Here is a 55539-nt window from a genome sequence, read left to right as displayed (position 1 = left end):
GGACCGCCCGGACTCCCGGATCGACGAGGTCGTCAACGAGACCTACGACCTCTTCCTCGACCTGGACGCCGACGAGGAGCAGATCGAGTTCCCGATCGTCTACGCCTGTGGCCGCGACGGCATCGCCTCGCTGACCAAGCCGGACAACGGCACGGTCCCCGCCGACTCCACCAGCCTGGAGCCGTTCTTCTCCACGATCCTGGAGCACATCCCGGCCCCGACGTACGACGAGGCCGCCCCGCTCCAGGCCCACGTCACCAACCTGGACGCCGACAACTTCCTCGGCCGTATCGCGCTGCTCCGCGTCGAGCAGGGCGAGCTGCGCAAGGGCCAGACGGTCGCGTGGATGAAGCGCGACGGGTCCGTCAGCAACGTCCGCATCACCGAGCTGATGATGACCGAGGCGCTCACCCGCAAGCCCGCGGAGGTGGCCGGCCCCGGTGACATCTGCGCGGTCGCCGGTATCCCCGACATCATGATCGGCGAGACCCTGGCGGACCCGGAGAACCCGGTCGCGCTGCCGCTGATCACGGTCGACCAGCCCGCGATCTCCATGGTCATCGGCACCAACACCTCCCCGCTGGTCGGCCGTGGCGCCACCGGCAAGGGTGCCGACAACAAGGGCGCCGTCAAGGACCGCAAGGTCACCGCCCGCCAGGTCAAGGACCGCCTCGACCGCGAGCTGATCGGTAACGTCAGCCTCCGGGTGCTGGACACCGAGCGGCCGGACGCCTGGGAGGTCCAGGGCCGTGGTGAGCTCGCGCTCGCCATCCTGGTCGAGACGATGCGCCGGGAAGGCTTCGAGCTGACCATCGGCAAGCCGCAGGTCGTCACCAAGGAGGTCGACGGCAAGACGCACGAGCCCGTCGAGCGCATGACGATCGACGTGCCCGAGGAGCACATGGGCGCCGTCACGCAGCTCATGGGCGTGCGCAAGGGCCGCATGGACAACATGTCCAACCACGGCTCCGGCTGGGTCCGCATGGAGTTCGTGGTGCCGTCGCGCGGTCTCATCGGGTTCCGGACCGAGTTCCTGACCCAGACCCGCGGCACCGGCATCGGCCACTCCATCCACGAGGGCTTCGAGCCCTGGTTCGGCACGCTCCAGACCCGTAACAACGGCTCCCTGGTCGCCGACCGCTCCGGTGCCGTCACCGCGTTCGCGATGACCAACCTCCAGGAGCGCGGCGTGCTCTTCACCGAGCCGGGCACCGAGGTGTACGAGGGCATGATCGTCGGCGAGAACTCCCGCGCCGACGACATGGACGTCAACATCACCAAGGAGAAGAAGCTCACGAACATGCGGTCCTCCTCGGCCGACTCGTTCGAGGCGATCGTGCCGCCGCGCAAGCTCTCCCTGGAGCAGTCCCTGGAGTTCTGCCGCGACGACGAGTGCGTCGAGGTCACCCCGGAGGCCGTGCGCATCCGCAAGGTGAACCTGGACGCCCGCGAGCGCGCCCGCGCCGCGAGCCGCGCCAAGCACGGCTGACGCCTGCCACGCACGACGACGCCGGGCACCCCGCATCGCGGGGTGCCCGGCGTCGTCGTCGTGAAGAAGAGGCGACACGAGGGGAAGGGTGAGGGAAAACCCTCGATTTGCCGGGGAAGGCCGTCCGGAACGCCCCGCTCCCACTAGCCTGTCGCGGAAGTGCTTCGCCCTGCCCGGATTCGGTGCCGTACAACGGCCTTGCGGCGGAGGCCTTTTGAGAGGGCGACAGCTGCCCGGGGGCACCCTGCACGGCAGCCACGGGAGTCGCAACCCGTTTATCTCATTCGTGCGTCCGGAATACGGACACCCGCTACCGATAGATGTGTAACAAGTCCGTTTCGCAGGGATCTTTCACCAAACCCTTTGTCCGGATTTTGGAAGATGTATACGCGAGCTGTGATCGAACCGAGACCTCGTGGGTGTGGTTCGGCCTCGGTGTTTGGCAGATAGTTAGGCGCGTAGAGCTCGGATGTACGGGTCAGTAGCCGGCAGCGGCGCGACTCACGAGCGCGGGGGCACTCGACACTTTCCGGCACCGGCGACGGGCGGGCGCCGTGATCTGTCCTGTGCTCCCTTCGCGGTGAACCAATGACTTCATAGGAGGAACCCATGCGCGGTGCCAGGAGCGCCAAGTGGGTCGCGGGGGCGATAGTCGTCGCACTGGCCGCCACCGCCTGCGGCGGCGACAGTGACGGCGAGGGGAACAGCAAGGGTTCCGGGCCGGCCGGATACGTCTCGATCGACGTCGGTGAGCCCCAGAAGCCGCTGATCCCGGCTGACACCAACGAGAGCAACGGCTCGTACGTCATCCAGTCCCTGTTCACGCAGCTGCTGGACTTCGACTCCAAGGGCGAGATCGTCTACACGAACGCGGAGTCGGTCACCACCGACGACTCCAAGACGTGGACGGTCAAGCTCAAGAAGGGCTGGAAGTTCCACAACGGCGAGGAAGTCACCTCCAAGTCGTACATCGACGCTTGGAACTGGTACGCCAACATCAAGAACAACCAGCAGAACTCCTTCTGGTTCCAGGACATCAAGGGCTACGACGATGTCCACCCGGAGAAGGGTGACCCGAAGGCCGAGACCATGTCCGGTCTGAAGGCCGTGGACGACCACACCTTCACCATCGAGTTGAAGAACACCATGCCGTACTTCAACTACAAGCTCGGCTACACCACGTGGGCCCCGCTGCCCAAGGTCTTCTACGACGACCCGAAGGCCTTCGGCCAGAAGCCGGTCGGCAACGGTCCCTACAAGTTCGAGAAGTGGAACCACAAGAAGCTCATCCAGGTCAAGGCCTGGGACGAGTACCAGGGCCCGAACAAGGCGAAGAACAAGGGCGTCCAGTTCAAGGCCTACACGACGCTCGAGGCCGCCTACAAGGACGTCGTCTCCGGCAACCTGGACATGATCCGCCAGGTCGGCCCGACGGACCTGCCGAAGTACAAGCAGGACCTGGGCGGCGGCGCCATCGAGCAGCCGTACGCGGCCATCCAGACGCTGACGCCGGCGTTCTACTCGAAGACCTTCAAGGACATCGACCCGAAGGTCCTGCAGGGTCTGTCGATGGCGATCGACCGTGACACGATCACCAAGACGGTTCTGAACAACACCCGTACGCCGGCCAAGGGCTTCACGCCGCCCGGCGTCAAGGGCAACCAGAACCTGGACACCGACGTGTTCACGTACAACCCGAAGAAGGCCAAGCAGCTCATCGAGGAGGGCGGTGGCGTTCCGGGCAACAAGTTCACCGTCCAGTACAACACCGACGGTGGGCACAAGGAGTGGGTGACCGCGGTCTGCGAGTCCATCCGCAAGGCCACCGGCGTCGACTGCGTCGGCGACCCGAAGCCCGACTTCGCCACGGACCTCGAGGCTCGTGACAACGACCAGGTGAAGGGCATGTACCGCGGTGGCTGGGTCGCCGACTACCCGGTCAACGCCAACTTCATGAAGGAGCTGTACCACACCACCGCCGAGGCCAACAACGGTCGCTTCTCCAACAAGGAGATCGACGGGCTGATGAACAAGGCCGACAACGCCAAGTCCCTCGACGAGTCGGTGAAGGCCTTCCAGGAGGTCGAGAAGAAGCTGGTCGAGCACATGCCGGCCATCCCGCTCTGGTACTACCGCATCAACGGCGGCCACGGTAAGAACGTCGACAACGTCAACGTCGACTTCCACGGTGACCTCGAAGTGTGGGCCGTCACCACCAAGTAAGAGGAGCCTCGCAGGCTCTTCCCACTAGGCCGTAAGCCCGCCGCCACTCCGGTGGCGGTGGGAGGTGCGTGGGGCCGTCTCGTCACCAAGAGACGGCCCCCGCACCTGCGTTAACCCCTCACGGAGGCACCTATGGGGCGCTATGTCGCACGACGACTGCTCCAGATGATCCCGGTCTTCATCGGGTCAACCCTGCTCATCTTCTGCATGATGTACGCCCTGCCCGGCGATCCCGTCCGGGCGATGATGGGGGATCAGGCGTACGACCCGACGGTGGTCGCGAGCATCAAGAAGGACCTCGGTCTCGATCAGCCGCTCATTCAGCAGTACGCGAACTACATGATCGGGCTGTTCCAGGGCGACTTCGGTACCCAGATCGCCAGTCAGCGGCCCATCGCGGACGTCATCGCCGACGCGTTCCCGGTGACGATCAGACTGACGCTCTTCGCCTTCACCTTCGTCACGGTCGTGGGCATCGGCCTCGGCGTCGTCGCCGGCCTGCGCCCCGACACGCTGCGGGACCGCGGACTGCTGACGCTGACGCTGGTCCTCGTCTCGATGCCGTCCTTCGTGCTGGGCTTCCTGCTGCAGTACCTGCTCGCGTTCAAGTGGCAGGTCACGACGCCGACGGTGACCGATTCCACGAACTTCTCCCAGCTCGCGCTTCCCGCGACGGTGCTGGCGTCGCTGTCGCTCGCCTATGTCGCCCGGCTGACCCGCACCTCGATCGCGGAGAACCTGCGCTCCGACTACATCCGCACCGCCGTGGCCAAGGGGCTGCCGCGCCGCCGTGTCGTCGGTGTCCACCTGATGCGCAACTCGCTGATTCCCGTGGTCACCTTCCTCGGTATCGAGATCGGCAGCCTGATGACCGGCGCCATCGTGACCGAGGGCATCTTCAACGTGCGGGGCATCGGTATCGAGATCTACGACGCCCTCAGCCGGCGCGAGGGCGCCACGGTCGTGGGAATCGCCTCGCTGATGGTGCTCATCTACCTCGCTGCCAGCTTGATCGTGGACCTGCTCTACGCGGTCCTGGACCCGAGGATCCGGTATGCCTGACAAAACCGTCGAGAAGAAGGTCGAAGCCCTTCCCGGTGACACCGTGAGCACCGCGGGCGTCGTCGTGACCGACTCCGGCCCGGCTCCCGAGAAGGCGCGCAGCCTCTGGTCCGACGCCTGGCACGACCTGCGGCGCAACCCGCTGTTCCTGGTGTCGGCCGTGCTGATCGTGTTCCTGCTGGTGATGTCGATCTGGCCGGGACTGTTCACCAGCGCCTCGCCGCGCGACGCCGATCTGGCCAAGCACTACCTCGGCAAGCCGAACTGGGGCCACGTCTTCGCCCCGGACTGGTTCGGCTACGACGTCCAGGGCCGCTCGATCTACGCACGGGTCGTCTACGGTGCCCGCGCCTCGATCACCGTCGCCGTGGGTGTCACCGTCGCCGTCACCGTCATCGGCACGGTCATCGGCATGATCGCCGGCTACTTCGGCGGCTGGACCGACACCCTGCTCTCGCGGATCACCGACATCTTCCTCGGTATCCCGTTCCTGCTCGGTGCCCTGGTGGTGCTCAACTCCTTCGACGACCGCACCGTCTGGGTCGTCATCATGGCCCTCGCCTTCCTCGGCTGGACCCAGATCGCCCGCGTCGCCCGCGGCGCCGTGATCACCATCAAGCAGGCGGACTACGTGGTGGCCGCCAAGGCACTCGGCGCGTCGACGTCCCGGATCCTGTTCCGGCACATCCTGCCCAACGCGCTCGCACCCATCATCGTCGTGGCGACCATCGCGCTCGGCGGCTACATCGCGGCCGAAGCCACCCTGTCCTTCCTGGGCGTGGGCCTCGGAGACACGGCGGTGTCCTGGGGCGGCGACGTGGCGCGTGGACGTGAGCAGCTCCGTATCGCCCCCCACACCCTGATCATCCCGTCGGTGATGGTCTCGATCACGGTGCTCTCGTTCCTGATGTTCGGCGATGCTGTACGCAACGCCCTCGACCCCAAGCTGCGCTGAGGGAGGCGTACGTGACCATCATCGATGAAGTGGCCGGGAGTCCCGCGCCCGACGGCGCGCAGGACGCGGGCCGTCCGTTGCTCGAAGTCCGCGACCTGCACGTGGAGTTCCGCACCCGTGACGGCGTCGCCAAGGCCGTCAACGGCGTCAACTACTCCGTCGCCGCGGGCGAGACGCTCGCCGTGCTCGGCGAGTCCGGCTCCGGCAAGTCCGTGACCGCGCAGGCGATCATGGGCATCCTCGACATGCCGCCCGGCCGCATCCCGAAGGGGGAGATCCTCTTCCGCGGCCAGGACATGCTGAAGATGTCCAACGAGGAGCGGCGCAAGATCCGCGGCCGCAAGATCGCGATGATCTTCCAGGACGCGCTGTCCTCGCTGAACCCGGTGCTCACCGTGGGCTATCAGCTCAGCGAGATGTTCCGTGTCCACCAGGGCATGTCCAAGAAGGACGCCAAGGCCAAGTCGATCGAGCTGATGGACCGGGTGAAGATCCCGGCCGCCGCGGCCCGGGTGAACGACTACCCGCACCAGTTCTCCGGCGGTATGCGCCAGCGCATCATGATCGCGATGGCGCTCGCCCTGGAGCCGGACCTGATCATCGCCGACGAGCCGACCACGGCCCTCGACGTCACGGTCCAGGCCCAGGTCATGGACCTGCTCGCGGAGCTGCAGCGCGAGTACAACATGGGTCTCATCCTGATCACCCACGACCTCGGCGTCGTCGCCGACGTCGCGGACAAGATCGCGGTGATGTACGCGGGCCGGATCGTGGAGACCGCCCCGGTGCACGAGCTGTACAAGCGGCCCGCGCACCCGTACACCAAGGGTCTGCTGGACTCGATCCCGCGCCTGGACCAGAAGGGCCAGGAGCTGTACGCGATCAAGGGTCTGCCGCCCAACCTGCTGCGCATCCCGACCGGTTGCGCCTTCAACCCGCGCTGCCCCCAGGCCGAGGACGTCTGCCGTACGGACATTCCGGCGCTGCACCCGGTCGCCGAGCAGGACGGCACCGAGCTGGCCGGCCGCGGATCGGCCTGCCACTTCTGGAAGGAGACGATCCATGGCTGAGCTCAGCAAATCCGACGAGCCGCAGGACGCCACGCCGAACGTCTCCGAGGTCGAGGTCGTCGACGCCCACTCCGAGACGGAGGCGGTCGCCGCGATCGAGGCGCCGGTCGAGCGGGGCGAGCCGATCCTGCAGGTGCGCAACCTGGTGAAGCACTTCCCGCTCACCCAGGGCGTCCTCTTCAAGAAGCAGGTCGGGGCGGTCAAGGCGGTCGACGGCATCTCCTTCGACCTCTACCAGGGCGAGACGCTCGGCATCGTGGGCGAGTCCGGCTGCGGCAAGTCCACGGTCGCCAAGCTGCTGATGATGCTGGAGAAGGCGACCGCGGGCGAGATCTTCTACAAGGGCCAGGACATCACCAAGCTGTCCGGGCGTGCGCTGAAGGCGGTGCGCCGGAACATCCAGATGGTGTTCCAGGACCCGTACACCTCGCTCAACCCCCGTATGACGGTGGGCGACATCATCGGGGAGACCTTCGAGATCCACCCCGAGGTGGCTCCCAAGGGCGACCGCCGCCGCAAGGTCCAGGAACTTCTGGACGTCGTCGGCCTCAACCCCGAGTACATCAACCGCTATCCGCACCAGTTCTCGGGCGGTCAGCGCCAGCGCATCGGCATCGCCCGCGGCCTCGCGCTCAACCCCGAGATCATCATCTGCGACGAGCCGGTCTCCGCGCTGGACGTGTCCGTCCAGGCGCAGGTCATCAACCTGATGGAGAAGCTCCAGGACGAGTTCAACCTCTCCTACCTCTTCATCGCGCACGACCTGTCGATCGTCCGGCACATCTCGGACCGGGTCGGGGTCATGTACCTCGGCAAGATGGCCGAGATCGGAACCGACGAGCAGATCTACGACCACCCGACGCATCCCTACACCCAGGCGCTGCTGTCGGCGGTCCCGGTGCCGGATCCGGAGGCCCGTGAAGGCCGCGAGCGGATCATCCTGACCGGCGACGTGCCGTCCCCGGCCAACCCGCCCTCCGGCTGCCGGTTCCGTACCCGCTGCTGGAAGGCGCAGGACAGGTGCGCCGAGGAAGTGCCCCTGCTGGCGATCCCCGCGCGCTTCGAGGACGCGGACACCCCGGCGGCGCACGAGTCGGCCTGCCACTTCGCGGAGGAGAAGGACGTGGTCCACGCGGCCTGACGACCACGCACGACGTCCCGACCGGTTCCCGGCCCCCTCGGACGAGGGCGCCGGGAACCGGCGTTTTCCGACAGAGGTCAGGAATGCTGCACCACATCGAACTCTGGGTCCCCGACCTGCCCCGGGCGACCCGCGAGTGGGGCTGGCTCCTGGCCAGCCTCGGCTACGGCCCCTACCAGGAGTGGGAGCACGGCCGCAGCTGGCGCCTGGGCGCGACGTACCTCGTCGTCGAGCAGTCCCCTGCCCTGCGGGGACTCGAGCACGACCGCAGGCGGCCCGGCCTCAACCACCTGGCGTTCCACGCCGGGACAGCCGCGGAGGTCGACGCGCTGGCCCGCGAGGCGCCCGCACACGGCTGGACGCCCCTCTTCGCCGACCGCTATCCCCACGCCGGGGGCCCGGAACACCACGCCGCCTACCTCGCCAACACCGACGGGTTCGAAGCCGAGCTGGTGGCCTCCCAAGTGCCTACAAACCCCCGTCAACTGCGTTAACACGCAAGCAACTTCGCCGACCCGGTCCCGATATACGGACGCGTCAGGCTGGACAGCGTACGGCCGTGCGGGTGCCGTAAGCGGGCCGGGGCGCGCCATGTCGCCCCGGCCCGCTGCCGTGTGCTCAGGCGGTGGAGATGCCCAGGGAGCGCTTCAGGAAGTCGACCTGGAGGAGGAGCAGGTTCTCCGCGACCTGTTCCTGGGGGGTGATGTGCGTGACCCCGGACAGCGGCAGCACCTCGTGCGGGCGGCCGGCGGCCAGGAGGGCCGAGGAGAGGCGCAGGGCGTGGGCGACGACCACGTTGTCGTCGGCGAGGCCGTGCACGACCATCAGGGGGCGCTGCGGCTCGGCGGGGGAGGACAGACCGTCGGCGGTCACCAGGGAGCTGCCCGCGTACGACTCCGGGTGCTCCGCCGGGGTCCCCAGGTAGCGCTCGGTGTAGTGGGTGTCGTAGAGGCTCCAGTCCGTCACGGGCGCGCCGGCGATGCCCGCGTGGAAGACGTCAGGGCGCCGCAGGACCGCCAGGCCCGCCAGATAGCCGCCGAAGGACCAGCCGCGGATCGCCACCCGGGAGAGGTCCAGGGGATGGCGGGTCGCGAGGTCCTGGAGGGCCTCCACCTGATCGTCCAGGGACAGGGTGAAGTCGTGGTGGATCGCCTTCTCCCAGGCGGGGGAGCGGCCCGGAGTGCCCCGGCCGTCCGCGACGACCACCGCGAAGCCCTGGTCCGCGAACCACTGCGAGGTGAGGTGCGGGTTGTGCGCGGCGACCACCCGCTGCCCGTGCGGCCCGCCATAGGGGTCCATGAGCACCGGCAGGGGGGTGTCACCGGCGTAGTCCCGAGGCATAAGCACGGCGCACGGGATGCGGCGTGCGCCCCCCTCGGTGAGCGTCACGCGGGGGGACATACCAGGGTCTTCGGCGTAAGAGGGGACACTCGCCGTCGGTTTTCCGTCGCGCAGCACCTGCACCCGCACACCTGGCCGATTCAGCGTCGCCGAGACCAGAACCGTGACATCCCCGGCCCGCACCGCCGAGTGCACGCCCGGCTCCTGCGACACCCGCTCCAGGCCCAGCTCGTTCACCCGGTACACATGCACCTGGCCCGTCTCCGCCTCGCCGGCCTCCTCGCCCGCCGACGCCGAGACCAGCACGTCGTCGTCGGAGACGTCCAGCACGGCCCGGACGTGCAACTGCGCTCCCGTGAGCGGCCGTTCCCCGACCGCCAGCACCCGCGCACCGCCCTCGTCCGCGATCCGGACCAACTGCCCGGACGGGCTCCAGCACGGCACCCCGGGGAAAAGATCAAGCCATGTTCGATCTTCGTCGGCGTGCACCATCCGCGTCGCGCCCGACTCCGGATCCACGGCCAGGATCAGCTGGCTGCGCTGGTCGCGCGCCTGTACGAGCAGCAGCGGCGCGCCCGCCGCTGACCAGTGGACATGCGCCAGATACGGATACCGCGCCCGGTCCCAGGCGACCTCCGTGCGCACCCCGTCCAGGCCGATCACGAACAGCCGCACCTCCGCGTTGCCGGTGCCCGCCGCCGGATACGCCACCCGCTGCGGCTCCCGCCGCGGATGCGCCGGATCGGAGATCCACCACCGGTCCACCGGCGTGTCGTCCACCCGCGCCACGAGCAGCCGGTCCGACTCCGGAGCCCACCAGAAGCCGCGCGAACGCCCCATCTCCTCGGCCGCGATGAATTCGGCGAGCCCGAATGAGACATTCTCCGACTCCGGCTCGGCGAGCGCCCGGTCGCCGTCCCCCTCGGCGCCCACCACCCGCAGGGAACCCTGCGCGACGTAGGCGATGTGCCTCCCGTCGGGTGACGGACGCGGGTCGATCACCGGCCCGGGCGTGGGCAGTCCACGCGCCGTCCCGGCCCGCAGCTCGGCCGCGAAAAGCCGCCCCGACAAGGCGAAAGAGGCCAGCTCGACGGCCGAGTCGGTGGCGTACCCGACGATGCCCGCCCCGCCCTCGCGACTGCGCTCACGCCGCGCCCGCTCCTCGGGCGACAGATCCTCCGAGGCACCGCCCAGCAGCGCGCCCGGGTCGGCGGCCACACGCTCTCCGCCCCCCTGCGTGTCGAGGACCCACAGCGAACTCGCCCGGTCCGTACCGGAGCTGGAGCGCAGGAACACCACACGTGAACCGTCGGGCGCCACACTGAACGAACGCGGCGCGCCGAGCGTGAAGCGCTGCGTGCGGGCGTGCCGGCGGGGGAAGGAGTCAGGCTCGGTCGTCATGCCCTGACCATATTGGCCATGCGCCCCCTTGTGCGGCCGTGCGCCGAGCGATGCGCACGGACGGATAGTTATGATCAATGTCGCATAGTGGGTATGAACCTGCTGGCTGACGTACGGATTTACTGCCCCCACAGTCCGACCCCCCGCGCCCTTGTGGATCTTTGGAGGTGAGCCGCCGTGGCACTCTCGATTTCGGCGGTGGTGCTGCTGGCGATCATCGTCTTCTTGCTCATCAAGAAGTCGGGACTGAAAGCCGGGCATGCGGTGGTGTGCATGCTGCTCGGCTTCTACCTCGCCTCGTCGACCGTCGCTCCCACGATCAGCGAGCTGACGACGAACATCGCGGGCATGATCGGCAGCATCAAGTTCTGACCGGCCGGGTCCCGCGTACGGCCTCGTGAGCCGGGGTCGTGGGACCTCGTAGGGTGGGTTCCATGACGGAACTGCCCGACCGGCGTCTGCTGCTGGTGCACGCGCACCCGGACGACGAGTCGATCAACAACGGCGCCACCATGGCCAGGTACGCGGCCGAGGGTGCCCACGTCACCCTGGTCACCTGCACCCTCGGCGAACGCGGCGAGGTCATCCCGCCCGAGCTCGCGCACCTGAGCGGCCCCGCCCTGGGCCGGCACCGCCGGAGCGAGCTCACCGCCGCCATGGCCGAGCTCGGCGTCCAGGACGTCCGCCTGCTCGGCGGCGCCGGACGCTACAGCGACTCCGGGATGATGGGCCTGCCCGACAACGACGACCCCGGCTGCTTCTGGCAGGCCGACGTCGACGAGGCCGCCGCACACCTCGCCGAGGTGATCCGCGAGGTACGCCCCCAGGTCCTCGTCACCTACGACGACCACGGCGGCTACGGCCATCCCGACCACATCCAGGCCCACCGCGTCGCCATGCGCGCGGCCGAACTCTCCGCCGAGGCCGGCCGGCCGGTTCCGAAGGTCTACTGGAACCGGGTCCCCCGGCCCGTTGTGGAGGAGTCCTTCGCCCGGCTCCGTGACGACCTGCCCGGCCTCCCCTTCACCAAGGCGGCCGCGGTCGACGACGTACCCGGTGTGGTCGCCGAGGAGCAGATCACGGCGGTGATCGACGGCACCGCACACGCCGCCGCCAAGGCCGCCGCGATGCGCGCCCACGCCACCCAGATCACCGTGGCCGAGCCGTACTTCGTGCTGTCCAACGAACTCGCCCAGCCGATCCTGACGACCGAGTACTACGAGCTGGTGCGGGGCGAGCGGGGCCCCGGAGAGCGGGAGACGGACCTGTTCGCCGGCGTCGAGGAGGCCTCATGAGCGACCGGAGTCCGATGCTGGCCCAGCCCGTGCGGCCGCCGTCCGCCGCACGGGTCACCGCCTGCCTGGGGTTCTTCCTGCTCGGCGCCGTGGTCGGCGTGGCCGGGGCGCTGGTGCAGCCCGCGTGGTTCCCGGGCGGACTGCTGCTCGCCCTCGCCGGGGAGGCCGGAGCCGTCCTGGGCGCGGCACGCGTCACCCGCGGCCGGGTCGGAGGCGTCGCGGCCGCCGCCGGCTGGATGCTGGCCGTCATCCTGCTCACGGCCAGCCGCCCCGAGGGCGACTTCCTCTTCGCCGCGGGGAGCGGCTCCTATCTCTACCTGCTCGGGGGCATCGGTGTGGCTGTGATCTGCGCCACCCTCGCCCCGGGGCGGCAACCGGACGGCGGCCCCGTCCGACTTGCCAAGTGACGTACCACTTCGCCAGGACGTGCCCGTGGGGGTCCGGTGTGGGATTCCCGGCGGTCGTGGGATACGGGCCAGAAGTGGCCAGTATGGTGGTGCGCGCCGCCGAGCTGCCCGCGTGAGGAAGTGTCGGGCGGCGGAGCCAACCGGGAGAACCTGCCTTGAGTCGTGAAACTGACACTCCGTCCTCCGGGCCCAACGGGCGCGGTGGATCCGCCTACCCGTCGGGTACGCCGCCGTACGGGACCCCGAAGGTCTCCGACGACGGTACGGACGCGGGCCGTTCGGCCGCGCGGCCGGAGGAACGCAAGACCGAGACCACGCTGACGACCCGGATCCGGATCAACATCCCCGGGTCACGGCCCATTCCGCCCGTCGTGGTGCGCAAGCCCGTCGGGGACACGGAGGGCTCGGGCGACACCGGGACCGGCGCGGGCACCGGCAACGAGACGTCCGCACCGGGTGCCGTCACCTCCAGGGGCACCGGCACGGTCGAGCCTGACGCCGAGCCCGCGCAGTCCGCCGACGACAAGCCGACCAGCGACTGGTTCGCGCCCCGCAAGTCCGGTACGGGTCCGGGCGGTCAGGGCAGCGGCTCCACCAACGGGGCCGGTCTGCCGGGCGGTTCCGGCGCGGGCGCGCCCGGTGCCGGTGCGTCCGGCGGGGCCCGGCCCGGTGCCGGGCGGCCCGGAGGCGTGGTCGGTTCCATGGGCGCACCGGGTGGTTCCCGGTCCGGCGGTACGAACGGTGCCGGGCTCCCCGGCGGCGCGACCGGTGGACCCGTCGCGCCCGGGCACGGCGGCGGCACCGGCTCCTTCGACGTCACCGAGGCACTGGCGGCGGGCCCGCTGGGCAACGGCTCGCGTCCCGCGCCGGGCAGTGGCGGTGGTGGTGGCGATGTGCGCCGCGACGATCTTCCCTTCTTCTCGGAGAACGACCGTGTGGGCCAGGGCGGCCCGACCGGCGGTCCGGTCACCGGAGACGGCCCGATGGCGCCGCCGGCCGGTGGGCCCGGCGCACCGGGCGGCTTCACCGAGCCGAACGGCCCCGGCGCTTTCGCCGGACGGGGCGGACGGGGTGCCCCGGGCCGCCCCGGCAGGCCCGGTGGGCCTGGTGGCCCCGGCGCCTTCGACGAGCCCGGTCGCCCCGGCACGCCCGGCGGCCCCGGCGCTCCCAGCGCCTTCAACGACCCCGGCCGACCGGGAGGCCCCGGTGCACCGACCGGCCCCGGAGCCATAGGCGGGCCCGGTGGCCCCGGCCGCCCGGGCGCACCCGGTGGCCCCGCCGGCAAGAGTGGCCTCGGAGGCCCTGGCGGCCCCGGCGGCCCGGGTACGGCCAACCCCGGCGGCCCCGCTGGTGCCAGCGGCCCCGGCGGCGGCATGAGCGACGACACCGCCATCCTCACCCCGCAGAAGCCCGCCCCCGAACCGGACGGCCAGGGCTACGGCCCCCGCCACGACAACGTCTCCGGGCACACCGTCACCAGCGGCATCCCGGTCGTACCGTCCGGCGCGGCCTCCCCGTTCGGCCCCGGCGCGCCCGGCGACGGCCCGGTGCCGCCCGGGGCCCCGAAGCTGCCCGAGCCGGTCTCCCCGCCCCCGGCGAGCTCCTCGAAGGCGCCGAAGAAGAAGGGGCGCAACAAGCTCGTGCTGCTCGCGGTCGGCGTGGTCGTCGCCGTCGGTGGCCTCTACGGCGCCGGTCTGCTGATGAACCGCACCGACGTCCCGAAGGGCACCAGCGTCCTCGGTGTCGACATCGGCGGCACCACTCGCGACGGCGCGGTCAAGAAGCTCGACGAGGCCTTCGACGACAATGCGGGCAAGCCGCTGAAGCTGTCGGTGGGCGGCAAGGCCGTGTCCCTGGACCCGGACAACTCGGGCCTCCAGTTCGACATGGACGCGACGGCGGACGCGGCGGCGGGCAGCGACTACAACCCGGTCTCCGTGATCGGCTCGCTGTTCGGCAACCACCGTGTCGTCACCCCCGTCATGCCGATCGACGAGGAGAAGCTGCACGCGTCCCTGGAGACCGCCGCGGGCGGCTCCGGCTCGTCGTCCGACGGCACCATCAAGTTCCAGGGCGGCAAGGCCGTCGCCGTGTACGGCAAGGCGGGCCAGGGCGTCGACCTCGCCAAGTCGACGGCCGCGGTCGAGGAGGCGTACCGCTCCCAGGTGGAGACCGGTACGGCGGGCGCGGTGACGCTCCCGACCACCTCGCGGAAGCCGACGGTGTCGAACGCCGAGGTCGACCGGATGCTGAAGGAGTTCGCGCAGCCCGCGATGTCCGACCTCGTCACCGTTCGCACCGACGCGGCCCACAGCATCGACTTCGGTCCCGTGTCCCTGCCGAAGATCCTCGGCTTCAAGGCGGTCGACGGCAAGCTCGTGGACACCTACAACCTCAAGGCGCTCCAAGAGGCGTACGGCACGACCTTCGAGGGCGTGCAGATCGAGGGCGCGAGCGGCAAGCGGGACGTCATCCCGCAGGATGTCGTCGCGGCGCTGCGCAAGGCCCTGCGAGGCGGGACACCGGCGGAGCGCGTCGGAGTCATCGAGACCAAGCCGAACTGACCTCCGGCCACCCGCCGTACGAGAGCCCCTGCCCGGTGAAGGCAGGGGCTCTCGTCGTCACCCCACCGGCATGACATCTGTCATCCGCCACTCCGGACGCCCGACACTGCCCCCGCCCACACCCCCGAAGCCACCATGGCCGTATGACAACGACAGCCTCGGTGGTCGCGTTCGACCAGGTGAGCAAGGCATTCGACACCGTCCGGGCCGTGGACGGACTGACCCTGACCCTGCGTCCGGGGGAGACCGTGGCGCTGCTCGGCCCCAACGGTGCCGGCAAGTCCACCACCCTCGATCTGCTCCTCGGTCTCAAGAAGCCCGACAGCGGCACCGTCAGCCTCTTCGGGACCGGTCCCCGGGAGGCCATCGTCGCCGGGCGTGTGGGCGCCATGCTGCAGAGCGGCGGGCTGATGGACGAGGTCACGGTCGCCGAACTGGTGCGGCTCGCCTGCGACCTGCACCCGAAGCCGTACCGGCCCGCCGAGGTCCTGTCCCGCGCGGGCATCGCGCAGCTCGCCGACCGCAAGGTCGACAAGCTCTCCGGCGGCCAGGCCCAGCGCGTCCGCTTCGCCCTCGCCACCGCGGGCGACAGCGACCTCATCGTCCTGGACGAGCCCACCACCGGCATGGACGTCACCACCCGCCAGGCCTTCTGGGCCACCATGCGCGAACAGGCCGGCCAGGGCCGCACCGTCCTCTTCGCCACCCACTACCTCGAAGAGGCCGACGCCGTCGCCGACCGGGTCCTGGTGCTGCACCGCGGCCGGCTCCTCGCCGACGGCACGGCCGCCGAGATCAAGGCCAAGGCGGGCGCCCGGCGGATCGCCTTCGACCTGGAGGGCGCCATCGACGAAGGCGCCCTCCGCGCCCTTCCCTTCCTGACCTCGATCGACGTCTCCGGCCGGACCGTCCGCATCCAGTCCGCCGACGCCGACGCGACCGTCCACGCCCTGTACGGCCTCGGCGTCCACCCCCGCAACCTCGAAGTCGCCGGGCTCGGCCTGGAGCAGGCCTTCGTCGCGATCACCGCCGCCGAGGAGGCGAGGTCGAAGTGAACAGCCTGATCAAACTGGAACTCACCCGCGCCCTGCGCAACCGCAAGTTCCTGTTCTTCTCCGTGATCTACCCGTCGGTGCTGTTCCTGATCATCGCGGGCAACTCCGACAGCACCACGAAACTCCCCGGCACCGGCCTCACCCTGCCGACCTACATGATGGTCTCCATGGCCTCCTTCGGCGCTCTCACGGCCGTCCTCATGGGCAACAGCGAGCGCATCGCCAAGGAGCGCGAGGGCGGCTGGGTGCGGCAACTGCGGCTGACCACCCTGCCGGGCCGCGGCTACGTCCTCGCCAAGACCGCGAGCGCCGCCGTGGTCAGCCTGCCGTCCATCGTCATCGTCTTCGCCGTCGCCGCGGCCGTGAAGCACGTACGGCTGGACGCCTGGCAGTGGCTCGCCCTCACCGGCGCGATCTGGGCCGGCAGCCTCGTCTTCGCCGCGCTGGGGGTCGCCCTCGGCTACCTCGCCAGCGGCGACGCGGTCCGCCCGATCACGATGCTCACCTACTTCGGCCTGTCCATGCTCGGCGGCCTGTGGATGCCGACGACGACCTTCCCGGACTGGCTCCAGGACATCGCGAAGTGGCTTCCCACGCACGCGTACGCTGCCCTGGGGCAGGCCATCGAGCAGAGCCGCGCCCCGCACGTCCAGGACCTCGCCGTCCTCGTGGTGTCGTTCGTCCTGTTCGCGGGCGGCGCGGCCTGGCTGTACCGGAAGGACACCCTGAAGGCGTGAGCGGCGTCGGGTTCGGTATCGGGCAGCGCCCGGTGAACCGCCGGCAGCGGGCGGTGAAGTCGCTGTGGACCGGCATCTGGCTGGTCTACCTGAGCGCACCCGTCGCCGACCTGCTGCACGGCGGCCACAGCACGGGCGTGCGGATCCTCGGCTGGCTCGGCCTGGCCGCGTTCGTCACCTGGTACATGCTGCTGGTCTTCCGCACCGGCCGCGGCGAGCGCAATGCCCTGGTGCTCGGTTCGCTCGGGGTCCTCGCGGCCCAGTCCACGCTCCTCGCCCTCACCCTGGGCCGCGAGTGGCTGGTGCTGTTCGTGTACGTCTCGATCGCGTCCGGGGCGGCCCTGCCCCTGCGCATGGCCCGCTGGACGATCCCGGCCGCGTGCGCCCTGCTGACCGCGGTCGGGCTCGCGACGCACGACGGCCTGTCCTACCTGGCCGGCCTCCTCATCCCGGCCCTGCTCGGCGGCTTCGCCATGACCGGCGTACGCGAACTCGTCCGGACGGCCGTCGCCCTGCGCGAGGCCCGCGCCACCGTCGCCCAGCTCGCCGCCAACGAGGAACGCCTGCGCCTGGCCAGGGACCTGCACGACCTGCTCGGCCACTCCCTCTCCCTGATCACCCTCAAGAGCGAGCTGGCCGGCCGCATGCTGCCCGGGAAGCCGGATCAGGCGGCCCAGCAGGTCGCCGACATCGAGCAGGTCAGCCGCCAGGCCCTCGTGGACGTACGCGAGGCCGTCACCGGCTACCGACGCCCCCGCCTCGGCGCCGAACTCGCCGGTGCCCGGGTCGCCCTGACCACGGCCGGCGTCACCGCCGACCTGCCCGCCGAGCCGCCCGGCCTCGCCGGTGTCCCCGAGGAGAGCGAGTCCGCCCTCGCCTGGGCCCTGCGCGAGGCCGTCACCAACGTCGTACGGCACAGCGGCGCCGGCCGCTGCACGGTCGAGCTGCTGCGCCGCCAGACCCTCGACGGCCCGGTGCTCGAACTCACCGTCGAGGACAACGGCTCCGGCGGCCCGGGCGGCGGCCACGGCAATGGCCTCACGGGCCTCACCGAACGCCTGGCCAAGGCGGGCGGCACCCTGGAGGCGGGCCCGCTCAAGCATGGCTTCCGCCTGGTCGCCCGCGTGCCGACGGCCGATCCGGCGGACGTAGGATCCCCGGCATGAGCCGCACGATCAAGGTCCTCCTCGCCGAGGACCAGTCGATGGTCCGCGAGGCCCTGGCCGCCCTGCTCGGCCTGGAGGCGGACATCGAGGTCGTCGCCCAGGTGGCCCGCGGCGACGAGGTCCTGGAAGCGGCCCGCGCACACGCCGTCGACGTGGCCCTCCTGGACATCGAGATGCCCGGCGCGACGGGCATAGAGGCCGCGGCCCGCCTCCACGAGGAGCTTCCGGCCGTGAAGCTGGTCATCCTCACCACCTTCGGCCGCCCCGGCTACCTCCGCAGCGCCATGGAGTCCGGCGCCGACGCCTTCCTGGTCAAGGACGCCCCCGCCGCCCAGCTCGCCGAGGCGATCCGCAAGGTCCTCACCGGCGAACGCGTCATCGACCCCACCCTCGCGGCAGCGGCCCTGGCGGACGGCGCCAACCCGTTGACGGACCGCGAGCGAGAAGTCCTCCGAGCAGCCTCCGACGGCTCCACCAACGCGGAACTGGCAACAACCCTGCACCTCTCCCAGGGCACGGTCCGCAACTACCTCTCCACGGCGATCCAGAAACTGGCGGTGAGAAACCGGGCGGAGGCGGTCCGGGTGGCACGGGAAAAGGGCTGGCTCTAGCTCTTGGTCAGTTGAGCATCGCCCGAGCCGCGAACGCCTCCCCCCGCACCCGCTCCGCAGCCCCCTCATCCACCGCGGAAACAACCTCCGCGTACGCCTCCAGCTCCATGGCCCCGGGCACGTAATCCCCCCGCTGGACCAGCAGCTGCGCCCGCTCGTACCGCAGCCGAGCCGGATGCGAGGGCAACAGCAGCGACAACTCGACCGCCCACAGTGAGACATCCGACCGCTCCGGCCGAGCCGCCGCCCACGCCCGCACGTTGTTCAGGATCCGCAGCACCACGTCCAGTGGATCCGCGGGCCGCAGCATCGCCGGGTCGAGCCCCGTCCCCGTCGCCCCGGCGACCAGCACCTCCGCGTCCGCCCCCGTCAGCACCCGCCCCCCGTCGAACGGGTCCGCGAGCACCTGCCCCTCGTCGGGCCCGAACCCGACCACGAAATGCCCCGGCAGAGCCACCCCGTACACCGGCGCCCCGGCCCGCCGGGCCACCTCCATCCACACCACGGACAGCAGAATCGGCAGCCCCCTGCGCCGCGCCAGCACCTCGTGCAGCAGCGAGGACTCCAGCCGCTGGTAGTCGGCCGGGCTGCCGCCGAAACCCATCCGCTCACCGAGCAGCTCCCGCAGGGCGAGGGCCCAGGCCCGCGGCCCGCCGGGACGGTACGGCAACAGCCCGGCCAGCCGGTCCAGCTCGACCTGCGCGGCGTCCAGGCCCGCCTCGTCCAGCTCCCGGTCCGCCTCCGCGCCCACCAGCAGGCACAGCGTCGACAGATCGGGCCGCTCGGACCGGGCCTCTTCGGCGAAGCGCCGCCGCAGCTCGGCGGAACGCTTCGGGGACGGGGGATAGGGGGGACGCATAGCTTGCTGGTGCCCTCTCACGACGATCGGTTACCGGCCGGTGCCGCCGGATTCCGGCGCCCGGTAGTGGTGGTAGGCATGGTGCGCGGCGAAGCCCATCCCGGCGTACAGCTCCCGCGCTCCCGCGTTCTCGGCCTCGACCTGGAGCCACGCGGCCGACGCGCCCTCGTCGAGGGCCCGCCGGGCCAGCGCCGCCATCACGGCCGTGCCCAGCCCCTGCCGCCGCAGCGCCGGATCGACCTCGACGGCGGCGAACCCGGCCCACCGCCCGTCGACGACACACCGCCCGATGGCGGCCGGAGCGGCACCCTCCGTGGCACCGGGCACGGTCGCGAACCACACCGAGGGCCCGCTCCCGAGCACGCGCAGCGCCACCTCGCTCACGCCCCTGCGCTGGTACCGCGCCAGCCACGCCTCATCCGCCTCCCGGGACAGCACGACCCCGGACGGCTCCTCCCGGTCGGCGACCGGCGCCAGCGGCCCGACCCACAGCTCGGCGGTCACCTCCCGCACCCAGCCCCGCGCCTCCAGCTCGGCACACAGCAGCTCCTGCGTGCCCTCGGCGCCGGTCGCGGTCTGGACGTAGGCGGGCAGCCCCCGGTCGCCGTACCAGCGCCGGACGGCGCCGAGCGCCTCGTCGAGCGGCATACCCGGCTCGCCGAGCGGCAGCACCGAATTGGCCCGCCGCGTGAACCCGGACGCGGCCCGCAGCTCCCAGTCCCCGAGCCGCTCGCTCTCCACGGGCCGCCAGGCCCGCGCGGCGACCCGGGTCAGTTCCTCGTACGAGGCGGCCGGACCACGGCGACGCGCCCGAGCGGCGGGCACCACCTTGCCCGCGACCAGCGAGGATTCCGCGATGCGGACACTCTCGCCGCTCCGGCGTGTGATCAGCAGCACACCCTTGTCCCATGATGTGAGAACGCCGACCGTGTCGGTGAACTTCTCACCCGGAACCGCGTGTTCGATCAAGCTCCGTACGGAGACCCGTTTGCCCACGTCAGCAGCGGTGATGGCCACCGTCAGGTGACCGGCGGCAGAGATTTCCACAGGTCCGCACACCCCTCCTGTTCGGATCATGCCCAAGAACGGAGATACTAGGGGCGGGCATCGACGACGCCGCGCTCCCGCGCGCCAGGCGGCGGAGCCTGAGGAGGCCCGCCAGCGCCCTATCGAGGAGGAACGACAGCGTGACCTACGTCATCGCGCAGCCTTGTGTCGACGTCAAGGACAAGGCGTGCATCGAGGAGTGCCCGGTCGACTGCATCTACGAGGGCTCCCGGTCCTTGTACATCCACCCGGACGAATGCGTCGACTGTGGTGCCTGTGAGCCGGTCTGCCCGGTCGAGGCGATCTTCTACGAGGACGACACCCCGGAGGAGTGGAAGGACTACTACAAGGCGAACGTCGAGTTCTTCGACGAGCTCGGCTCGCCCGGCGGTGCCAGCAAGCTGGGGCTGATCGAGCGCGACCACCCCTTCATCGCCGCGCTGCCGCCGCAGGCCTGATCCAAACGAGGCCCTGAGGTCCCGTACGGCGATCACGCCCTGATCGCCGTACGGGGCCGAGGCGTTTGCCCGATGACGGCTCGTACGTACCAGAAAGTGAGCCAGAAACCGTGTCCGCAGTCTCCGAGCGTCTCCCCGCCTTTCCCTGGGACAAGCTGACGCCGTTCAAGGCCACGGCCGCCGCCCACCCGGACGGCATCGTGGACCTGTCCGTCGGCACCCCGGTCGACCCGGTCCCCGAGCTGATCCAGAAGGCGCTGGTCGACGCGGCGGACTCGCCGGGCTATCCGACCGTCTGGGGCACGCCCGAGCTGCGCGACGCGATCACCGGCTGGGTCGAGCGCCGCCTCGGCGCCCGCGGTGTCACCCACCGCCACGTTCTGCCGATCGTGGGCTCCAAGGAACTCGTCGCCTGGCTCCCGACGCAGCTGGGCCTCGGCCCCGGTGACCGGGTGGCCTACCCGCGCCTGGCCTACCCGACGTACGAGGTGGGCGCCCGCCTGGCCCGTGCCGAGTACGAGGTCTACGACGACCCGACGCAGCTGGACCCCGAGGGTCTGAAGCTCCTCTGGCTGAACTCCCCGTCGAACCCCACGGGCAAGGTCCTGTCGAAGGCGGACCTCACCCGGATCGTGGCGTGGGCCCGTGAGCACGGCATCCTGCTCTTCTCCGACGAGTGCTACCTGGAGCTGGGCTGGGAGGCCGACCCGGTCTCGGTGCTGCACCCCGACGTCAACGGCGGCTCGTACGACGGCATCGTGTCCGTCCACTCCCTCTCCAAGCGCTCGAACCTCGCGGGCTACCGCGCGGCCTTCCTGGCGGGCGACCCGGCCGTTCTGAGCCCCCTCCTGGAGATCCGCAAGCACGGCGGCATGATGACGTCGGCGCCGACGCAGGCGGCCGTCGTGGCGGCCCTGAGCGACGACGAGCACGTCCGCGTCCAGCGCGAGCGCTACGCGTCCCGCCGCGCCCTCCTGCGCGAGGCCCTGCTGTCCCACGGCTTCCGCATCGAGCACAGCGAGGCCAGCCTCTACCTGTGGGCCACCCGGGGCGAGTCCTGCTGGGACACCGTCGCCCACCTCGCGGAACGAGGCATCCTCGTGGCCCCGGGCGACTTCTACGGATCGGCCGGCGCCGAGTTCGTCCGCGTGGCCCTGACGGCGACGGACGAGCGGATCGCGGCGGCCGTGCGGCGCCTGTAGCCCCGAAACGGAACACGGCGAAGGGGTCCAGGGAATTCCCTGGACCCCTTCGCCGTGTTCCGGGCCCGGCGTCAGCCGATCGGCAGGCCCTTCGCCGGCAGCGTCTTCGCGGACGGCACGCCGCCCTTCGTCAGGGAGTCCGTCGGCAGACCGCCCTGCGCCGAACCGGCGGCCTCACCGACGAGCTGCCCGGCGGAGCCCGCCGCTTCGCCGGCCGCCTTCTGCGCGACGGGCGTGGCCTTCTTGACCGTCTTGCCACCGAGCTTGCCCGCGGCCGGCACCGCCTTCTTGACGGTCTTGCCGCCGGTGTCACCGGCGGACTTGCTGGCGCCCGTCGCCGCGCCGTCGACGGTGTTGCCGACGTTCGCCCCGTCCAGGGCGGTCAGGCCGCCGAGGTTCGGGTTGGCCGGCAGCTCGGGGGCCGCACTGGCGGAGCCGGCCGCACCGACCCCGGCAGCCGCTCCCGCAGCGACAATGAGCGCGGCACGGGCGATCCGACGGGTCAGGGGGAGGGACATGGTGCTCCTTCGACGGAGAGAACAGTGAGGTTCGTGAAGTGTCCGACCGGCTCCGGGAGTTGATCGACTGGCTGTGGACCGCCCCGGCTCGGACGCAGTGACTACCGCTCGAAGCCCGGGAAGGTTGCGGCGTCGCAACGTAAAGAGTTGGTAATGCGTCGCATTATCGGCTGCGGACAAACGGGCAAAAAGACCCATGCCGGAAAGTCCGCCGAATCCTTCCATCCCTGTACGCCCAAGGGTTTTCACGGATTCCCGGGCAAGGGTGCGAAATCCTGGGCGCACCGTCGCCGCCGAGCCGCGCGGGTAATCCCCAGGGGTGAATTCCCGCACCCCTGCGCGATCCAGGCGCGATCTAGCGCATCGTGACAATACGGACGGCGGCGGTGTCGTCGGCGTCCCGCTCCGCGCCCGCCGTGCCCTTCGCCGCCGGAGCGCGCCACTCGCTGGCGGTGTTCCCGGCGACCCACTCACGCCCCTCGTACGTCACGCGCGCGATGTGCAGCTCGGAGGCGTTGGCCACGGCCCAGTGCGCCAGCTGCCAGCCGCGCTGGTCCGGGTTCCGCCGCGTCGCGGAACTCGTGTCGGGGGTCACCGGCAGCGTCACCGTCCGCCCGCCGGACCCGCCCGTACCGCCGCTCGGGGACGGCGTCGGCGTGGCCGCCGAGGAGCCGCCCACCTGGGCACCGGCCGGCTCCAGCACATCGCGCCCGAAGTCCCGCACGAGCGCCGTACGCACCCCGTCCGGGCCCGTCGCCCGGGTCGCGCCCGGGCGGCCCTCACAGGTCAGCGTGGCCGCGGACTGGCCGGTCAGAGCGGCGGCGAGCAGCGCGGCGTCCGGCTCGTGCTTGGCGTAGGCCTGCGGGAAGCCGCTGCGCTGCACGCGCTGCGCGGCGACGGTGAGGGGCAGCCGGGTGTAGCCGGGCACCTTGACCAGGTGGTCGTAGAACTCGCCGGCCGAGTACGTCGGGTCCAGGATCTCCTCGCGTGTGCCCCAGCCCTGCGAGGGCCGCTGCTGGAACAGGCCGAGCGAGTCCCGGTCGCCGTGGTTGATGTTGCGCAGGCTCGACTCCTGCAGCGCGGTCGCCAGCGCGATGGTCACGGCCCGCTCCGGCAGTCCGCGCCCGGTGCCGACGGCGGTGATCGTCGCCGCGTTCACGGCCTGCTCGGGCGAGAACGCGTACGACGCCCCGTCGCCCTTGCCCGAGACGACCTTGCAGCCCGGTTCGCCCGTGCCTCCGGTGATGTACTGCACGACGAGGTAACCGGCGACCGCGAGGAGGGTCACGAAAGCGGATCCGCATCGGAAGAGGCGGCCACGACGCTTGGGGGAGGACGGCTCTGGCACGCGGTACAAGGTACTGGAGAGTATCGATGCCCATGTGCCCGGTGGGGAGAGAGGGCTCAAGGTCTGGCGCGTTAGGGTCGACGGCATGGCCGACACCTCGCTTGACCTCACGCTGGACGCCGCGGAGCTCACCGCCCGGCTCGTCGACTTCCGCTCCGAGAGCGGCACCGAGAAGCCCCTCGCGGACGCGATCGAGACCGCGCTGCGCGCGCTGCCCCATCTGACGGTCGACCGGTACGGCAACAACGTCGTGGCCCGCACGAACCTGGGCCGCCCGGAGCGGGTGATCCTGGCCGGCCACATCGACACGGTCCCGATCGCGGACAACGTGCCGTCCCGGCTCGACGAGGACGGCGTCCTGTGGGGCTGCGGCACCTGCGACATGAAGGCGGGTGTCGCGGTGCAGCTGCGCATCGCGGCGACGGTCCCGGCCCCCAACCGCGACCTGACCTTCGTCTTCTACGACAACGAGGAGGTCGACGCGGAGCTGAACGGCCTCAAGCACGTCTCCGAGACGCACCCCGAGTGGCTGGAGGGCGACTTCGCGGTCCTCCTGGAGCCGTCGGACGGCCAGGTCGAGGGCGGCTGCCAGGGCACCCTGCGGGTGCTGCTGAAGACCACCGGCGAGCGGGCCCACTCGGCACGCGGCTGGATGGGCTCCAACGCGATCCACGCGGCCGCCCCGATCCTCGCCCGCCTGGCCTCCTACGAACCCCGCTGGCCGGTCATCGACGGCCTGGAGTACCGCGAGGGCCTGAACGCGGTCGGGATCGGCGGGGGAGTGGCGGGCAACGTGATCCCCGACGAGTGCGTCGTCACCGTCAATTTCCGGTACGCGCCGGACCGCACGCCCGAGGAGGCGATCGCCCACGTCCGGGAGGTCTTCGCGGACTGCGGCGTGGCGGAGTTCGAGGTCGTCGACCACAGCGGCGCGGCGATGCCCGGCCTGTCCCACCCGGCGGCGAAGGCGTTCATCGAGGCGGTGGGCGGCACCCCGATGCCGAAGTACGGCTGGACGGACGTCTCCCGCTTCTCGGCGCTCGGCGTCCCCGCGGTCAACTACGGCCCGGGCAACCCCCACCTGGCCCACAAGCGGGACGAGCGCGTGGAGACCGCGAAGATCCTCGCGGGCGAGGAGCGCCTGCGGAGCTGGCTGACGGCCTGATCCCGTCCGGGGCGCCCTCGTGTTTACGGCGCTTTATCGCGGACATGCTCACGTCCCTCGTTCGTAACCCGCGTAGATCTACGCTGAGGCGGAACGACAGGCACGACGGAGGGAGCGCACATGGCGACCGGCAACCCCGAGGGGAAGAAGCAGCCGCCGGAGGAGAAGCGCCTGGGCCCGGTCCTCCGCAGGCGGGACCAGGTGCAGGCCAGCACGACCGACCAGCGGCTGCTGGACGCGGGCGGCCCCTCCGACTGGGTGCACACCGACCCCTGGCGCGTGCTGCGCATCCAGTCGGAGTTCATCGAGGGCTTCGGCACGCTCGCCGAACTCCCGGCCGCGATCAGCGTGTTCGGCTCGGCCCGGACACCGGCGGAGTCACCCGAGTACGACGCGGGCGTCCGGCTGGGCCGGGGCCTGGTGGAGGCGGGCTTCGCGGTCATCACGGGCGGCGGCCCGGGCGCGATGGAGGCGGCCAACAAGGGCGCCCTGGAGGCCAAGGGCATCTCGGTCGGCCTGGGCATCGAACTGCCCTTCGAGCAGGGGCTGAACCCGTATGTCGACATCGGCCTCAACTTCCGCTACTTCTTCGTCCGGAAGATGATGTTCGTCAAGTACGCCCAGGGCTTCGTGGTCCTGCCCGGCGGCCTCGGCACCCTCGACGAACTCTTCGAGGCCCTCACCCTCGTCCAGACCCAGAAGGTCACCCGCTTCCCGATCGTCCTCTTCGGCAGCGAGTACTGGGGCGGCCTGGTCGACTGGCTCCGCGGCACGGTCATCGCCCAGGGCAAGGCCGCGGACAAGGACCTCCTCCTGTTCCACGTCACGGACGACGTGGACGAGGCGGTGGCCCTGGTGTCGAAGGAAGCGGGCCGCTAGCCGAACGGCTCAGGCCAGTCCACGCCGGGCGACGGCGGGTTCCCGATGCCCGGCGATGGACGCCACCATCTCGAGTACCTGCCGCGTCTCGGCGACCTCGTGCACCCGGTACACCTGCGCCCCCAGCCACGCGGACACGGCAGTCGTCGCCAGCGTCCCCACGACCCGCTCCTTGACGGGCCGGTCCAGCGTCTCTCCCACGAAGTCCTTGTTGGACAGCGACACCAGCACCGGCCACCCCGTGGCGACCATCTCGCCCAGCCGCCGGGTCGCCTCCAGGCTGTGCCGGGTGTTCTTCCCGAAGTCGTGCCCGGGATCGATCAGCACCGACTCCCTGGGCACCCCCAGGGCCACCGCACGCTCCGCCAGCCCGACGGTCACGTCCAGGATGTCGGCCACGACATCGTCGTACTGGATCCGATGCGGCCGCGTCCGCGGCTCCGCACCGCCCGCGTGCGTGCAGACCAGCCCCACCCCGTACCGCGCGGCGACCTCGGCGAGCCCCGGATCGACCCCACCCCACGCGTCGTTCAGCAGATCGGCCCCGGCCTCGCACACGGCCTGGCCGACCTCGGCCCGCCAGGTGTCCACGCTGATGATCACGTCGGGGAACCGCCGCCGCACCTCGGCCACGAAACCGACCGTCCGCCGGGCCTCCTCCTCGGCCGTGACCTCCTCGCCCGGCCCGGCCTTGACCCCGCCGATGTCGATGATCGCGGCGCCCTCGGCCACCGCCTGCTCCACGCGCGCGAGCGCCGGCTCGTCGTGGAAGGTCGCGCCCCGGTCGTAGAAGGAGTCCGGCGTCCGGTTCACGATCGCCATGATCACCGGCTCCCGGGGCCCGAATTCCCGCCTGCCCAGCCTGAGCATCCCCTGTGACCTTTCCTGGTACGTCCCCGTCTTCCGCCGCCTGCGACCCTAACTGTCAGACTCGCATGGCACGATCGGAGCCTGACAACATCCGTCTCCGAAGACTCCGAGACATCCGACCGTGGGGGCCCCGCGATGGTTATGTTCCTGTTCCTGGTCGTCGCGCTGGTCCTCGTGGTGGGCGCGGTGACCCTGGCCGTGCTGGGCGGCGGCGAGAAGGGCCCGCTGCCCGAGGCCGCCCCCGAGCAGCTGCGGGACCCGCTGCCCCCGGACCGCCCGGTCGACCGCGCGGATGTGGAGGGCCTCCGCTTCCCGGTCGCCGTCCGCGGCTACCGGATGGGGGACGTGGACGACGCCCTCAGCCGCCTCGGCGCCGAGCTCGCCGAGCGTGACTCCCGTATCGCGGACCTGGAATCGGCCCTGGCCGGCGCCCGGGCGGCCGCCCCCCACGGCCCGGTGTCCCCGGAGCACCACGCGTCCGCGGAGAACCACGTGTCCATGGACAAGCCCGGTCCGCGACAGGAGGACCGGCCGTGAGCGACGGCGCAGCCCTCCCCGGCCCGGACGGCGCGCCGCGCTGCCCCTGGGCCCTGTCCGCCCCGGAGTACGTGGCCTACCACGACGAGGAGTGGGGCCGCCCGGTCCACGGCGACGACGCCCTCTACGAACGTCTCAGCCTGGAGGCCTTCCAGTCCGGCCTGTCCTGGATCACGATCCTGCGCCGCCGCCCCGGATTCCGTGCCGCCTTCGCCGACTTCAAGATCGCCTCGGTGGCCGCCTTCACCGACGAGGACCGCGAGCGCCTGCTGGCCGACGCCGGCATCATCCGCAACCGCGCCAAGATCGACGCGACGCTCGCCAACGCGCGCGTGCTGACCGAGTGGGCCCCGGGCGACCTGGACGAGCTGATCTGGTCCCACGCCCCCGAGCCGGGCCCCCGCCCGGTCCCGAAGGCGCTCTCCGACGTCCCGGCGGTCACCCCCGAGTCGACCGCCCTGTCCAAGGCGCTGAAGAAGCGGGGGCTGCGATTCGTCGGCCCGACGACGGCGTATGCGCTGATGCAGGCGTGCGGCCTGGTCGACGATCACCTGGAAGCCTGCGTTGCCAGAGGCGCCCTTTAAGGGGCGCGGGGCTGAGTCGATCTGCGGCTCCGCCGCGGGGCGCGACCAGCCACAGCGGACCCGCACCCCTGGACGGCGCTACAGCCCTGCGCTCACCGCCCCAGGTACTTCGGCTTCTCCTTGTTGACGAAGGCCTGCACCGCGATCGCGTGGTCCTCGGAGGACCCCGCCCGCGTCTGCAGCTCGTCCTCCTTCTCCAGGGTCTCCGCCAGGGAGTGCGTCAGCCCGTAGGCCACCGCCTCCTTCAGTGCCGCGTACGCCACCGTCGGACCCTCGGCCAGCGCCCGTGCCACCTTCTCGGCCTCCGCGCGCAGCTCGCCGGCGGGCACCAGGCGGTTGGCGATGCCGAGCTCGTACGCCTCCTGCGCGCTGATGCTCCTCGGGAAGAACAGCAGGTCGGCCGCCCGGCCGGGGCCGATCACCCGCGGCAGCGTCCACGAGATCCCCGAGTCGGCGGTCAGCGCCACCCCGGCGAACGAGGTGTTGAACGCGGCCGTGTCCGCCACGATCCGGTAGTCCGCCGCCAGCGCGAAGCCGAAGCCCGCCCCGGCCGCCACGCCGTTCACCGCGGCGACGACCGGCTTCGCCGCCTCGGCCAGCGCCCGCACGATCGGGTTGTAGTGCTCCCGCACCGTGTTCATGGTCTGCCGCGAACCGGTCTCCCGGTCCTCGACCAGCAGCCCGATGTGCTCCTTGAGGTCCTGCCCGACGCAGAACGCCCGGTCACCGGCGGCGGTCAGCAGCACCGCCCGCACGGCGGCGTCGTCCGCCGCGGACCGGACCGCCTCCCGCAGGGCGACCTTGGCCTCCACGTTCAGCGCGTTCATCGCCTCGGGGCGGTTCAGCGTGATCGTCGCGAGCCCGTCGCTCACCTCGTAGAGCACGGTGTCGGCCATCGCGTATCCCCTCCGTGTCGCTGCTCGGGGACCTACCGGCCGGTAGGTCCCGGTTCTGCAGGACAGCATGACGGAGATCGCCGACCGGTGGCCGCACCGGACGTGTGACCTGCGTCAAAGAATTCTCACCCGTTTTCGTTCGGCGGATGTGTGTGCGGTGGCGGAGTATCGCAGCCACTTCGCCGAATTGAGTGGTTTTGCTCGCGTGCGTTGCCCAAGCGATGCCTACTGATGTTGGTCATCGGGTCCTGGGATGCGGGATAATGGCTTGGAAGCAATGTGTTCGATGCCGGTGTCGCGTGTCCTGCTCAGGGCCGCACGTGTGCCCTTCTGGGGGCCGACGGCTTTGACGATGAGCTGGGTTTCAGGAAGGGGAACGAGCATGGCGGCCATGAAGCCGCGGACGGGCGATGGCCCGCTCGAGGTGACCAAGGAGGGGCGGGGCATCGTCATGCGCGTTCCGCTCGAAGGCGGCGGTCGGCTCGTCGTCGAGCTGACCCCGGACGAGGCCGACGCGCTGGGCGATGCCCTCAAGAAGGTCGTCGGCTGAAGCGCAAGCGACCGTACCCTTTCAGCTGCCCCGGCATCACGTGTGGTGCCGGGGCGGTTGTTTTCTCATCAACTTCCGTCTGCCCCGGCTTCCGCTCCGCTAACGTGCGATCCGGCTAGCGTTTCACCGCGCACAGCAGTCCGTCGCCCACCGGCAGCAGTGACGGGACCAGCTCCTGGCTCTCGCGCACCGTGCGCAGCAGCTCCCGCAGGCGCAGCACCTCCGTGGGCTGCGGTCCGGAGTCCACCGTCCGGCCGTTCGCGAAGGCGCCCTCGAAGACGACGAGCCCACCGGGGCGCAGCAGCCGCAACGATTCAGCGAGGTAGTCCATGACCTCGAGGCGGTCACCGTCGCAGAACACGAGGTCGTAGCCGGAGTCCGCGAGGCGGGGCAGCACGTCCAGGGCGCGGCCCGGGATGAAGCGGGCCCGGTTGCTGGCGAAGCCCGAGGCGCGGAAGGCCTGGCGGGCGAACTGCTGGTGCTCCGGCTCGGGATCCACGGTCGTGAGCACTCCGTCGGGCCGCATACCGTGCAGGAGATGGATCCCGGAGACACCGCAGCCGGTCCCGATCTCCGCGACGGCCTTCGCGTCGACGGAGGCGGCCAGCAACCCCAGCGCGGAGCCCGTGCCGGGCGTCACCGAGCGCAGCCCTGCGTCACGGGCCCGGTCACGGGCCCAGCGCAGTGCGTCGTCCTCGGCGACATAGGCGTCGGCGAACGCCCAGCTCGTCTGCCGGTTGCCGGTAATGACCCTCTCCTGTCCCCGTGAATGCCTGGGCGTGACTGTATCCGTTGGGTGCGGGAACCCGCAGATGGGACCGGTCGTTTAAAGGGATGAGCGAGCGGCGCGGGCCGGGACGGGGAGCACGCAGTGGACGAGGACACCGAGCAAGTGTCGTCGCAGCAGTACGAGGCGTATCAGCCCAGATCAAATTCTCGTAAAACCGCTTATCCGGTCCTAACGGGCGAGGTGGCTATGGTAGGGGCTCCACTGGACACCACCAGAGCTGACAGGGGAGGTGCGGCTGCGCCTGCGGATCGCGGAGGAGTGTTCCGGCGCTTCCTCGGATCAGCGGGCAGGCCGACATCCGTGAACGACACTGCTGACCACAGCCACGCCGCTGACTTCGCCCAGACCGCGACCTTCTCCACCGACGCGGACGGGCAGGCGTGGACTCCGCCCACCTGGGAGGAGATCGTCAGCACGCACAGCGGCCGGGTCTACCGGCTCGCCTACCGCCTCACCGGCAACCAGCACGACGCCGAGGACCTCACGCAGGAGGTCTTCGTCCGTGTCTTCCGCTCCCTGTCGACCTACACGCCGGGCACCTTCGAGGGCTGGCTGCACCGCATCACCACCAACCTGTTCCTGGACATGGTCCGCCGCAAGCAGCGCATCCGCTTCGACGCGCTCGGCGAGGACGCGGCCGAGCGGCTGCCCAGCAAGGAGCCCACGCCGCAGCAGGTCTTCAACGACGCGCACTTCGACGCGGACGTCCAGCAGGCCCTCGACACCCTGGCCCCCGAGTTCCGCGCCGCGGTCGTCCTGTGCGACATCGAGGGACTGTCGTACGAGGAGATCGCCGCGACCCTCGGCGTCAAGCTCGGCACGGTCCGCTCGCGGATCCACCGTGGTCGCTCCCAGCTGCGCAAGGCCCTCGCGCACCGCTCCCCTCAGGCGCGTGCCGAGCGCCGCTCCTTCGTGCCCCGTGTTCCCGCACTGGGAGGAGGGGGCGCGAGCGCGTGAGCGGATCACGTCCTGAGTCCTTCGAGGGACACCTCGCAGAGCAGCATCTGGGAGACCGACTCTCCGCCCTGGTGGACGGAGAGCTCGGTCATGACGCGCGGGAGCGCGTACTGGCGCATGTGGCCACCTGCCCGAAGTGCAAGGCGGAGGTGGACGCCCAGCGCCGGCTGAAGAACGTGTTCGCGGAGGCGGCCCCACCGCCTCCCTCGGAGAGTTTCCTGGCCCGCCTGCAGGGACTACCCGCGGGGGGCGACCCGGACGGTGACGGTCTGCCCCCGGGTGGCGGAGGGCTGCCCGGCGGACTGTCCGGACGGTTCGGCTCGTCCGGGGCCTTCGGCGTGAAGCGCGGCGAGCGGTTCGAGTTCGGGTACGCCCCGTCCCGGCCGCACATCCCCGTGCTGCCCTCCGACAACCGAGGCCTTCCCCCGGGGAGCCGGGGTTTCCGTATCCACGACGTCGGCCGGCACGAGACCGAGAGATCCTCCTCGCGGCTGCGGTTCGCCTTCGCGGCCGCCGGGGCCGTGTCCCTGGCCGCGATCGCCCTGGGCGGCGTCACCACCGGCACCCCTGGCGACACGGAAGCCCGCGGCGGCTCCGGCACCGGAAGCAATGTGACGCCGACGCGTACGCAGGGGGCGGGCGTGACGACTTCGCCGGAATCCCAGCGGCGCCGGGGTGCGGCGCCGCTGCTCGGACAGGCGCACGGCCAGAGCATGGTCGGACAGACCCCGGCCGCCCCGACCGAGGTGTCCGCACCGCTGCTGCCCGGACTGCCGCCTGCCGCACAGCATCACGCCGTGCACGCGCTGACCGCCCCGGTGGTGGCCGGTGCCGTGGCCATGTCCCCGTGGATACATCCGTTCGGGGTGGCCGCGCCGGCCGCTCTGAGCTCGTGGTCCGCGATCCCGGAGAGCGCGGCTCCCCTGCTCGCCGTGCCCCTTCCGGACCCGACCGCGTCCCCCTCTCCTCCCGCCTCCTCACGGACGGCCCGCTGACCGGCCTCTGCGCACCGGGCGGCGAACCTGATTGAATCCGGGGGTTGTCGCCCGCCGCCGAGCTGTGGCCGGGCGCCGATTCGACGAACCGCGGCCACCGCGTCGAGCCGTGCCGCGGCTGTGGGGAGAGCATGAACGAGGGGAAGCCCACGAAGGCGAAGTGGTGGAGCCGTCCGCGGCCGCAGGACGCTCCGGGGGAGCCGGAGGGGCAGGGGGCGGCCCCGGCGGACTCCGCCGACACCGACGGCGACTTCGAGCTGGCGCGGCCCGCCGTGCGGCGGGACGATCCACCGGAGGCCGCGGGTGACTACGAGCTGAGGCGCCCCGAGGAGCCCGCTGAAGCCGCCGTGGAGCCCGCCGCACCGGTCGGCGGTACGCCCGAGCCGCTGCACGATCCCGACCCGTACAGCACCCCGCCCTACGGCGAGCCGGGCCCCTGGGCGCCCGCGCCGCCCGTCCAGCATCCGGCGGCGGCGGCGACGCCGACGCACGGCACGGCGATACCGAGCGGGCCGTCCATACCGGGGGCATCCGTCCCGCCGGCGGCCGTCGCACCGGCGGCCACGGCAACCACTCCCGGCATCCCGGCACCGTCACCGGCACCTGCGGCCCCTGCATCTATGGCACCGGCACCTGCTGCCCCGTCACCTGTGGCACCGGCACCTGCGGCCCCTGCCCCCGCTCCCGACCCCTGGCAGCGTTACGACCCCTGGGCGGCTCCCGCGGCCGCCGGGCCACTGCAGCAGAACGGGGCCGGGGTGCCCAGCACGGAGCAGCGGCGCAAGCGGGGCAGGAAGGCGCTGGTGGGCGGTGCCGTGCTGCTGGCCGTCGTGTCCGGAGGGATCGGCGGCGTCGTGGGGACGTATCTGGAGCGGAACGGGGGCGTCGGGACCGTCGAGCTGCCGCAGGCCGGGAAGGAATCCGCGGGGCGGGACGCCGACAGTGTGGCCGGGATCGCTCAACGGGCCCTGCCCAGCGTGGTCACCCTGCATGTGAGCGGCGGCGGCGAACAGGGCACCGGCACCGGCTTCGTGCTCGACGACCGCGGCCACATCCTCACCAACAACCACGTCGTGCGGCCCGCCGGATCCGCCGGCGAGATCACCGTGACCTTCAACAGCGGGGAGACCGCCCAGGCCGAGCTGGTCGGCCGGGACAGCGGCTACGACCTCGCCGTCGTGAAGGTGAAGGGCGTACGCGGCCTCACCCCGCTGCCCCTCGGCAACTCGGACAACATGCAGGTCGGCGATCCGGTCGTGGCCATCGGCGCGCCCTTCGACCTGGCCGGCACCGTCACCTCCGGCATCATCAGCGCCAAGCAGCGGCCCATCACGGCGGGCGGCGAGAAGGGCGACGGCAGCGACGTGTCGTACGTCGACGCGCTCCAGACCGACGCGCCCATCAACCCCGGCAACTCCGGCGGGCCCCTGCTCGACTCCCGGGGCCGGGTCATCGGCATCAACTCGGCGATCCGCTCGGCGGGCAGCGGCTCCGAGCCGGAAGGCGGCCAGTCCGGCTCCATAGGCCTCGGCTTCGCGATACCCGTCAACCAGGGCAAACGCGTGGCCGAGGAGCTGATCAACACCGGGAAGGCGACCCATCCGGTGATCGGCATCACCCTGGACATGGACTACACGGGCGACGGCGCCCGGGTCGCCGTCGAGGGCGGCGAGGGCGGACCGCCGGTCACCGTGGGCGGGCCGGGTGCCAAGGCCGGGATCAAAGCCGGCGACGTCATCACCACGGTCGACGGACAGCGGGTCCACTCCGGCGAGGAGCTGATCGTCAAGACACGGGCCCACCGCCCCGGCGACCGGCTGGAGCTGACGCTGGAGCGCGGTGGCAAGGAACGGACGGTCGCACTCGTCCTCGGCTCCTCCGGCGGCAGCTGAGACGTGATGTCCGGGACGTACAGGACCCAACAAGGCAAACAATTCGGAAAGCGCTCCCACTCCCCGCACTCGGAGGTCTCGGGACAGTACCGGTCGGACAGGATCGCCGGGTACCGTGGATCCGGCCCGGACCACGGCAAGACCCGCACCGACCACCGAGGGCCGACCACCGAGGGCCGAGGACCGAGGACATCGCAAGGAGCTTCAGGTGTTCAATGACATAGGACCACTCGAGCTGGTGACGCTCATCGTCCTCGCCGTGCTCGTCTTCGGTCCGGACAAGCTCCCCAAGGTCATCCAGGACGTCACCCGCACGATCCGGAAGATCCGTGAGTTCTCGGAGAGCGCCAAGCACGACATCCGGGAGGAACTCGGCCCGGAGTTCAAGGACTTCGAGTTCGAGGACCTCAACCCCAAGGCGTTCATCCGCAAGCAGCTGGACAACGAGGACCTGGGGCTCAAGGAGATCCGCAACGGCTTCGACCTGAAGAAGGAGATGGCCGAGGTCACCGACGCCGTCCACAGCCGTGACTCCGACGCCTCGTCCTCCGGTGCCGCCGGTTCGTCCGGTGGCCGCATCGACATGACGAAGAAGCCCGAGACGCCCGACCGGGACGACCGTCCGCCCTTCGACGCGGACGCCACCTGAGCGACGCGCGTGACGCGTTTCATACTCCGGTCGGGCTGTGTAAGGCCTGAACCGGGCCCCCGTGCGGCCCACGCGCCGGGCGCTTTCCCTGCTGCTCGCAGCGGTGTGGCTATGCTGCCGAGTTGTTGTGCGGACCGGAAGAGTACGCCCGAAGGGGGGCGGGCCGTTCCGGTCCGACTAGAGCGAGGAGGCGTCCGGGCACATGGAGACGACGAGTCCAGGAGTCGCACAGGCGCCGGCCGCGGAGGACGGACAACAGGTCCCCTCCGCCCGGCGTAACGTCGACGGCTACCTGCGCGCGGCCTTCCCGTGGTACGGCCTCGACGAGGCCTTCACGGGACCGCGCTGGCTGATGCAGGTCGGTACGACGGCCGACGGGGCCGTGGAACACGGGTCGATCGGGCACGGAGACGAACCCAGGGTGCGCAACGAGTTCGTCGCCGGGGGTGATCAGGAGGCCAAGGAGAAGTTCGCGGTCGTGGTCACCGTCGCGGCGCATCCCTCACGGCGCAGTGCGGACGGTACGGGGCTGCTGGAGGCCACGTCGGTGTCCTCCGCGGCGTGGCTCGCGGGTGTGGGGCTGCTGTCCTCCACGTGGCCCGGGCAGATGGACCACTCGCTGCGGGACGACTGGCTGGAGCAGCAGACGGAGACGGCGTGGGTGCTGGCGGACGACCTCGACGGGGCCGACTGGTCGACGCTGTCGTTGCCGGTTGATGGTGTGCCTACGACGTTCCACTACCGGGAGTCCGAGTTCGGGTGGGTGCTGGCCGGGTCGACCTCGGCCGGGGTTCATGTCGGGGCGTACGGCAGGGGCATGAGTGCGTATGGGCTTGGCTTCGCCGTGGTGAAGGACATCGCCGATTACGCCTGATCGAAGGGGCGCCGTGCGTTTCGGCGCCCCCTCGCCACAGGGCCTCAGGTCTTGCGGCGGCTGCGGGTGCGATGTGGTTGTTCGCGCAGTTCCCCGCGCCCCTGAAGGGGCGCTGTCCCTCAGCCGCGTCCAGATCTAGAACTTGTTCTTCGGGGTGATCCCGAGGGCCAGGCCCGACAGGCCGCGCTGCCGTCCTCCCAGCTTCCCCGCGATGGCCCGGAGTGCCGAGCCCGCCGGGGAGTCCGGGTCCGTCAGGACGACCGGCCTGCCGTCGTCGCCGCCCTCGCGGAGGCGGACGTCGATGGGGATGTTGCCGAGGACCGGGACGTTGGCGCCGGTCGTACGGGTCAGGCCGTCGGCCACCACCTGGCCGCCGCCCGTGCCGAAGACGTCGACCATCTCGTCGCAGTGCGGGCAGGGCAGGCCGGACATGTTCTCGACCACGCCGACGATCTTCTGGTGGGTCTGCACGGCGATGGAGCCCGCGCGCTCGGCGACCTCGGCCGCCGCCTGCTGCGGGGTCGTGACGACCAGGATCTCGGCGTTCGGGACCAGCTGGGCGACGGAGATCGCGATGTCGCCGGTGCCGGGCGGCAGGTCCAGGAGGAGGACGTCCAGGTCGCCCCAGTAGACGTCCGCGAGGAACTGCTGCAGGGCGCGGTGGAGCATCGGGCCGCGCCAGACGACCGGGGCGTTGCCCGGGGTGAACATGCCGATGGAGATGACCTTCACGCCGTTCGCCGACGGCGGCATGATCATGTTCTCGACCTGGGTGGGACGGCCGTCGGCACCGAGCATGCGCGGCACGGAGTGGCCGTAGATGTCGGCGTCCACGACACCGACCTTGAGGCCGTCGGCCGCCATGGCCGCCGCCAGGTTGACCGTCACCGAGGACTTGCCCACGCCGCCCTTGCCGGAGGCGACCGCGTAGACGCGGGTGAGGCTGCCGGGCTTGGCGAAGGGGACCTCGCGCTCGGTCTGGCCCCCGCGCAGGGCGTTCGCCAGTTCCTTGCGCTGCTCGTCGCTCATCACGTCGAGCGTGACGTCGACGCGGGTGACGCCCTCGACGCCGGAGACCGCGTCGGTCACGCGCTGCGTGATCGTCTCCCGCATCGGACAGCCCGAGACCGTGAGGTACACGGTGACCGCGACCGCCCCGTCCGCGCCGATCTCCACCGACTTGACCATCCCGAGTTCGGTGATGGGCTTGTGGATCTCGGGGTCGTTCACCGTCGCCAGTGCCTCGCGCACCGCGTCTTCCGTAGCCATAGGACGATGGTACGGCGCTGTACCGGTGCGTAGGAAAGCCTGTCAGCGGTCGTCTGCGTCACGTCCCCGTGGCCGTTCCGCCGGGAATACGACGGGGTCGTGACGGTGGCCGTTCTGCCGTTCCTCCATCTCCTTGATCGTGTCCTGGAGCTCCGAGCGGATCCAGTCGCGGGTGGCGACCTCGCCCAGGCCGATCCGCAGGGCGGCGATCTCGCGGGTCAGGTACTCGGTGTCCGCGATCGACCGCTCGTTCTGCTTGCGGTCCTGCTCCAGGTTGACCCGGTCGCGGTCGTCCTGCCGGTTCTGCGCGAGCAGGATCAGCGGAGCGGCGTAGGAGGCCTGGAGCGACAGCATCAGCGTCAGGAAGATGAACGGGTACTCGTCGAAGCGCAGGTCGCGCGGGGCGAGGCTGTTCCAGGCCACCCACAGGACGATGGCGGCAGTCATCCAGACGAGGAACCGGCCCGTGCCGAGGAAGCGCGCGATGCGTTCCGACATCCGCCCGAAGGCCTCGGGGTCGTACTCGGGCAGGAACCGGTGCTTGGGCACACCGGGCTGGTCGAGCCGGGTCGCGCGCGGCCGGCTCGCGGCCGTGGCGCCGGCCGGCGTGCGCTCGCGCGGGGTCTCGCGCTCAGGAACCATCGGTCGGCACCTCCTCGTCCAGATGGAACTCCGTCTCCCGCCAGTCCTCGGGCAGCATGTGGTCGAGGACGTCGTCCACGGTCACCGCGCCCAGCAGCGACCCCGCCTCGTCGACCACGGGCGCCGCGACCATGTCGTACGTGGCGAAGAACCCGGCGATGGCCGGCAGATCCGCCTCGGGGTCGAGCGGTTGCAGGTCGCTGTCCAGGATCGAGCTGACCAGCGAGGGCGGTGGCTCGCGCAGCAGGCGCTGGAAGTGGACCGTGCCCAGGTACTTGCCGGTCGGCGTCTCGTCCGGCGGCCGGCAGACGTAGACCTGGGCGGCGAGGGCGGGGGAGAGGTCGGGCTCGCGGATGCGGGCGAGGGCGTCGGCGACGGAGGCGTCCGGGCGCAGCACGATCGGCTCGGTGGTCATCAGACCGCCCGCCGTGCGCTCCTCGTACGACATCAGGCGCCGCATGTCGGCCGCGTCGCCGGGCTGCATCAGGCTCAGCAGCCGCTCCTGCTCGTCCGTCGGCAGCTCGCCCAGCAGGTCGGCCGCGTCGTCCGGGTCCATGGCCTCCAGGACGTCGGCGGCGCGCTCCTCCTTCAGCTTGCCGAGGATCTCGATCTGGTCGTCCTCCGGCAGCTCCTCCAGCACGTCGGCGAGCCGGTCGTCGTCGAGGGCGGCGGCGACCTCCGCCCGGCGCTTGGAGGAGAGGTGGTGCAGGACGTTGGCCAGGTCGGCGGCGCGCAGCTGCTCGAACGTGGCGAGCAGGTTCTCGGCGCCCTGCCCCTGCTCCTCCAGCGAGAAGCCGGTGACGGCGGTCCACTCGACGGTCAGCGCCTCGCCCTTGGCCCGCCGGAAGGCGCTGCCCTTTCTGCCCTTGCGGACGAAGACCCGGTCGATCTCCCACTCCCGGCGGGCCGGCAGCTGATGCACCGACAGATCGAGGACGGTGACGTCCTCGCCGGTCTCGGTGAGCGTCACGCGCCGGTCCAGGAGCTCCCCGAAGACCAGCCGCTCGGTGGGCCGCTGCTCGAAGCGCCGGACGTTGAGCACGCCGGTGGTGATGACCTGTCCCGACTGGATGGCGGTGACCCGGGTCATGGGCAGGAAGATGCGGCGCCGGGTGGCGAGTTCCACGACGAGGCCCAGCAGCCTCGGCGGCCGCTGCCCCACCCGCAGCATGACGACCAGATCGCGCACCCGCCCCACCTGGTCACCCGCGGGGTCGAAGACGGCGACACCGGAGAGGTGCGATACGAAGATCCGGGGGGCGCCCGCTGCCATGGCCGCGGCTCCTTTACGTGCGGGGTGTTTCCTGGTGCCTGTCGCTGTGTCTCTCGCTGTGCCTGTCTGTGTATCCGTCTGTTCCGAATTGCCCGCTCGGGTGGGCTTCAGGCTAGCCCGTCCCGATCGGCGGTGCGTCGGCGGGCGGTCCGGACGGACTGGCTCCGACCTGCCCGCACGTGCCCGGTACCCTGCGGTACGCCGTTCAGGTCTCCCCGCAGAGAGGCAGCTCCACCTGTGACTCCGATTCGCCACGGCCGAAGCCGTAGTGCCGTCCTCGCGAGCGCGATGTGCGCACTGCTCGTGACGGGGACGGTGCTCACCGGCTGCGCGGAGGATCCCAACGAGGGCACCAACGGGGTCGGCAGGCTGCCCGCCGGGAAGATCCAGGCCAAGACCCGCTCGGCCGCCGAGTCCGCCGGGGCGGTCCGGGTGCACGGCAGCGTCGTCAGCGGCGAGAAGACGTACGCGCTCGACATGCGGCTGAAGGACGACGGCGGCCAGGGATCGGTCACCACCGAGGGCACGACCTTCCAGCTGCTGCGCATCGGCGAGCAGCTCTTCGTCAAGGCCGACGCCGGGTTCTGGAGTCACGGTGACGGCCAGGGCGGGAAGGGCGAGGGGGACGCGGCCGCGGCCTCCAAGCTCGGCGGCAAGTTCGTGAAGGTGCCGCAGGGCGACCCGGCGTACAAGAAGTTCAGCGGTTTCACGGACAAGGGTGTCCTCCTCGACGGTCTGCTGACCCTGCACGGCACACTCGCGACGGACGGCCACGAGGAGCAGGCGGGCGTCCGCACCATCCGCATCACCGGCGACAAGGGCTCCGGCGGCACCCTGGAGGTCTCCCTGGAGGGCAAGCCGTATCCGCTGCGCCTGGAGCGGGCAGGCGGCGCGGGCACCCTCACGTTCGCCGCCTGGGGAGAGGACTTCTCCCTCCGGGAGCCGGAGCGCAACGAGACGGTGGACTACGGCAAGCAGCTGCCTACGTCGTAGGCCCGGGACGTCACGTCCGTTTGCGTTTCCTCAGCAGCAGGCGGGGCAGGCCCGCCGGAATCGGCCGGCGGGTGATCGCCGGGGACGGCAGCGGCGGCTCGGACAGGGAGTCGTCGGGCAGGGGTGCCGTCGTCCCGGTCGGTTCCAGGCGCAGCACCCGGCACTCGCGGGCCCAGCGGCCGGTCATGGCCTCGCCGTCGGGCGCGTTCAGCCGTTTGCCCTTGAGCTCGGCGACCGTCGCGTCCCAGGCCTCGGAGCCCGGCGCGAGTTCGGTGACCCGGGCCGTCCAGGAGACCAGCCGGCCTCCCTTGTCCTTGCTGCGGACCGTCACCCGGGCCTCGGCGCCGTCGGCGAGCCCCGGCAGCGGCTGCTCGCCCGGCCCGTCGCCGATCAGGCACGCGGCACCCTCGTGCCACACGTGCCAGAGCGCCCGCGCCGGGCCGTCGGGGCCCTGGACCCAGACGAGGCCGGACTTCTTCGTGGCCTCCTCGATCAGGGCCTGGCCGAGCAGCTCGCTTGTCATGGGCTCCAGCCTATCCAGGCTGCTCACAGCCAGCCGTTCCGCTTCAGTGTGCGGTGGATGCCCAGGCAGATGGCCACGGTGATGCCCATGATCACCGGGTAGCCGTACCGCCAGTGCAGTTCCGGCATGTGGTCGAAGTTCATGCCGTAGACGCCGCACACCATCGTCGGTACGGCGACGATCGCGGCCCACGAGGTGATCTTCCGCATGTCCTCGTTCTGCGCCACGGACGCCTGCGCGAGGTTGGCCTGGAGGATGGAGTTGAGCAGCTCGTCGAAGCCGAGGACCTGCTCCTGGACCCGGGCCAGGTGGTCGGCGACGTCCCGGAAGTACTTCTGGATGTCCGGGTCGATCAGCCGCATCGGCCGCTCGCTCAGCAGTTGCATGGGCCGCAGCAGCGGCGACACCGCCCGCTTGAACTCCAGTACCTCGCGCTTGAGTTGGTAGATCCGGCCGGCGTCCGAACCACGCGGCGAGCCCTTGCGCCCCGGGGAGAACACCTCGGTCTCCACCTCGTCGATGTCGTCCTGCACCGCGTCGGCGACCGCGATGTAGCCGTCCACGACATGGTCGGCGATGGCGTGCAGCACGGCCGAGGGGCCCTTGGCCAGCAGCTCGGGGTCGTCCTGGAGGCGGTGCCTGAGGGCCCGCAGGGACCCCTGCCCGCCGTGCCGGACGGTGATGAAGAAGTCCCGTCCGGTGAAGCACATGACCTCGCCGGACTCGACGACCTCGCTGTTGGCGTCGAGCTGGTCGTGCTCGACGTAGTGGATGGTCTTGAAGACCGTGAAGAGCGAGTCGTCGTAGCGCTCCAGCTTGGGCCGCTGGTGGGCCTGGACGGCGTCCTCCACGGCCAGCGGGTGCAGCCCGAACTCACTGGCGATGCCGGAGAATTCGGCCTCGGTCGGCTCGTGCAGGCCGATCCACACGAAGCCCCCGTCGCGGCGCACCAGGCGCACCGCCTCGTGCGGGGTCAGCGGGGTCTCGGTCTCGACGCGGCGGCCGTCCCGGTAGATGGCGCAGTCGACGACGGCGGTCGCCGTCGCCGGGCTGCGGGTGGCGTCGTACGTGCCACTGTCCTTGCGCAGCGAGACGCGGGACGGACGGACCACGGCGCGCAGGTCGCGAATCATCGACATGGCGGGCTCCTTCGCGGGAGGGCAACGAAAGGCGCCGGCGGCGACGGGTGGAACTACCCGGAATGAGGACGTAGTGACTGCTGATGTTTGGCACGTCCACAAAGCGGGGAGCACCGCACCGTCGCGGTGGCGGGCTTCGTTACTGATTCAGCTACTGAGGCAGATCAGGAAAAACGAAACGAAGCGCTCTTCCGCGGTGAAGCGAGTGCGAGAGGTGGCAGTCGGCCAGAGAGACAGAGCGGCTACATCAGCGGCGGGAGAGCGTGGTGCTACTGCACGGTCGACTTCGATCCATTGCAGCCCCACCTCCTCCGGCCGGTCCCTCGTAAGGGAGTTCCATCGGCGTCGGGGCTTGATCGCGACGCTTCTGCGTGCTGCCCCGAACCAGGGCCAGAGTAGCAGCCGTCAAAACTGTCAAGGTGCTCCTTTGCCCGCTACTGACGAGTTCTATGCTCACCGCATGGCTGATGTTCTTCCTCTGGTCGAGGCCCGGCTGCGTACCGCGCTGGGCGAACCGGACGCGCGCGCGGCAGTGACGTTCCTCGGTACGGACCGCATCGAGGTGCTGCGCTTCCAGGAGGGCGACATCGCCCGCTACGCCACGCTCGGCATGTCCGCGCAGCCCATGACGGAGCCCACGGCGGCGGTCGCCGACCCGGTCAAGGGGCCGCGCGCGGAGCTGGTCCTGTCGGTGCGGGCCGGGCTCGCCGAGACGGACAAGGTGCTCCGCCCGCTCGCCGTTCTCGCCGCGTCTCCGCAGGTGGAAGGGCTGATCGTGGCCCCCGGAGCCTCCCTCGACGTCGGTGAGCCGCTGTGGCCGGGCGCCCCCTTCACCTCGGTCCTGGTCGCCGAACCTGGCGGCCTGGTCGAGGATCTGGAGCTCGACGAACCCCTCGACCCCGTACGGTTCCTGCCGCTGCTGCCGATGACCCCGAACGAGGCCGCCTGGAAGCGGGTGCACGGCGCGCAGGCGCTCCAGGAGCGGTGGCTGAACCAGGGGACGGACCTCCGGGATCCGTCCCGGAAGTCCGTCCCGCTGGAGTGAGGCCTGAGCGAGGTCTGAGTGAGGAACCTCACCAACCCATGGCCGAAAAGCATCAGTTGGCTCAGCCGGCGAAGACGGTGACGCTGTCCTCGGTCGCGTGCTTCGGCTCCAGCTCCTCGGCCTCGTGGGTGAGGGCCTTGCGGCGTACGGCCACGACCGCGGCGCCCAGCACGGCCGTGACGGCCGCCACCACGAACGGGATGTGGAGGTCGGTCCACTCCTCGATCTTCGGTGCGAAGAACGGGGCGGCCGCCGCCGCGAACCAGCGCACGAAGTTGTAGCCCGCGCTCGCCACCGGCCGGGGTGCGTCCGAGACGCCGAGGGCCAGCTCGGTGTAGACGGTGTTGTTCACGCCGATGAAGGCACCGGACAGGATCGTGCAGACGACGGCCGTGGTGTGGTCGCCGTAGCCGAGCACGAGCACGTCGGCCGCGAGCAGCACCAGGGAACCGCCGAGCACCTTCAGCGAGCCGAACCGCTTCTGCAGGCGCGGCGCCACGATCACCGAGAACACGGCGAGCAGCACGCCCCAGGCGAAGAACACCGCACCCGACCGGTACGGGCTCATGTCCAGCACGAACGGGGTGAAGGCCAGCACGGTGAAGAACGTGTAGTTGTAGAAGAACGCCGAGACCGCGGCGGAGGCGAGGCCGCCGTGGCCGAGGGCCTTGATCGGGTCCAGGAGCGAGGTCTTGCGGGCCGGCTTCGGCTGCTCCTTCAGGAACACCGTGATGCACAGGAAGCCGACGGCCATCAGGAAGGCCGTGCCGAAGAACGGGTAGCGCCAGCTGGCGTCACCGAGCAGGGCGCCCAGCAGTGGACCGCAGGCCATGCCGAGGCCGAGGGCCGACTCGTACAGCAGGATCGCCGCCGCGCTGCCGCCCGCCGCCGCTCCGACGATGACCGCGAGGGCCGTCGAGACGAACAGCGCGTTGCCGAGCCCCCAGCCGGCCCGGAATCCGACGAGTTCGCCGACGGATCCGGAGGTGCCCGACAGTCCCGCGAAGACCACGACCAGCGCGAGGCCGAGCAGCAGGGTCTTCTTGCCGCCGATGCGGCTGGAGACGAAGCCGGTGACCAGCATCGCGATCGCGGTGATGAGGAAGTACGAGGTGAACAGCAGGGAGACCTGGCTGGCGGAGGCGTTCAGGCCCGAGGCGATAGACGGCAGGATCGGGTCGACGAGCCCGATGCCCATGAAGGCGACGACCGACGCTCCGGCGGTCGCCCACACGGACTTGGGCTGCTTGAGGAGGCCGCCCGCTCCGGCGTCGAAGGGGTCCATTGCTTGCTCCCTTTCCGAGACGAGGTAGTTGGTATATACACATACTAAGTTAGCCATGCTAACTAATGCAAGCTACATCTAGTGCGCGGGTGAAGGGTTCCGTCCGGTTGGGTGATCGTCCTTGACGCGGCGGGGCGGGGGTAGGACCGTGGGGCCCTATGAGGGGCGAACCCAGTTGCCCGAAGTGCGGTGGCCGGGTCAGGGCTCCCGGCCTCTTCTCCGACTCCTGGCAGTGCGATGTGCACGGCACCGTCCATCCGGTGCAGCCCGTGATACCGCCGAGCGTCGACGCCCTCAACGTCGTGGTGCACCGAACTCAGGTGCCGGTGTGGATGCCCTGGCCGCTGCCGGTCGGCTGGCTGTTCACGGGCGTGGCCTGCGCGGGGGATGACCGCACGGGTGGCCGCGCCACGGCCGTGGCCTGTACGGGGCCCGGGCCGCTCGGCGGGATGGGTGAGCTGATCCTGGTGGCCGAGGAGTTGGGCGTCGGTCTCGGTGCGCGGTACGCGGGCCTGGACGGTCCGGATCCGGGGCCGTCCATGGATGTCGGCAAGCCGGCTCACGCGAAGGTGCTCGCCGCGGGGCGGCCGACGCCGCTGTGGCATGTCTCAGGCGCGCCGGGCGACCGGGCCGTTTTCGCGGGTGAGGCGCTCGGGATGTGGCTGTGGGCGGTGGTCTGGCCTGAGCAGTCGGGGCTGTTGATGTACGACGAGCTGGTGCTGGCGGATGTGCGGGACGCGGGGGCCGAGGTGGAGTTGGTGCCGTGCGGGGCGTTGTCGCCGCGCTTGCTTGAGCCGTAGCGCCCAATGGGTGGGGGGTTCGGGTGCGTCGGCGGCCGCGGGTGGTCTGTGGCCGGTCGCGCCCACGCGGCGGAGCCGCATGTCGACACAGCCCCGCGCCCCTGAAGGGGTGTTGGTGTAGGGGGTGCTTCTGGGGTTCGGGTGTGACATCGGACGTCGAAAGTCCGGTTATCCTTGAGCAGCCCTGTTCGTCCCGTCAGTGTCTGGAGTCCGTGTCGTGCGCATCGATCTGCACACCCACTCCACCGCTTCCGATGGCACGGACACCCCTGCCGAGCTGGTGCGGAAGGCTGCCGCGGCCGGGCTGGACGTCGTCGCGCTCACCGATCACGACACCACTCGCGGGCATGCCGAAGCGATCGGCGCGCTGCCCGAGGAGCTGACGCTGGTCACCGGGGCCGAGCTCTCCTGCCGGCTCGACGGCGTCAGCATGCACATGCTCGCCTACCTCTTCGACGCCGAGGAACCGGCGCTGCTCGCCGAGCGCGAGCTGGTCAGGGACGACCGGGTGCCCCGGGCGCAGGGCATGATCGCCAAGCTTCAGGCGCTGGGCGTGCCCGTGACCTGGGAGCAGGTGGCGCGGATCGCCGGTGACGGGTCCGTCGGGCGTCCGCACGTGGCGACCGCGCTCGTCGAGCTGGGTGTGGTGCCGACCGTGAACGACGCCTTCAGCCAGGACTGGCTGGCCGACGGCGGCCGGGCCTACGTCGAGAAGCACGAGACCGACCCCTTCGAGGCGATCCGGCTGGTCAAGGGCGCGGGCGGGGTCGCGGTGTTCGCGCATCCCGCGGCGAGCAAGCGGGGGCGTACGGTGCCGGAGGCCGCGATCGCCGAGATGGCCGCGGCCGGTCTTGACGGCGTCGAGGTCGATCACATGGAGCATGACGCGGACACGCGGGCGCGGCTGCGGGGGCTGGCGAAGGAGCTGGGGCTCCTGGTGACCGGGTCCTCGGACTATCACGGCAGCCGGAAGACGTGTGTGCTCGGGGAGTACACGACGGATCCCGAGGTGTACGGGGAGATCACCCGGCGGGCCTTCGGGGCGTTTCCGGTGCCGGGGGCCGGCGGAGCCGTCTGAGGTTTCCGTCCTGTAGGTCCGTTCTCAGGCACTCGGCGTCGTCCGCCGCGCGCTTCACCAACCCCGCAAGGCCATCACACCCATGTTCGAAATCGCCGTCTTCGGCTCTCTCTTCCTGACCCTCTTCGTCATCATGGATCCTCCCGGGATCACCCCGATCTTCCTCGCGCTCACCGCCGGCCGGCCGGCCAAGGTGCAGAAGCGGATGGCCTTTCAGGCCGTCTGTGTCGCCGGTGGTGTGATCACCGTGTTCGGGCTGCTCGGGCACCAGATCCTCGACTATCTGCATGTCTCCGTGCCCGCGTTGATGATCGCGGGTGGGCTGCTGCTTCTGCTGATCGCGCTCGATCTGCTCACCGGGAAGACCGATGAGCCGAAGCAGACCAAGGACGTCAACGTCGCCCTCGTGCCGCTGGGCATGCCGCTGCTGGCCGGGCCGGGGGCGATCGTGTCGGTCATCCTCGCCGTGCAGAAGGCGCACAGTGCCGCCGCGCAGGTGTCCGTGTGGGCGGCGATCCTCGCCATCCATGTCGTGCTGTGGCTGGTGATGCGCTACTCGCTGGTGATCATCCGGATCATCAAGGACGGCGGTGTGGTCCTGGTGACGCGGCTCGCGGGCATGATGCTCTCCGCGATCGCCGTGCAGCAGATCATCAACGGCGTCACGCAGGTGATCCAGGGAAGCTGACGGGGCGGCGCGTCAGCTCCGGCCGAGCACCGCGCCGATCGCACCGGCCGCTCCCGCGTGGGCGAGATACTCGTCGATCTTGTGCGCACGGTCGCGGCCGTTGGAGACGGCGAGCTGGGTGAGCTTGCCCCAGCGCTCGTCCTCCAGAGGGCAGCCGATGGCCACCCCGTCGGTGGGACACCAGACGTTGACCCAGTCACGCACCCGGGGCGGCCGGTGCGGGCCGTGGGCGAGGAGCCGTTCGTTGACGCCGTCCAGGCCGAGCGGGCTGCCCGCGGTGACGAGCAGGACCGGGTCGAGGCCCTCCGGGAGCCGGGTCAGCAGGTCAAGTCCTACGACCGTGCCCAGGCTGTGCGTGACCAGCACCAGTTCGCCGGTGGCGGGCATGGTCTCCATGACGCTGTCCAGCACGGACTGCCGTACGGCGCTGTCGCCGAGGTACAGGTCGACGTCCCGCAGGAACCTCGCGATGGTCCACTCGTCCACGTCGGACCGTGCGGCCAGCCAGCTGAGCGGCCGGTGCAGTGCCCCGACCAGGCCCGCCCCGAAGCCCTCCGTGGTCGCCGGACCGTTCTGAGGCATGCCGGCCCGGGTGGCCGCCTCGTAGAGCAGTCGCTCGTAGGAGCCGGTGGGCGATTCCGCGGCGAAGACCTCGGCGGCAGCGGCGGCGCTGACGTCGTCCAGGCCGATGGTCTCGGCCGTGCTCTCCCTGCCGCTCACGAGGCTGTGCAGTCTCGTGCCGTAGAACGGGAACCACACGTCCTCGGGGTCGACCGGGGGCAGGGACGCGAGGGTGAGTCCGCGGTTCAGGCCCGCCGTCCACACCACGCGCAGGTCCTGGGGATCCTTGCCGTGCTGGTCCCTGCCGTGCAGGAAGACCAGGTGGCGGCGGCCGCCGAAGGCGCTGCTCCGGGCCGGGCGTCCGGCCTTGGGCCGGTGGGCATCCGTCCCGCTCTCGGTTGCCGGAGTGAGGGAGGCCGGCGGGGGCGTGACGCCGGGCACCTCCGGCGAAGGGAGCGGGGCCGTGCTCTGGTCCAGGCCCGAGTCCGGGCCCATCTCGGTCAGCAGGGCGCGGGGCCCGGGGGCGAGGTCCAGCCGGGCCAGGTGCTTGAGGACCGAGCTGATGCGGACGCCCTCGTTGGCGACCCACTCGATCGCGTCGTCGCCGTCGCCCTGGTGCCAGGGCTGTCCGTCCTTCCGCAGGACGCGGCCCTGGTCGTCCTTCTTCGGCACACCGCTGTGGTGCAGGGCCACGACCTCCCACTGGTCGTTGAAGACGGGGGAGCCGGAGTTGCCGGGGCGGGTGTCGGTTCGGTAGTGGACGAAGTCGTCGAGCCGCACCAGCACCGCGTTGTCGCGCAGCACGATCTCCTTGAGGCGCCCGTCCGGGTGGCCGATGACGTTCACCTTCTCGCCGAGCACCAGCTTGCCGAGCTGCACGCTGAGCCGGTTCCAGCCGAAGATCTCGCCCGGCGGGCGGCCGTCCGGGGCGGGCGTGACCGCGACCAGGGCGAAGTCCAGGCGTCGGTCCGCGGCGAAGAAGGCCCCCGGGTCGAGTTCCATGCGGACGGCGGCGTCGGGGACGTTGTCGACGGTGACCTGGGCGTTGAACTCGGCGAAGCACCGGCGGGCGAAGCCCTCGTCGGGCAGCACGTGGTGGTTGGTCATCATCAGCCGCGGCGACACCAGGAAACCGGTGCCGTGCGGAAGCTCACGGCCGTCGCGGCGCAGGGTGATCCGGGCCACCGAGGCCCCGGCCCTGACTCCGCGCGGCAGGAAGCTCCAGGCCTGGAGCTCGTTGGACAGGTCGATGATGCGTTCGTTGGCGTCGGGCAGGTCCATGGCCTCGCCGTGGATGTCCGCCACGACCGCCGAGGGCGACAGACCGCCCCGCTCGAGGATCCGGTCGGCGCGGACGGCGAGCGCGTCAGGGGAGTCCGGGAACCGCACTCCGGCCGCCAGTCTGCCCTCGACCCGTTCCCGCTCCGCGGTGGAGTCCTCGTACCGGCGCGCGGCCTCATCCGTGGCCTGTTTGTGCAGCTCCCCGTTCGACCGGCCCGTCACGGACATGTGCCACACCGTCCTGTTCGCTCTCGCTGGGCCCCTCAGCCCAGTACGCCCCCGGGCACCGCGGTCCGCAACAGCGGAGCCCCCGCACGGCCGATGCCGGGCGGGGGCTCCGAAGTGGGGGAGAGCTGCGCGCGTTATGAGGCCGCGGTCCCGGCCGGGCGGATCCAGAGGCGCTGCCCGGTGGCGGCGGCCTGCTGAACGATCCGGTTGACGGAGGCGGCGTCCACGACGGTCGTGTCCACGGGCGTGCCGTCGACATCGTCGAGGTGCATGATTTCGAAGCGCAAGGGCTTCTCCCTTCGTCTGGTCATCCTCCTGAGGAGAACTACTCGGTGTGGCGGCCCACGAGGCTTCGGTGCCCGGTGTTCCATATGAGTCAACAGGACTGCATGGTTCAAACATTCCCTACGCTAAGGAAATTTTTCGAACGGCTAATTACCGAGCCGTAAGAGTGTCGTTACGAGTGTCGTTACGAGACCGACCGGGACCATTTGTGTTCGCAGTGTGACCGCCGGGACAATAGAGGCGATGAACGACGACCTCGCGGCCCTGAGCGCCCGCATCGACCACACCAACGAGCTGCTCCAGCGCATGCTCGCCGAGGTGGCGAAGACACCCTCGACCCATGCGATCTTCGTCGATGCCGGGTACCTCTACGCGGCCGCGGGACGGCTCGTCGCCGGCACGGAGGACCGCCGCGCCTTCGATCTGGACGCCGAGGGCCTGATCGACGCGCTCATCGACAAGGCCCGCACGATCTTCGCGGACAGCAGGCTGCTGCGGGTCTACTGGTACGACGGCGCCCGCCGCCGCATCCACACGGCGGAGCAGCAGACCATCGCGGAGCTGCCGGACGTCAAGGTGCGACTGGGCAACCTGAACGCCAACAACCAGCAGAAGGGCGTCGACTCGCTCATCCGCTCCGACCTGGAGTCACTCGCCCGGCACCGCGCCATCAGCGACGCGGCCCTGCTCGGCGGCGACGAGGACCTGGTGTCGGCGGTGGAGGCGGCACAGGGCTACGGCGCCCGGGTCCACCTGTGGGGCATCGAGGCGCCGGAGGGCCGCAACCAGGCGGAACCCCTGCTGTGGGAAGTCGACAGCCAGCGCACGCTCGACCTCGACTTCTTCAAGCCGTACGTCTCCCGCCGCACGACCGCCCCCTACGAGGCGACCACGGGCCGGCCGACCCGCGAGGACGTGCGGTTCGTGGGGGCCCAGATCGCGGCGAAGTGGCTGGCGGCACGCGGCCGGGAGACGCTGGGGGAGCTGCTGCACGGGCACCCCTATCTGCCCGGTTCGGTCGACCAGGACCTGCTCGTGGAGGCGGAGGGCCTGCTGCAGTACTCGCTCCGCGGGCAAGCCGACCTGCGGCGCGCCCTGCGGGACGGCTTCTGGGAGCATCTGCGGGCGCAGTACTAGCCCCATTGGGCGCTGTTCCTCTCGGCGCTGTCCCAGAAGTCGGCGAGGGCGGCGGCCATCGGCAGGGGCCGGTCGGCGTTGGGGGAGTGCTCGGCTCCCGCGACGACCGTGCGGTGCGCGTTCAGCCGCAGGGCCATGTCGTCGAGGATCGCCACCGGCCAGGTGTCGTCGCGCGCGCCCGACAGGACGTGGAACGGCAGCGGTACGGCGGCGAGTTCGGCGACGCGGTCCGGCTCGGTGCACAACTGGTGGCCGGTCGCGCGCAGCTGGGCGGGCCTGTTGCCCAGCCAGCGCCTGCGCAACTGCTCCTGGTCGCCGATGCCGCGGGCGGGCCCGCCGACCTCCTCCGGCGGCCCCATGGCCTGGATCGCCCCCCACACCTCCTCCATCGACATGACGGCGAGCGCGTCCCGCAGCAGCTTCACGCGCTGCTGCTGGGAGACGGAGATCTCCGCCGGTCCGGACGAGACCAGGGTGAGGGAGAGGAAGGGGGTGTGGTCGAGCAGCACGGCCGCACGCGCGATCTGCCCGCCGAGCGAGTGCCCGACGAGGTGCAGGGGAACGCCGACCGCCTCGGCCTGCGCGAGCACGTCCCGGGCCAGTTCCCGCTGGGCGTAGGCGGATTCGTCGGCCACCGGCCCGTCCGACTCGTGCTGGCCCCGTCCGTCCACGGCGACGAGCCGGTACCCGCGCCGTACGAGCGGCTCGTGGAGCAGGCTGAAGTCCTCCTTGCTCCCGGTGAATCCGGGCAGCATCAGGACGATTCCCCTGACCTCCGCGCTCGCTTCCGGCGACGAGTCGACGACGGCGAACTCACCCCGGGCCGTGCTCAGGGAGTACGCACGGGCGCCGGGGGGCGGGGTGAAGATGGCTTGCCTGCTCACGGGGTGAGGGTAGCGGGTGGGGTGCGCTCTCCGGTGGGTGGAGGGCGGACCCGTGAACGCCGACGGCCCGGCCCCACCTGGGTGGGACCGGGCCGTCGGGCGGAGTGTCAGCCCTCCGTGGGCTCCGCGGTGGCCGTGGCCTTGCGGGTGCGGCGGGCCTTGGGCTTCGCCTCGGCCCCGCCCTCGGCGGTCGCCGTGGCGGCAGCGGCCGTCTTCCGCGTGCGGCGCGGCTTGGCCTCGACGGCCTCGGGCTCCTGAGCCGTCTGGGCCGGGATCCCGGCGGTGACGGTCTCGACTGCCTCGGCGGCCTTGCGGGTGCGGCGGCGCGGCTTGGCCTCCGTGCCCTCGGCCGTGTCGACGGCGGTCTCGGCCGCCGCCGTGGTCTTCCGCGTCCGGCGCGGCTTGGCCTCGGCGGCTTCGCCCTCCGGAGCCGCCGCTGCGGTCTTCCGCGTGCGGCGCGGCTTCGCCTCGGTCGCCTCGGCCGTGTCGACGCCCGCCTCGGCCTTGGGTGCCGCCTTGCGGGCACGGCGCGGCTTGGCCTCGACTGCCTCGGGCTCCTGAGCCGTCTGGGCCGGGATCCCGGCGGTGACGGTCTCGACTGCCTCGGCGGCCTTGCGGGTGCGGCGGCGCGGCTTGGCCTCCGTGCCCTCGGCCGTGTCGACGGCGGCTTCGGCCGCTGCTGCGGTCTTCCGCGTGCGACGGGGCTTGGTTTCCGTCGCCTCGGCCGTGTCGACGCCGGTCTCGGCCGTGGCCGCGGCCTTGCGCGTCCGGCGCGGCTTGGCCTCCGTGCCTTCGGCTGCGTCGACGGCGGCTTCGGCCGTGGCTGCGGTCTTCCGCGTGCGGCGCGGCGGCTTGGCTTCCGTGGCCTCCGCCGTGTCGACGGCGGCTTCGGCCGCTGCTGCGGCCTTGCGCGTGCGACGGGGCTTGGTCTCCGTGGCCTCGGCCACATCGACGGCGCCTTCCGCCGCTGCCGTCGCCTTGCGCGTACGCCTCGGCTTCGCCTCGGCGGCCTCGGCCGTGTCCACTGCCGTTTCGGCTGTGGCCGCGGCCTTGCGGGTGCGGCGCGGCTTGGGCTCCGTGGTCCCGGCCTGCTCGGCGGGGGCCTCGGCCTTCGCCGTGGTCTTGCGGGTGCGGCGCGGCTTCGTCTCCGCCGGCTCCGCGACGGACGCGGTGGTCCCCTCGGCCGTGTCGACCGCCTGCTCCGCAGCGGACGCCGCCGTGCTCTTGCGGGTGCGGCGACGCGGCGTGGTGGCGGAGGCCTCGGGCTGCGCGGACACCGGGGCATCGTCCGCGACGGCCGCGGACTGCGTGGCCGACGGCGTCACCGCGGCCTCGGTCTCCGCCACCGGCGTCTCCACCGGCGTCTCCGACCGGCGCGTACGGCGTCGGCGCGGCTTCGCCGCCTCGGGCGTCTCCGTGTTCGTGCCCTCCGCCGTCGCCACGGCGTCAGCCGCCCGCTCGGACGGAGCGGACTCGACGGCCGTCACCGGCGCCGACTCGGCCCGGGCACCACCGCGGGTGCGTCGGCGGCGACGCGGGGTGCGCGGAGCCGTGACGGCGTCCGCCTCGGCGGTGCCGCCGGCGGCCGCGGTGTCCGGTGCGCCGGTGCCGGCGGACTCGGGTGCCGAGCCCAGCGGCGTTCCGCCGCGCGTACGGCGGCGGCGTCGCGGTGTGCGCTCGGAACGCTCGCGCTCGGCCGTCCGGGACTCGTCCCGGCCGCCGCGGCCGTTCCGGCCCCCGCGTCCGCGCGGCGCCCGGCCGCCCGGCTCGCCCAGGTCCTCGAGCTCCTCGGCGTCCAGCCCGGCGCGCGTACGCTCCGAGCGCGGCAGGACGCCCTTGGTGCCCTCGGGGATACCGAGGTCGGAGAAGAGATGCGGGGACGTGGAGTACGTCTCCGGCGGGTCGTTGAAGCCCAGCTCCAGCGCCTTGTTGATCAGCTGCCAGCGCGGGATGTCGTCCCAGTCGACGAGCGTGATCGCCGTACCCTTCGCGCCCGCGCGGCCCGTACGGCCGATGCGGTGCAGGTACGTCTTCTCCTCTTCCGGCGACTGGTAGTTGATGACGTGGGTCACGCCCTCGACGTCGATGCCGCGGGCGGCGACGTCGGTGCAGACGAGCACGTCCACCTTGCCGTTGCGGAAGGCGCGCAGGGCCTGTTCGCGGGCGCCCTGGCCGAGGTCGCCGTGGACCGCGCCGGAGGCGAAGCCGCGCTGCTTCAGCTGGTCGGCGAGATCCGCCGCCGTCCGCTTCGTCCGGCAGAAGACCATCGCCAGCCCGCGGCCGTCGGCCTGCAGGATGCGCGAGACCATCTCCGGCTTGTCCATGTTGTGCGCGCGGTAGATGAACTGCTTGGTGTTCGCGACCGTCGCGCCCGCGTCGTCCGGCGCCGTGGCGCGGATGTGCGTGGGCTGCGACATGTAGCGGCGGGCCAGGCCGATGACCGCGCCCGGCATGGTCGCCGAGAACAGCATCGTCTGGCGCCGGACCGGAAGCATGTTGATGATCTTCTCGACGTCGGGCAGGAAGCCCAGGTCGAGCATCTCGTCGGCCTCGTCGAGGACCAGGCACTTGACGTGCTTCAGGTTCAGCTTCTTCTGCCCGGCGAGGTCGAGCAGCCGGCCCGGGGTGCCGATGACCACATCGACGCCCTTCTTCAGGGCCTCGACCTGGGGCTCGTAGGCCCGGCCGCCGTAGATCGCCGTCACGCGCACGTTGCGGGCCTTGCCGGCCGTCAGGAGGTCGTTGGTCACCTGCTGGCACAGCTCGCGCGTGGGGACGACGACGAGGGCCTGCGGGGTGTCGGTGAGGTCCTCGGGCTTGGCGCGTCCGGCCTCGACATCGGCGGGAACGGTGACGCGCTCGAGGAGCGGGAGGCCGAAGCCCAGCGTCTTGCCGGTGCCGGTCTTGGCCTGGCCGATGACGTCCGTGCCCGTGAGGGCCACGGGCAGCGTCAGCTCCTGGATGGGGAAGGGGGTGGTGATGCCGACGGCCTCAAGGGCCTCGGCTGTCTCGGGAAGGATTCCGAGCTCTCGGAACGTCGTAGTCAGGGTGCTGCCTCTTCTGTGTGGGGCGGTGCGAGGCGAGCGCGGGGGTCGTGTACGGACCGTGCCGGGGACGTCGGCGGCCTTGCGGCGGTGCCGTTGGGCACGGGACCACTGTCGACGCTCTAGCGCTCGTACCGCTGAGGGTGTCCCTCCGGGCTCCGTACGCACAGTGCCATACGGACGCGGAGGTCTGTCGGGTCGGAGCCGATCGGGCCACCGACCGGGCATCCTCATACGTGCGGCCTGTCGAGGTACGTCGAAGTACCAGCAGGCGCATTACCACCATACCCCGGATTCCCGCACATGCGATGGCCGATTTGGTCACGTAGCCGTTGTCACAGTGATTGACCAGGGCCTTACGCCCCCTGGCGGGCGGGTTATTGTGCGCTTCATGACGAGCTCTGACAAGCCTGAGAACGCCTCGGACACCACCGCCACCCCGGCCGAGCACACCGGTGTCGCCGCCCGGGACTGGGCGACGGCCTCCGCCGACCCGCAGTACCGCGCCGCTGTCGTGGACCTGCTCGGCGCGCTCGCCTACGGGGAGCTGGCGGCGTTCGAGCGGCTCGCGGAGGACGCCAAGCTGGCACCGACGCTGGCGGACAAGGCGGAGCTGGCGAAGATGGCGTCGGCCGAGTTCCACCACTTCGAGAGGCTGCGCGACCGGCTCGCCGAGATCGGGGAGGAGCCGACGCGGGCGATGCAGCCCTTCGTCGGCGCCTACGACGGATTCCACAAGCAGACGGCCCCCTCGGACTGGCTGGAGGGGCTCGTCAAGGCGTACGTCGGCGACTCCATCGCCAGCGACTTCTACCGGGAGGTCGCCGCCCGCCTGGACTCCGACTCCCGCGACCTGGTGCTGGCCGTCCTCGACGACACCGGCCACGGCGGCTTCGCCGTGGAGAAGGTGCGTGCCGCCATCGACGCCGATCCGCGGGTGGGCGGCCGGCTCGCGCTGTGGGCGCGGCGGCTGATGGGCGAGGCCCTGTCGCAGTCCCAGCGGGTCGTCGCCGACCGGGACGCGCTGTCGACCATGCTCGTGGGCGGTGTCGCGGACGGCTTCGACCTCGCCGAGGTCGGCAAGATGTTCTCCCGGATCACCGAGGCCCACACCAAGCGGATGGCCGCGCTGGGACTGGCCGCGTAGCCGTTCCGCCAGGGTTCCGCGGGGCTGTGGGGAGGCTGCGGGCCGCCGGTGGCTGGTCGCGCGGTTCCCCGCGCCCCTTCAGGGCGTTGTCCGCGCCTCTGAGGGCTGCTCCGGCTACGCCGTGGCTGATCGTCGGCGCAGGTGGCGGCCCGCCGGGCGCAGCAGCAGCGACAGCGAGGCCACCGAGACGATCACCGCGCCGAGCAGGACCAGCAGCAGATGCCCGGCCTCCAGCGCGCTGTGCATGACGAAGGCTCCGAAGAGGGCTCCGGCGACACCGGTCGACAGGACCAGGGGGCGGGCCGGGAGCCTGTGTGACAGGCGTTGCGCGGCCGCCCAGGCCAGAGCCAGACCGAGGATCGCGGAGCTCAACGCTTCCAGGAGCATGTCGGGGTCCCTCCCACATGGCCGGCCTACCCAAATCGGTCGTAGCCCGTCTTACCCCTGACCTGCGGAATCCAATCCCTTTCTGTGGGTGCTCTGTGCTCCATCCGTGGAGGAACCCAGGTGCCGCACGGGGACCCGTGGAACGCGGACGGGGGGGGGGGGGGGGGGGGGGGGGGGGGCCCCCCCCCTCCCCCCCCCCCCCCCCCCCCCCCCCCCCCCACCACACCCACCCCCCCCCCCCCCCCCCCCCCCCCCCCCCCCCC

Annotated in this window: 53 protein-coding genes (1 of these 53 only partly in view); 34 read left to right on the top strand and 19 right to left on the bottom strand. The window is 71.2% G+C overall.

Features of this window, described 5'->3' with window-relative positions:
* The 7 genes from typA to ACZ6I3_RS21085 all read left to right on the top strand — a co-directional run.
* Positions 1-1489, top strand: the 3' portion of a protein-coding gene (gene typA / locus ACZ6I3_RS21115; protein WP_469416427.1) for a translational GTPase TypA. It extends 419 nt beyond the left edge of the window; 1489 of the gene's 1908 nt are visible here — the last part of the coding sequence; the start codon falls outside the window, past its left edge; the stop codon is at positions 1487-1489.
* Between the two features lie 609 nt (positions 1490-2098).
* Positions 2099-3712, top strand: coding sequence for a peptide ABC transporter substrate-binding protein (locus tag ACZ6I3_RS21110; RefSeq protein ID WP_469416425.1), 1614 nt, complete (start codon positions 2099-2101; stop codon positions 3710-3712).
* A 132-nt stretch (positions 3713-3844) separates the two neighbouring features.
* Entirely contained in the window at positions 3845-4774 is a 930-nt protein-coding gene (locus ACZ6I3_RS21105; protein WP_469416424.1) for an ABC transporter permease, read from the top strand.
* Entirely contained in the window at positions 4767-5729 is a 963-nt protein-coding gene (locus tag ACZ6I3_RS21100) for an ABC transporter permease (RefSeq protein WP_469416423.1), read from the top strand. Before ACZ6I3_RS21105 ends, ACZ6I3_RS21100 begins: the two co-directional genes overlap by 8 nt.
* A gap of 11 nt (positions 5730-5740) precedes the next feature.
* The gene (locus ACZ6I3_RS21095) at positions 5741-6799 is read left to right on the top strand and encodes an ABC transporter ATP-binding protein (RefSeq protein WP_469416422.1); all 1059 of its coding nucleotides are present in this window, start codon (positions 5741-5743) and stop codon (positions 6797-6799) included.
* The gene (locus tag ACZ6I3_RS21090) at positions 6792-7940 is read left to right on the top strand and encodes an ABC transporter ATP-binding protein (protein WP_469416421.1); all 1149 of its coding nucleotides are present in this window, start codon (positions 6792-6794) and stop codon (positions 7938-7940) included. The genes ACZ6I3_RS21095 and ACZ6I3_RS21090 overlap by 8 nt, the downstream gene beginning before the upstream one ends.
* Before the next feature lie 83 nt (positions 7941-8023).
* Positions 8024-8434: a VOC family protein gene (locus ACZ6I3_RS21085; protein ID WP_469416420.1), complete on the top strand. Its 411-nt coding sequence runs from the start codon at positions 8024-8026 to the stop codon at positions 8432-8434.
* A gap of 124 nt (positions 8435-8558) precedes the next feature.
* Here ACZ6I3_RS21085 and ACZ6I3_RS21080 read toward each other — a convergent pair whose 3' ends face one another.
* On the bottom strand, positions 8559-10682 hold the full coding sequence (locus ACZ6I3_RS21080) for a S9 family peptidase (RefSeq protein WP_469416419.1): 2124 nt from the start codon (positions 10680-10682) through the stop codon (positions 8559-8561).
* A 177-nt stretch (positions 10683-10859) separates the two neighbouring features.
* Between ACZ6I3_RS21080 and ACZ6I3_RS21075 the strand changes: the two genes are divergently transcribed.
* The 8 genes from ACZ6I3_RS21075 (at position 10860) to ACZ6I3_RS21040 (ending at position 18517) form a co-directional block, all read left to right on the top strand.
* The gene (locus ACZ6I3_RS21075) at positions 10860-11054 is read left to right on the top strand and encodes a hypothetical protein (protein ID WP_019755516.1); all 195 of its coding nucleotides are present in this window, start codon (positions 10860-10862) and stop codon (positions 11052-11054) included.
* 62 nt (positions 11055-11116) lie between these two features.
* Complete coding sequence (gene mshB, locus ACZ6I3_RS21070; RefSeq protein ID WP_469416418.1) at positions 11117-11977, top strand: N-acetyl-1-D-myo-inositol-2-amino-2-deoxy-alpha-D-glucopyranoside deacetylase; 861 nt, start codon at positions 11117-11119, stop codon at positions 11975-11977.
* Complete coding sequence (locus ACZ6I3_RS21065) at positions 11974-12384, top strand: DUF6113 family protein (RefSeq protein WP_469416417.1); 411 nt, start codon at positions 11974-11976, stop codon at positions 12382-12384. The genes mshB and ACZ6I3_RS21065 overlap by 4 nt, the downstream gene beginning before the upstream one ends.
* Positions 12385-12539: 155 nt before the next feature.
* A complete protein-coding gene (locus ACZ6I3_RS21060; protein WP_469416416.1) occupies positions 12540-14948 on the top strand; it encodes a hypothetical protein in 2409 nt (802 codons plus the stop codon).
* Between the two features lie 143 nt (positions 14949-15091).
* A complete protein-coding gene (locus tag ACZ6I3_RS21055; RefSeq protein WP_469416415.1) occupies positions 15092-16003 on the top strand; it encodes an ABC transporter ATP-binding protein in 912 nt (303 codons plus the stop codon).
* Complete coding sequence (locus ACZ6I3_RS21050; RefSeq protein WP_469416414.1) at positions 16000-16740, top strand: ABC transporter permease; 741 nt, start codon at positions 16000-16002, stop codon at positions 16738-16740. Before ACZ6I3_RS21055 ends, ACZ6I3_RS21050 begins: the two co-directional genes overlap by 4 nt.
* Positions 16737-17906: a sensor histidine kinase gene (locus tag ACZ6I3_RS21045; protein WP_469416413.1), complete on the top strand. Its 1170-nt coding sequence runs from the start codon at positions 16737-16739 to the stop codon at positions 17904-17906. The genes ACZ6I3_RS21050 and ACZ6I3_RS21045 overlap by 4 nt, the downstream gene beginning before the upstream one ends.
* Positions 17903-18517 (top strand): response regulator, encoded by a 615-nt coding sequence (locus tag ACZ6I3_RS21040; RefSeq protein WP_469416412.1) that lies wholly within the window; start codon positions 17903-17905, stop codon positions 18515-18517. The genes ACZ6I3_RS21045 and ACZ6I3_RS21040 overlap by 4 nt, the downstream gene beginning before the upstream one ends.
* 7 nt (positions 18518-18524) lie before the next feature.
* Here ACZ6I3_RS21040 and ACZ6I3_RS21035 read toward each other — a convergent pair whose 3' ends face one another.
* Together ACZ6I3_RS21035 and ACZ6I3_RS21030 are read right to left on the bottom strand one after the other, a co-directional pair.
* Positions 18525-19376, bottom strand: coding sequence for a transglutaminase family protein (locus ACZ6I3_RS21035; protein WP_469416411.1), 852 nt, complete (start codon positions 19374-19376; stop codon positions 18525-18527).
* Positions 19377-19406: 30 nt separating this feature from the next.
* Positions 19407-20423: a GNAT family N-acetyltransferase gene (locus ACZ6I3_RS21030; protein ID WP_469416410.1), complete on the bottom strand. Its 1017-nt coding sequence runs from the start codon at positions 20421-20423 to the stop codon at positions 19407-19409.
* A gap of 140 nt (positions 20424-20563) precedes the next feature.
* On the opposite strand from ACZ6I3_RS21030, the gene fdxA reads away from it, so the two are divergent.
* The gene (fdxA, locus tag ACZ6I3_RS21025) at positions 20564-20881 is read left to right on the top strand and encodes a ferredoxin (RefSeq protein WP_010047804.1); all 318 of its coding nucleotides are present in this window, start codon (positions 20564-20566) and stop codon (positions 20879-20881) included.
* Positions 20882-20991: 110 nt separating this feature from the next.
* Positions 20992-22083: a bifunctional succinyldiaminopimelate transaminase/glutamate-prephenate aminotransferase gene (locus ACZ6I3_RS21020; protein ID WP_469416408.1), complete on the top strand. Its 1092-nt coding sequence runs from the start codon at positions 20992-20994 to the stop codon at positions 22081-22083.
* Positions 22084-22154: 71 nt separating this feature from the next.
* On the opposite strand, the gene ACZ6I3_RS21015 is transcribed toward ACZ6I3_RS21020, so the two are convergent.
* Complete coding sequence (locus ACZ6I3_RS21015; protein ID WP_469416407.1) at positions 22155-22601, bottom strand: ATP-binding protein; 447 nt, start codon at positions 22599-22601, stop codon at positions 22155-22157.
* 355 nt (positions 22602-22956) lie between these two features.
* Positions 22957-23949 carry a VldE C-terminal domain-containing protein gene (locus ACZ6I3_RS21010; RefSeq protein WP_469416406.1) on the bottom strand — a complete coding sequence of 331 codons (993 nt, stop codon included), beginning with the start codon at positions 23947-23949 and terminating at the stop codon, positions 22957-22959.
* 85 nt (positions 23950-24034) lie between these two features.
* On the opposite strand from ACZ6I3_RS21010, the gene dapE reads away from it, so the two are divergent.
* Positions 24035-25114, top strand: a complete 1080-nt coding sequence (dapE, locus tag ACZ6I3_RS21005; RefSeq protein ID WP_469416405.1) for a succinyl-diaminopimelate desuccinylase — start codon at positions 24035-24037, stop codon at positions 25112-25114.
* Between the two features lie 120 nt (positions 25115-25234).
* Positions 25235-25993 (top strand): LOG family protein, encoded by a 759-nt coding sequence (locus ACZ6I3_RS21000; protein ID WP_469416404.1) that lies wholly within the window; start codon positions 25235-25237, stop codon positions 25991-25993.
* Positions 25994-26002: 9 nt separating this feature from the next.
* Here the strand turns inward: ACZ6I3_RS21000 and folP are convergent, their stop codons facing one another.
* Positions 26003-26863, bottom strand: a complete 861-nt coding sequence (gene folP, locus ACZ6I3_RS20995; RefSeq protein WP_469416403.1) for a dihydropteroate synthase — start codon at positions 26861-26863, stop codon at positions 26003-26005.
* A gap of 135 nt (positions 26864-26998) precedes the next feature.
* Between folP and ACZ6I3_RS20990 the strand changes: the two genes are divergently transcribed.
* On the top strand, positions 26999-27400 hold the full coding sequence (locus ACZ6I3_RS20990; RefSeq protein WP_469416401.1) for a DivIVA domain-containing protein: 402 nt from the start codon (positions 26999-27001) through the stop codon (positions 27398-27400).
* Entirely contained in the window at positions 27397-27984 is a 588-nt protein-coding gene (locus ACZ6I3_RS20985) for a DNA-3-methyladenine glycosylase I (protein ID WP_469416400.1), read from the top strand. Before ACZ6I3_RS20990 ends, ACZ6I3_RS20985 begins: the two co-directional genes overlap by 4 nt.
* 92 nt (positions 27985-28076) lie before the next feature.
* On the opposite strand, the gene chcB is transcribed toward ACZ6I3_RS20985, so the two are convergent.
* Entirely contained in the window at positions 28077-28880 is an 804-nt protein-coding gene (chcB, locus tag ACZ6I3_RS20980; protein ID WP_469416399.1) for a 2-cyclohexenylcarbonyl CoA isomerase, read from the bottom strand.
* Positions 28881-29262: 382 nt separating this feature from the next.
* Here chcB and ACZ6I3_RS20975 point away from each other — a divergent pair, with 382 nt between their 5' ends.
* Positions 29263-29430, top strand: coding sequence for a DUF3117 domain-containing protein (locus ACZ6I3_RS20975; RefSeq protein WP_003966491.1), 168 nt, complete (start codon positions 29263-29265; stop codon positions 29428-29430).
* 115 nt (positions 29431-29545) lie between these two features.
* Here the strand turns inward: ACZ6I3_RS20975 and ACZ6I3_RS20970 are convergent, their stop codons facing one another.
* Positions 29546-30244, bottom strand: coding sequence for an O-methyltransferase (locus tag ACZ6I3_RS20970; RefSeq protein ID WP_391099892.1), 699 nt, complete (start codon positions 30242-30244; stop codon positions 29546-29548).
* 162 nt (positions 30245-30406) lie between these two features.
* On the opposite strand from ACZ6I3_RS20970, the gene sigE reads away from it, so the two are divergent.
* From sigE to ACZ6I3_RS20945, 5 genes are all read left to right on the top strand, one after another.
* Positions 30407-31177 carry an RNA polymerase sigma factor SigE gene (gene sigE / locus ACZ6I3_RS20965; protein WP_469416397.1) on the top strand — a complete coding sequence of 257 codons (771 nt, stop codon included), beginning with the start codon at positions 30407-30409 and terminating at the stop codon, positions 31175-31177.
* A complete protein-coding gene (locus ACZ6I3_RS20960) occupies positions 31174-32172 on the top strand; it encodes an anti-sigma factor family protein (RefSeq protein WP_469416396.1) in 999 nt (332 codons plus the stop codon). The genes sigE and ACZ6I3_RS20960 overlap by 4 nt, the downstream gene beginning before the upstream one ends.
* 131 nt (positions 32173-32303) lie before the next feature.
* Positions 32304-34064 carry a S1C family serine protease gene (locus ACZ6I3_RS20955; RefSeq protein WP_469416395.1) on the top strand — a complete coding sequence of 587 codons (1761 nt, stop codon included), beginning with the start codon at positions 32304-32306 and terminating at the stop codon, positions 34062-34064.
* A gap of 208 nt (positions 34065-34272) precedes the next feature.
* The gene (locus ACZ6I3_RS20950; protein WP_469416394.1) at positions 34273-34713 is read left to right on the top strand and encodes a sec-independent translocase; all 441 of its coding nucleotides are present in this window, start codon (positions 34273-34275) and stop codon (positions 34711-34713) included.
* A 202-nt stretch (positions 34714-34915) separates the two neighbouring features.
* Positions 34916-35587 (top strand): hypothetical protein, encoded by a 672-nt coding sequence (locus ACZ6I3_RS20945; protein ID WP_469416393.1) that lies wholly within the window; start codon positions 34916-34918, stop codon positions 35585-35587.
* A gap of 135 nt (positions 35588-35722) precedes the next feature.
* Here the strand turns inward: ACZ6I3_RS20945 and ACZ6I3_RS20940 are convergent, their stop codons facing one another.
* The 3 genes from ACZ6I3_RS20940 to ACZ6I3_RS20930 are packed head-to-tail and all read right to left on the bottom strand — an operon-like array spanning position 35723 to position 38771.
* Positions 35723-36856 (bottom strand): Mrp/NBP35 family ATP-binding protein, encoded by a 1134-nt coding sequence (locus ACZ6I3_RS20940; protein ID WP_261680005.1) that lies wholly within the window; start codon positions 36854-36856, stop codon positions 35723-35725.
* A gap of 42 nt (positions 36857-36898) precedes the next feature.
* Complete coding sequence (locus ACZ6I3_RS20935) at positions 36899-37498, bottom strand: DUF1003 domain-containing protein (protein WP_469416391.1); 600 nt, start codon at positions 37496-37498, stop codon at positions 36899-36901.
* Complete coding sequence (locus ACZ6I3_RS20930) at positions 37488-38771, bottom strand: magnesium transporter MgtE N-terminal domain-containing protein (protein WP_469416390.1); 1284 nt, start codon at positions 38769-38771, stop codon at positions 37488-37490. Before ACZ6I3_RS20930 ends, ACZ6I3_RS20935 begins: the two co-directional genes overlap by 11 nt.
* A gap of 237 nt (positions 38772-39008) precedes the next feature.
* Here ACZ6I3_RS20930 and ACZ6I3_RS20925 point away from each other — a divergent pair, with 237 nt between their 5' ends.
* Positions 39009-39764, top strand: coding sequence for a hypothetical protein (locus tag ACZ6I3_RS20925; RefSeq protein WP_469416388.1), 756 nt, complete (start codon positions 39009-39011; stop codon positions 39762-39764).
* A gap of 10 nt (positions 39765-39774) precedes the next feature.
* Here the strand turns inward: ACZ6I3_RS20925 and ACZ6I3_RS20920 are convergent, their stop codons facing one another.
* The gene (locus ACZ6I3_RS20920) at positions 39775-40287 is read right to left on the bottom strand and encodes a hypothetical protein (protein ID WP_469416387.1); all 513 of its coding nucleotides are present in this window, start codon (positions 40285-40287) and stop codon (positions 39775-39777) included.
* Between the two features lie 23 nt (positions 40288-40310).
* A complete protein-coding gene (locus tag ACZ6I3_RS20915; protein WP_469416386.1) occupies positions 40311-41426 on the bottom strand; it encodes a magnesium and cobalt transport protein CorA in 1116 nt (371 codons plus the stop codon).
* 460 nt (positions 41427-41886) lie between these two features.
* Here ACZ6I3_RS20915 and ACZ6I3_RS20910 point away from each other — a divergent pair, with 460 nt between their 5' ends.
* The gene (locus ACZ6I3_RS20910) at positions 41887-42471 is read left to right on the top strand and encodes a suppressor of fused domain protein (RefSeq protein ID WP_184590753.1); all 585 of its coding nucleotides are present in this window, start codon (positions 41887-41889) and stop codon (positions 42469-42471) included.
* 61 nt (positions 42472-42532) lie between these two features.
* Here the strand turns inward: ACZ6I3_RS20910 and ACZ6I3_RS20905 are convergent, their stop codons facing one another.
* A complete protein-coding gene (locus ACZ6I3_RS20905) occupies positions 42533-43756 on the bottom strand; it encodes an MFS transporter (protein WP_469416385.1) in 1224 nt (407 codons plus the stop codon).
* Positions 43757-43914: 158 nt separating this feature from the next.
* Between ACZ6I3_RS20905 and ACZ6I3_RS20900 the strand changes: the two genes are divergently transcribed.
* The 3 genes from ACZ6I3_RS20900 (at position 43915) to ACZ6I3_RS20890 (ending at position 46322) form a co-directional block, all read left to right on the top strand.
* The gene (locus ACZ6I3_RS20900) at positions 43915-44556 is read left to right on the top strand and encodes a DUF6758 family protein (RefSeq protein WP_469416384.1); all 642 of its coding nucleotides are present in this window, start codon (positions 43915-43917) and stop codon (positions 44554-44556) included.
* A 217-nt stretch (positions 44557-44773) separates the two neighbouring features.
* A complete protein-coding gene (locus ACZ6I3_RS20895) occupies positions 44774-45634 on the top strand; it encodes a PHP domain-containing protein (protein WP_469416383.1) in 861 nt (286 codons plus the stop codon).
* Between the two features lie 82 nt (positions 45635-45716).
* Positions 45717-46322: a MarC family protein gene (locus ACZ6I3_RS20890; RefSeq protein ID WP_469416381.1), complete on the top strand. Its 606-nt coding sequence runs from the start codon at positions 45717-45719 to the stop codon at positions 46320-46322.
* Positions 46323-46334: 12 nt separating this feature from the next.
* Here ACZ6I3_RS20890 and ACZ6I3_RS20885 read toward each other — a convergent pair whose 3' ends face one another.
* Both ACZ6I3_RS20885 and ACZ6I3_RS20880 read right to left on the bottom strand, forming a co-directional pair.
* Entirely contained in the window at positions 46335-48392 is a 2058-nt protein-coding gene (locus tag ACZ6I3_RS20885; protein WP_469416380.1) for a trypsin-like serine peptidase, read from the bottom strand.
* Between the two features lie 134 nt (positions 48393-48526).
* Positions 48527-48703, bottom strand: a complete 177-nt coding sequence (locus tag ACZ6I3_RS20880) for a hypothetical protein (RefSeq protein ID WP_469416683.1) — start codon at positions 48701-48703, stop codon at positions 48527-48529.
* A gap of 217 nt (positions 48704-48920) precedes the next feature.
* Here ACZ6I3_RS20880 and ACZ6I3_RS20875 point away from each other — a divergent pair, with 217 nt between their 5' ends.
* Positions 48921-49814: an NYN domain-containing protein gene (locus ACZ6I3_RS20875; RefSeq protein ID WP_469416379.1), complete on the top strand. Its 894-nt coding sequence runs from the start codon at positions 48921-48923 to the stop codon at positions 49812-49814.
* On the opposite strand, the gene ACZ6I3_RS20870 is transcribed toward ACZ6I3_RS20875, so the two are convergent.
* Both ACZ6I3_RS20870 and ACZ6I3_RS20865 read right to left on the bottom strand, forming a co-directional pair.
* The gene (locus ACZ6I3_RS20870) at positions 49811-50698 is read right to left on the bottom strand and encodes an alpha/beta fold hydrolase (RefSeq protein ID WP_469416378.1); all 888 of its coding nucleotides are present in this window, start codon (positions 50696-50698) and stop codon (positions 49811-49813) included. The genes ACZ6I3_RS20875 and ACZ6I3_RS20870 overlap by 4 nt on opposite strands.
* A gap of 107 nt (positions 50699-50805) precedes the next feature.
* Positions 50806-53652, bottom strand: coding sequence for a DEAD/DEAH box helicase (locus ACZ6I3_RS20865; protein ID WP_469416676.1), 2847 nt, complete (start codon positions 53650-53652; stop codon positions 50806-50808).
* A 481-nt stretch (positions 53653-54133) separates the two neighbouring features.
* Here ACZ6I3_RS20865 and ACZ6I3_RS20860 point away from each other — a divergent pair, with 481 nt between their 5' ends.
* Positions 54134-54889, top strand: a complete 756-nt coding sequence (locus ACZ6I3_RS20860) for a ferritin-like fold-containing protein (RefSeq protein ID WP_215118663.1) — start codon at positions 54134-54136, stop codon at positions 54887-54889.
* A 114-nt stretch (positions 54890-55003) separates the two neighbouring features.
* On the opposite strand, the gene ACZ6I3_RS20855 is transcribed toward ACZ6I3_RS20860, so the two are convergent.
* Positions 55004-55276: a hypothetical protein gene (locus ACZ6I3_RS20855; RefSeq protein ID WP_469416376.1), complete on the bottom strand. Its 273-nt coding sequence runs from the start codon at positions 55274-55276 to the stop codon at positions 55004-55006.
* Positions 55277-55539 lie beyond the last annotated feature (263 nt).

This window comes from Streptomyces sp. NPDC041940, assembly GCF_055589465.1.
The sequence above is the reverse complement of the archived record's forward strand: the minus strand, read 5'-3'. Positions and strand labels throughout refer to the sequence as shown.

Coding starts and splice junctions, on each gene's coding strand:
- ACZ6I3_RS20905 (WP_469416385.1), bottom strand. CDS start 43,756: ATGGACCCCTTCGACGCCGGAGCGGGCGGCCTCCTCAAGCAGCCCAAG.
- ACZ6I3_RS20910 (WP_184590753.1), top strand. CDS start 41,887: ATGGCTGATGTTCTTCCTCTGGTCGAGGCCCGGCTGCGTACCGCGCTG.
- ACZ6I3_RS21000 (WP_469416404.1), top strand. CDS start 25,235: ATGGCGACCGGCAACCCCGAGGGGAAGAAGCAGCCGCCGGAGGAGAAG.
- ACZ6I3_RS21055 (WP_469416415.1), top strand. CDS start 15,092: ATGACAACGACAGCCTCGGTGGTCGCGTTCGACCAGGTGAGCAAGGCA.
- ACZ6I3_RS20900 (WP_469416384.1), top strand. CDS start 43,915: ATGAGGGGCGAACCCAGTTGCCCGAAGTGCGGTGGCCGGGTCAGGGCT.
- ACZ6I3_RS20885 (WP_469416380.1), bottom strand. CDS start 48,392: ATGTCCGTGACGGGCCGGTCGAACGGGGAGCTGCACAAACAGGCCACG.
- ACZ6I3_RS20955 (WP_469416395.1), top strand. CDS start 32,304: ATGAACGAGGGGAAGCCCACGAAGGCGAAGTGGTGGAGCCGTCCGCGG.
- mshB (WP_469416418.1), top strand. CDS start 11,117: ATGACGGAACTGCCCGACCGGCGTCTGCTGCTGGTGCACGCGCACCCG.
- ACZ6I3_RS20930 (WP_469416390.1), bottom strand. CDS start 38,771: ATGGCAGCGGGCGCCCCCCGGATCTTCGTATCGCACCTCTCCGGTGTC.
- folP (WP_469416403.1), bottom strand. CDS start 26,863: ATGCTCAGGCTGGGCAGGCGGGAATTCGGGCCCCGGGAGCCGGTGATC.
- ACZ6I3_RS20920 (WP_469416387.1), bottom strand. CDS start 40,287: ATGACAAGCGAGCTGCTCGGCCAGGCCCTGATCGAGGAGGCCACGAAG.
- ACZ6I3_RS21015 (WP_469416407.1), bottom strand. CDS start 22,601: ATGTCCCTCCCCCTGACCCGTCGGATCGCCCGTGCCGCGCTCATTGTC.
- ACZ6I3_RS21065 (WP_469416417.1), top strand. CDS start 11,974: ATGAGCGACCGGAGTCCGATGCTGGCCCAGCCCGTGCGGCCGCCGTCC.
- dapE (WP_469416405.1), top strand. CDS start 24,035: ATGGCCGACACCTCGCTTGACCTCACGCTGGACGCCGCGGAGCTCACC.
- ACZ6I3_RS20945 (WP_469416393.1), top strand. CDS start 34,916: ATGGAGACGACGAGTCCAGGAGTCGCACAGGCGCCGGCCGCGGAGGAC.
- ACZ6I3_RS21035 (WP_469416411.1), bottom strand. CDS start 19,376: ATGCGTCCCCCCTATCCCCCGTCCCCGAAGCGTTCCGCCGAGCTGCGG.
- ACZ6I3_RS21090 (WP_469416421.1), top strand. CDS start 6,792: ATGGCTGAGCTCAGCAAATCCGACGAGCCGCAGGACGCCACGCCGAAC.
- chcB (WP_469416399.1), bottom strand. CDS start 28,880: ATGGCCGACACCGTGCTCTACGAGGTGAGCGACGGGCTCGCGACGATC.
- ACZ6I3_RS21080 (WP_469416419.1), bottom strand. CDS start 10,682: ATGACGACCGAGCCTGACTCCTTCCCCCGCCGGCACGCCCGCACGCAG.
- ACZ6I3_RS21040 (WP_469416412.1), top strand. CDS start 17,903: ATGAGCCGCACGATCAAGGTCCTCCTCGCCGAGGACCAGTCGATGGTC.
- ACZ6I3_RS20935 (WP_469416391.1), bottom strand. CDS start 37,498: ATGGTTCCTGAGCGCGAGACCCCGCGCGAGCGCACGCCGGCCGGCGCC.
- ACZ6I3_RS20890 (WP_469416381.1), top strand. CDS start 45,717: ATGTTCGAAATCGCCGTCTTCGGCTCTCTCTTCCTGACCCTCTTCGTC.
- ACZ6I3_RS20875 (WP_469416379.1), top strand. CDS start 48,921: ATGAACGACGACCTCGCGGCCCTGAGCGCCCGCATCGACCACACCAAC.
- ACZ6I3_RS20975 (WP_003966491.1), top strand. CDS start 29,263: ATGGCGGCCATGAAGCCGCGGACGGGCGATGGCCCGCTCGAGGTGACC.
- ACZ6I3_RS21085 (WP_469416420.1), top strand. CDS start 8,024: ATGCTGCACCACATCGAACTCTGGGTCCCCGACCTGCCCCGGGCGACC.
- ACZ6I3_RS21100 (WP_469416423.1), top strand. CDS start 4,767: ATGCCTGACAAAACCGTCGAGAAGAAGGTCGAAGCCCTTCCCGGTGAC.
- ACZ6I3_RS20880 (WP_469416683.1), bottom strand. CDS start 48,703: ATGACCAGACGAAGGGAGAAGCCCTTGCGCTTCGAAATCATGCACCTC.
- ACZ6I3_RS21105 (WP_469416424.1), top strand. CDS start 3,845: ATGGGGCGCTATGTCGCACGACGACTGCTCCAGATGATCCCGGTCTTC.
- ACZ6I3_RS20990 (WP_469416401.1), top strand. CDS start 26,999: ATGGTTATGTTCCTGTTCCTGGTCGTCGCGCTGGTCCTCGTGGTGGGC.
- ACZ6I3_RS20940 (WP_261680005.1), bottom strand. CDS start 36,856: ATGGCTACGGAAGACGCGGTGCGCGAGGCACTGGCGACGGTGAACGAC.
- ACZ6I3_RS20860 (WP_215118663.1), top strand. CDS start 54,134: ATGACGAGCTCTGACAAGCCTGAGAACGCCTCGGACACCACCGCCACC.
- ACZ6I3_RS20855 (WP_469416376.1), bottom strand. CDS start 55,276: ATGCTCCTGGAAGCGTTGAGCTCCGCGATCCTCGGTCTGGCTCTGGCC.
- ACZ6I3_RS21110 (WP_469416425.1), top strand. CDS start 2,099: ATGCGCGGTGCCAGGAGCGCCAAGTGGGTCGCGGGGGCGATAGTCGTC.
- sigE (WP_469416397.1), top strand. CDS start 30,407: ATGGTAGGGGCTCCACTGGACACCACCAGAGCTGACAGGGGAGGTGCG.
- ACZ6I3_RS20915 (WP_469416386.1), bottom strand. CDS start 41,426: ATGTCGATGATTCGCGACCTGCGCGCCGTGGTCCGTCCGTCCCGCGTC.